The organism is Microvirgula sp. AG722, assembly GCF_003269145.1.
Taxonomy (GTDB): Bacteria; Pseudomonadota; Gammaproteobacteria; order Burkholderiales; family Aquaspirillaceae; genus Microvirgula; species Microvirgula aerodenitrificans.
Genome location: NZ_QLTJ01000002.1, coordinates 463,259 through 516,531 on the forward strand (window position 1 = coordinate 463,259; position 53,273 = coordinate 516,531).

The 53,273-nt window shown below is 65.5% G+C and carries 51 protein-coding genes and 1 riboswitch; of the genes, 26 read left to right on the forward strand and 25 right to left on the reverse strand.

What is annotated here, in order from left to right; all coding sequences use genetic code 11:
- The 3 genes from DFO50_RS19870 to DFO50_RS05800 form a co-directional block, all read right to left on the reverse strand.
- Positions 1-287: imelysin family protein (locus DFO50_RS19870; protein WP_304598475.1), on the reverse strand; the 287-nt coding region annotated here is incomplete at its 3' end.
- Between the two features lie 35 nt (positions 288-322).
- A complete protein-coding gene (gene efeU / locus DFO50_RS05795; RefSeq protein ID WP_107889320.1) occupies positions 323-1,156 on the reverse strand; it encodes an iron uptake transporter permease EfeU in 834 nt (277 codons plus the stop codon).
- Positions 1,157-1,270: 114 nt separating this feature from the next.
- The gene (locus DFO50_RS05800) at positions 1,271-1,741 is read right to left on the reverse strand and encodes a HigA family addiction module antitoxin (RefSeq protein ID WP_255420187.1); all 471 of its coding nucleotides are present in this window, start codon (positions 1,739-1,741) and stop codon (positions 1,271-1,273) included.
- 223 nt (positions 1,742-1,964) lie between these two features.
- Between DFO50_RS05800 and cycA the strand changes: the two genes are divergently transcribed.
- The gene (gene cycA / locus DFO50_RS05805) at positions 1,965-3,392 is read left to right on the forward strand and encodes a D-serine/D-alanine/glycine transporter (RefSeq protein ID WP_028500082.1); all 1,428 of its coding nucleotides are present in this window, start codon (positions 1,965-1,967) and stop codon (positions 3,390-3,392) included.
- A 64-nt stretch (positions 3,393-3,456) separates the two neighbouring features.
- Here the strand turns inward: cycA and DFO50_RS05810 are convergent, their stop codons facing one another.
- The gene (locus DFO50_RS05810; protein WP_028500083.1) at positions 3,457-4,161 is read right to left on the reverse strand and encodes an SDR family oxidoreductase; all 705 of its coding nucleotides are present in this window, start codon (positions 4,159-4,161) and stop codon (positions 3,457-3,459) included.
- 98 nt (positions 4,162-4,259) lie between these two features.
- Here DFO50_RS05810 and DFO50_RS05815 point away from each other — a divergent pair, with 98 nt between their 5' ends.
- From DFO50_RS05815 to DFO50_RS05835, 5 genes are all read left to right on the forward strand, one after another.
- Entirely contained in the window at positions 4,260-5,177 is a 918-nt protein-coding gene (locus tag DFO50_RS05815) for a LysR substrate-binding domain-containing protein (RefSeq protein ID WP_112692182.1), read from the forward strand.
- Between the two features lie 110 nt (positions 5,178-5,287).
- Complete coding sequence (locus tag DFO50_RS05820; RefSeq protein ID WP_036386603.1) at positions 5,288-5,977, forward strand: SIMPL domain-containing protein; 690 nt, start codon at positions 5,288-5,290, stop codon at positions 5,975-5,977.
- A 123-nt stretch (positions 5,978-6,100) separates the two neighbouring features.
- The gene (locus DFO50_RS05825; RefSeq protein ID WP_112692183.1) at positions 6,101-6,712 is read left to right on the forward strand and encodes a glutathione S-transferase family protein; all 612 of its coding nucleotides are present in this window, start codon (positions 6,101-6,103) and stop codon (positions 6,710-6,712) included.
- Positions 6,713-6,830: 118 nt separating this feature from the next.
- Positions 6,831-7,520: an AzlC family ABC transporter permease gene (locus DFO50_RS05830; RefSeq protein WP_036386605.1), complete on the forward strand. Its 690-nt coding sequence runs from the start codon at positions 6,831-6,833 to the stop codon at positions 7,518-7,520.
- On the forward strand, positions 7,517-7,843 hold the full coding sequence (locus DFO50_RS05835; protein WP_036386608.1) for an AzlD domain-containing protein: 327 nt from the start codon (positions 7,517-7,519) through the stop codon (positions 7,841-7,843). The genes DFO50_RS05830 and DFO50_RS05835 overlap by 4 nt, the downstream gene beginning before the upstream one ends.
- 52 nt (positions 7,844-7,895) lie before the next feature.
- Here DFO50_RS05835 and ahcY read toward each other — a convergent pair whose 3' ends face one another.
- The 10 genes from ahcY to DFO50_RS05880 all read right to left on the reverse strand — a co-directional run bounded on the left by ahcY (position 7,896) and on the right by DFO50_RS05880 (position 16,199).
- Entirely contained in the window at positions 7,896-9,308 is a 1,413-nt protein-coding gene (gene ahcY, locus DFO50_RS05840) for an adenosylhomocysteinase (protein ID WP_028500086.1), read from the reverse strand.
- 63 nt (positions 9,309-9,371) lie between these two features.
- Positions 9,372-9,443, reverse strand: a riboswitch (S-adenosyl-L-homocysteine riboswitch).
- A 75-nt stretch (positions 9,444-9,518) separates the two neighbouring features.
- Positions 9,519-10,760 carry a beta-ketoacyl-ACP synthase II gene (gene fabF, locus DFO50_RS05845; protein ID WP_028500087.1) on the reverse strand — a complete coding sequence of 414 codons (1,242 nt, stop codon included), beginning with the start codon at positions 10,758-10,760 and terminating at the stop codon, positions 9,519-9,521.
- A 201-nt stretch (positions 10,761-10,961) separates the two neighbouring features.
- Positions 10,962-11,201, reverse strand: coding sequence for an acyl carrier protein (gene acpP / locus DFO50_RS05850; RefSeq protein ID WP_028500088.1), 240 nt, complete (start codon positions 11,199-11,201; stop codon positions 10,962-10,964).
- A gap of 175 nt (positions 11,202-11,376) precedes the next feature.
- Positions 11,377-12,135, reverse strand: coding sequence for a 3-oxoacyl-ACP reductase FabG (gene fabG / locus DFO50_RS05855; protein WP_028500089.1), 759 nt, complete (start codon positions 12,133-12,135; stop codon positions 11,377-11,379).
- Between the two features lie 15 nt (positions 12,136-12,150).
- Entirely contained in the window at positions 12,151-13,080 is a 930-nt protein-coding gene (gene fabD, locus DFO50_RS05860; RefSeq protein WP_028500090.1) for an ACP S-malonyltransferase, read from the reverse strand.
- A gap of 11 nt (positions 13,081-13,091) precedes the next feature.
- Positions 13,092-13,235 carry a hypothetical protein gene (locus DFO50_RS19110; RefSeq protein WP_156952568.1) on the reverse strand — a complete coding sequence of 48 codons (144 nt, stop codon included), beginning with the start codon at positions 13,233-13,235 and terminating at the stop codon, positions 13,092-13,094.
- 21 nt (positions 13,236-13,256) lie between these two features.
- Positions 13,257-14,216: a beta-ketoacyl-ACP synthase III gene (locus tag DFO50_RS05865; RefSeq protein ID WP_028500091.1), complete on the reverse strand. Its 960-nt coding sequence runs from the start codon at positions 14,214-14,216 to the stop codon at positions 13,257-13,259.
- Positions 14,217-14,239: 23 nt separating this feature from the next.
- Positions 14,240-15,283, reverse strand: a complete 1,044-nt coding sequence (gene plsX / locus DFO50_RS05870; RefSeq protein ID WP_028500092.1) for a phosphate acyltransferase PlsX — start codon at positions 15,281-15,283, stop codon at positions 14,240-14,242.
- A gap of 214 nt (positions 15,284-15,497) precedes the next feature.
- Positions 15,498-15,677 (reverse strand): 50S ribosomal protein L32, encoded by a 180-nt coding sequence (gene rpmF / locus DFO50_RS05875; RefSeq protein ID WP_028500093.1) that lies wholly within the window; start codon positions 15,675-15,677, stop codon positions 15,498-15,500.
- Positions 15,678-15,698: 21 nt separating this feature from the next.
- The gene (locus DFO50_RS05880) at positions 15,699-16,199 is read right to left on the reverse strand and encodes a DUF177 domain-containing protein (RefSeq protein ID WP_112692184.1); all 501 of its coding nucleotides are present in this window, start codon (positions 16,197-16,199) and stop codon (positions 15,699-15,701) included.
- Between the two features lie 57 nt (positions 16,200-16,256).
- Between DFO50_RS05880 and DFO50_RS05885 the strand changes: the two genes are divergently transcribed.
- The 10 genes from DFO50_RS05885 (at position 16,257) to DFO50_RS05930 (ending at position 30,043) form a co-directional block, all read left to right on the forward strand.
- A complete protein-coding gene (locus DFO50_RS05885) occupies positions 16,257-16,835 on the forward strand; it encodes a nucleoside triphosphate pyrophosphatase (protein ID WP_028500095.1) in 579 nt (192 codons plus the stop codon).
- A gap of 2 nt (positions 16,836-16,837) precedes the next feature.
- The gene (locus DFO50_RS05890) at positions 16,838-17,554 is read left to right on the forward strand and encodes an SAM-dependent methyltransferase (protein ID WP_028500096.1); all 717 of its coding nucleotides are present in this window, start codon (positions 16,838-16,840) and stop codon (positions 17,552-17,554) included.
- A gap of 84 nt (positions 17,555-17,638) precedes the next feature.
- Complete coding sequence (locus tag DFO50_RS05895) at positions 17,639-18,787, forward strand: class I SAM-dependent RNA methyltransferase (protein ID WP_028500097.1); 1,149 nt, start codon at positions 17,639-17,641, stop codon at positions 18,785-18,787.
- A 116-nt stretch (positions 18,788-18,903) separates the two neighbouring features.
- Complete coding sequence (locus DFO50_RS05900) at positions 18,904-20,418, forward strand: C69 family dipeptidase (protein ID WP_028500098.1); 1,515 nt, start codon at positions 18,904-18,906, stop codon at positions 20,416-20,418.
- Between the two features lie 68 nt (positions 20,419-20,486).
- A complete protein-coding gene (locus DFO50_RS05905; protein ID WP_028500099.1) occupies positions 20,487-21,092 on the forward strand; it encodes a MarC family protein in 606 nt (201 codons plus the stop codon).
- 10 nt (positions 21,093-21,102) lie between these two features.
- The gene (locus DFO50_RS05910; protein ID WP_051529011.1) at positions 21,103-22,197 is read left to right on the forward strand and encodes an efflux RND transporter periplasmic adaptor subunit; all 1,095 of its coding nucleotides are present in this window, start codon (positions 21,103-21,105) and stop codon (positions 22,195-22,197) included.
- A gap of 34 nt (positions 22,198-22,231) precedes the next feature.
- Positions 22,232-25,348, forward strand: coding sequence for an efflux RND transporter permease subunit (locus DFO50_RS05915; RefSeq protein WP_112692185.1), 3,117 nt, complete (start codon positions 22,232-22,234; stop codon positions 25,346-25,348).
- A gap of 82 nt (positions 25,349-25,430) precedes the next feature.
- A complete protein-coding gene (locus DFO50_RS05920) occupies positions 25,431-26,399 on the forward strand; it encodes an SdiA-regulated domain-containing protein (RefSeq protein WP_112692186.1) in 969 nt (322 codons plus the stop codon).
- Positions 26,400-26,469: 70 nt separating this feature from the next.
- Positions 26,470-27,534 (forward strand): uroporphyrinogen decarboxylase, encoded by a 1,065-nt coding sequence (hemE, locus tag DFO50_RS05925; protein WP_028500101.1) that lies wholly within the window; start codon positions 26,470-26,472, stop codon positions 27,532-27,534.
- A 343-nt stretch (positions 27,535-27,877) separates the two neighbouring features.
- On the forward strand, positions 27,878-30,043 hold the full coding sequence (locus DFO50_RS05930) for a primosomal protein N' (RefSeq protein ID WP_112692187.1): 2,166 nt from the start codon (positions 27,878-27,880) through the stop codon (positions 30,041-30,043).
- Between the two features lie 6 nt (positions 30,044-30,049).
- Here DFO50_RS05930 and DFO50_RS05935 read toward each other — a convergent pair whose 3' ends face one another.
- From DFO50_RS05935 to DFO50_RS05975, 9 genes are all read right to left on the reverse strand, one after another.
- Complete coding sequence (locus tag DFO50_RS05935; protein WP_028500103.1) at positions 30,050-30,712, reverse strand: response regulator transcription factor; 663 nt, start codon at positions 30,710-30,712, stop codon at positions 30,050-30,052.
- Between the two features lie 31 nt (positions 30,713-30,743).
- Positions 30,744-32,681, reverse strand: coding sequence for a type IV pili methyl-accepting chemotaxis transducer N-terminal domain-containing protein (locus DFO50_RS05940; protein ID WP_036386612.1), 1,938 nt, complete (start codon positions 32,679-32,681; stop codon positions 30,744-30,746).
- Between the two features lie 29 nt (positions 32,682-32,710).
- The gene (locus DFO50_RS05945; protein WP_028500105.1) at positions 32,711-33,373 is read right to left on the reverse strand and encodes a carbonic anhydrase; all 663 of its coding nucleotides are present in this window, start codon (positions 33,371-33,373) and stop codon (positions 32,711-32,713) included.
- An 11-nt stretch (positions 33,374-33,384) separates the two neighbouring features.
- On the reverse strand, positions 33,385-34,359 hold the full coding sequence (gene moaA, locus DFO50_RS05950) for a GTP 3',8-cyclase MoaA (RefSeq protein WP_028500106.1): 975 nt from the start codon (positions 34,357-34,359) through the stop codon (positions 33,385-33,387).
- A 174-nt stretch (positions 34,360-34,533) separates the two neighbouring features.
- The gene (ubiB, locus tag DFO50_RS05955; protein WP_028500107.1) at positions 34,534-36,051 is read right to left on the reverse strand and encodes a ubiquinone biosynthesis regulatory protein kinase UbiB; all 1,518 of its coding nucleotides are present in this window, start codon (positions 36,049-36,051) and stop codon (positions 34,534-34,536) included.
- 90 nt (positions 36,052-36,141) lie between these two features.
- Positions 36,142-36,714, reverse strand: coding sequence for an SCP2 domain-containing protein (locus DFO50_RS05960; RefSeq protein ID WP_112692188.1), 573 nt, complete (start codon positions 36,712-36,714; stop codon positions 36,142-36,144).
- Between the two features lie 18 nt (positions 36,715-36,732).
- Positions 36,733-37,401 carry an HAD family phosphatase gene (locus tag DFO50_RS05965; protein ID WP_028500109.1) on the reverse strand — a complete coding sequence of 223 codons (669 nt, stop codon included), beginning with the start codon at positions 37,399-37,401 and terminating at the stop codon, positions 36,733-36,735.
- Positions 37,398-38,069, reverse strand: coding sequence for a DnaA regulatory inactivator Hda (gene hda, locus DFO50_RS05970; RefSeq protein WP_028500110.1), 672 nt, complete (start codon positions 38,067-38,069; stop codon positions 37,398-37,400). The genes DFO50_RS05965 and hda overlap by 4 nt, the downstream gene beginning before the upstream one ends.
- 67 nt (positions 38,070-38,136) lie before the next feature.
- Positions 38,137-39,240 carry an AI-2E family transporter gene (locus tag DFO50_RS05975; RefSeq protein ID WP_107889302.1) on the reverse strand — a complete coding sequence of 368 codons (1,104 nt, stop codon included), beginning with the start codon at positions 39,238-39,240 and terminating at the stop codon, positions 38,137-38,139.
- Between the two features lie 220 nt (positions 39,241-39,460).
- Here DFO50_RS05975 and purM point away from each other — a divergent pair, with 220 nt between their 5' ends.
- The 8 genes from purM (at position 39,461) to DFO50_RS06015 (ending at position 47,905) form a co-directional block, all read left to right on the forward strand.
- Entirely contained in the window at positions 39,461-40,495 is a 1,035-nt protein-coding gene (gene purM / locus DFO50_RS05980) for a phosphoribosylformylglycinamidine cyclo-ligase (RefSeq protein WP_107889300.1), read from the forward strand.
- A gap of 193 nt (positions 40,496-40,688) precedes the next feature.
- Positions 40,689-41,321: a phosphoribosylglycinamide formyltransferase gene (purN, locus tag DFO50_RS05985; protein WP_028500113.1), complete on the forward strand. Its 633-nt coding sequence runs from the start codon at positions 40,689-40,691 to the stop codon at positions 41,319-41,321.
- A gap of 13 nt (positions 41,322-41,334) precedes the next feature.
- On the forward strand, positions 41,335-42,474 hold the full coding sequence (locus DFO50_RS05990; protein WP_028500114.1) for a DUF3108 domain-containing protein: 1,140 nt from the start codon (positions 41,335-41,337) through the stop codon (positions 42,472-42,474).
- On the forward strand, positions 42,470-43,798 hold the full coding sequence (locus tag DFO50_RS05995) for an RsmB/NOP family class I SAM-dependent RNA methyltransferase (protein WP_373280123.1): 1,329 nt from the start codon (positions 42,470-42,472) through the stop codon (positions 43,796-43,798). Before DFO50_RS05990 ends, DFO50_RS05995 begins: the two co-directional genes overlap by 5 nt.
- Positions 43,799-44,026: 228 nt before the next feature.
- A complete protein-coding gene (locus DFO50_RS06000) occupies positions 44,027-45,355 on the forward strand; it encodes a chloride channel protein (RefSeq protein WP_036386614.1) in 1,329 nt (442 codons plus the stop codon).
- A gap of 96 nt (positions 45,356-45,451) precedes the next feature.
- Positions 45,452-45,769 (forward strand): Grx4 family monothiol glutaredoxin, encoded by a 318-nt coding sequence (gene grxD / locus DFO50_RS06005; RefSeq protein WP_028500115.1) that lies wholly within the window; start codon positions 45,452-45,454, stop codon positions 45,767-45,769.
- A gap of 170 nt (positions 45,770-45,939) precedes the next feature.
- Positions 45,940-46,569 (forward strand): uracil phosphoribosyltransferase, encoded by a 630-nt coding sequence (gene upp, locus DFO50_RS06010; protein WP_028500116.1) that lies wholly within the window; start codon positions 45,940-45,942, stop codon positions 46,567-46,569.
- Positions 46,570-46,663: 94 nt separating this feature from the next.
- A complete protein-coding gene (locus DFO50_RS06015) occupies positions 46,664-47,905 on the forward strand; it encodes a uracil-xanthine permease family protein (RefSeq protein ID WP_112692189.1) in 1,242 nt (413 codons plus the stop codon).
- Between the two features lie 66 nt (positions 47,906-47,971).
- Here DFO50_RS06015 and DFO50_RS06020 read toward each other — a convergent pair whose 3' ends face one another.
- The gene (locus DFO50_RS06020; protein ID WP_028500118.1) at positions 47,972-49,345 is read right to left on the reverse strand and encodes a NarK family nitrate/nitrite MFS transporter; all 1,374 of its coding nucleotides are present in this window, start codon (positions 49,343-49,345) and stop codon (positions 47,972-47,974) included.
- Between the two features lie 25 nt (positions 49,346-49,370).
- On the reverse strand, positions 49,371-50,618 hold the full coding sequence (locus tag DFO50_RS06025; RefSeq protein WP_028500119.1) for a nitrate/nitrite transporter: 1,248 nt from the start codon (positions 50,616-50,618) through the stop codon (positions 49,371-49,373).
- A gap of 228 nt (positions 50,619-50,846) precedes the next feature.
- On the opposite strand from DFO50_RS06025, the gene dcd reads away from it, so the two are divergent.
- Positions 50,847-51,413, forward strand: coding sequence for a dCTP deaminase (gene dcd, locus DFO50_RS06030; protein ID WP_028500120.1), 567 nt, complete (start codon positions 50,847-50,849; stop codon positions 51,411-51,413).
- A 253-nt stretch (positions 51,414-51,666) separates the two neighbouring features.
- Positions 51,667-53,019 (forward strand): deoxyguanosinetriphosphate triphosphohydrolase, encoded by a 1,353-nt coding sequence (locus DFO50_RS06035; protein WP_028500121.1) that lies wholly within the window; start codon positions 51,667-51,669, stop codon positions 53,017-53,019.
- Positions 53,020-53,273: the final 254 nt, after the last annotated feature.

Consider the following 53,273-nt stretch of genomic DNA (forward strand, 5'->3'; position numbering starts at 1 on the left):
TCGTAGTGGCGACGGGTCGGCGCGTACAGCGCCCGGGCTTCCTCCAGCTTGCCGGCCTTGATCGCGTCGGCAAAGCGCTGTGTCTGCTTGACCAGTTCATCCACTTCCGCACTCACGTACAGCTTGTAGTCGGCGACCGGGCCGACCAGTTGCTCGGCAAAGTCCGGTGCCGCCGGGGCAGCCGTGCTGGCGGCAGGGCTTGCCGCTGGCGGTTCGGTTTTCTGGCAGGCGGTCAGCGCGGCCAGCATGCACAGGGCCGACAGTTTCATCAGGTGGCGATGCGCCATGGTTTCAGATCCTTTGTGGATAAACGGGAGAATGATCAATGGGTACGGTGGGCCAGCGCGGGCTGTCCCCGGCCAGCCAGGAACAGGTACAGCGACGGCAGCAGGAACAGCAGCCAGGCCAGGGCTTCGCCAACGGTCGGCGTGTCGTTGTAGCCGAACAGGCCGGCGAGAATGACGCCGAACGGGCTGTCGGCCGGCAACGCCAGGCTCAGGTCGAACACGACGGTCTGCAGCTGATTCCAGACCCCGGCCTCATGCAGCGCCTTGACGGCGCCGGCGAGCAGGCCGGCCGCCACGAACAGGATGAATACACCGGTCCAGCGGAAGAAACGGCGCAGATCCAGGCGAATACCGCCCTGATAGATGCCGATTCCCAGCGCCACGGCGACGGCCAGCCCCAGCATCGCCCCCAGCGGTGCTGCCAGACCAACCTCCTGTTGCTGGAATGCCGCCAGCAGGAAGAACACCGACTCCAGCCCTTCGCGGGCGACGGCAAAGAACACCATGCCGACCAGCGCATAGGCCTGGCCATTGCCCTTGTTCAGCGCGGCATCGATCGAATCGTGCAGATGGGCCTTGATCGAGCGGGCCGCCTGCTTCATCCAGAACACCATCGAGGTCAGGATGCCGACGGCAACCAGGGCGACCACCGCCTCGAACAGCTCCTGCTGCTTCTGCGGAAACTCGCTCTGGGTGGCTTCGATCAGAAAGCCGAGCGCCAGACTCAGCACGCAGGCGAGAACCACGCCGGCCCAGACCGCAGGCATCTGCTTGCGCTGGCCGGACTGCCTCAGGTAACTGGCGATGATGCCGACGATCAGCGCCGCCTCCATTCCCTCGCGCAGCATGATGAGAAACGGCACCAGCATGTTCTGTCCCCTCGCCCGGCGGCCCGACCGCCCGAAAATGTGAAAATGCACAATTTGCGTAATGCAAATCATTATCTATTGCAGACAAGGATATCCAATTACTGGATAAAAGTGTCAGCGTCGTGGACACTTTTTTCTGCCATGCCGGTGAGGCATGACGAAAGAGGCGGGATTATGCGTCGAGGAAGGCGCGCCGGGCCTGCGACACGATGCCGCAGACCCGGCGGAGGGGCGGGTCGACGGCAGGGGAATCGACGGGCGCAGACTGGTGCGCTGCGCGGCCTCCCACAGATCACGCTGCACTTGCAGCCGCAGCCAGAAACCGGAAGAAGTGCCCTGTGCTTCGGCCAGGCGCAGGTCCATGTCGGCAGCCAGCGCCGCATGCCCGTGCAGGATGCGGGACAGCATCACCCGGCTGATGCCGATGTGTGCGGCAAAAGCGCTCTGGCTCATCCCGAGGCCTTCAAGCCAGCCGGACAGGATCCCGCCCGGGTTGCAAAAGGGGAAACCACGCCCCGCCCGCAATTGAGAATGAATCCCGAAAACCGCCCGGCATGACGAAGAACTAGCACACGAATGCTGCACTTATATAAAAATGCAGTTCAGAATCACTGAAATTTGCTCTTTTTTGCTTCCGGCATGCCAGCGCGCAGGTATGCTGCAGTCGGTGACGGTCTTGTAAGCATTAGAGACTGTGTTTGCACGCGCCGACACTCGTATCGGCATGCGGCTCACCCGGTCGTCGTCCCGACAGAGACGACCGCGACACATCCAGAAAATGATTCGCTTTCTATCCAGGGGTAATCAGATGCAGAAGTACGATGCGGTCTATCCGATCGACCGCCCTGACGTTGCGATTGAAGAGAAACTGAAAAGAAACCTGAGTAACCGGCACATTCAGTTGATTGCAATCGGCGGCGCGATCGGAACCGGGCTGTTCATGGGATCGGGCAAGACCATCAGCCTGGCCGGACCTTCCATCCTGTTCGTGTACATGATCATTGGCGTGATGCTGTTCTTCGTGATGAGGGCCATGGGCGAATTGCTCCTGTCCAATCTGAACTACCGCTCATTCATTGATTTCTCGGCGGACCTGCTCGGTCCGTGGGCCGGCTTCTTCACCGGCTGGACTTACTGGTTCTGCTGGGTCGTCACCGGCGTGGCCGACGTGATCGCCATCTCCGCCTACATGCAGTTCTGGTTCCCGGAACTCGCGCCCTGGATTCCCTCCGTCCTGTGCGTACTCTTGCTGCTCGGACTCAACCTGCTGACGGTCAAGCTGTTCGGTGAAATCGAGTTCTGGTTCGCACTGATCAAGATCATCGCCATTGTCGCCCTGGTCGGCACCGGCCTGTTCATGATCGTCACCGGCTTCACCTCCCCGTCCGGTTCGGTCGCCTCGCTGCACCACCTGTGGGACGACGGCGGCATGTTCCCGATGGGCATCAGCGGTTTCTTCGCCGGCTTCCAGATCGCCGTGTTCGCCTTTGTCGGCATCGAGCTGGTCGGTACCACCGCCGCCGAGACCAAGGACCCGGAAAAGAACCTGCCGCGAGCCATCAACTCGATCCCGGTCCGCATCATCATCTTCTATGTGTTCTCGCTGATCGCCATCATGTCGGTCACGCCGTGGCGCTCGGTGGTGGCCAACAAGAGCCCGTTCGTCGAGCTGTTCATGCTGGCCGGCATTCCGGCCGCCGCCGCCCTGATCAACTTCGTCGTACTGTCCTCTGCCTCGTCGTCGGCCAACAGCGGCGTGTTCTCCACCAGCCGCATGCTGTTCGGTCTGGCGCGCGGCAAGCTGGCACCGAAAGCCTTCGGCCAGCTGTCGTCCAGCGCGGTGCCGGCCAACGGCCTGCTGTTCTCGTGCCTGTGTCTGCTGGTCGGCGCCCTGCTGGTCTATGTGGTGCCTGACCTGATCGAAGCGTTCACGCTGATCACTACCGTCTCGGCGGTACTGTTCATGTTCGTCTGGTCGATGATTCTGGCCTCGTACATCGTCTACCGGAAAAAGCGCCCGGCGCTGCACGAGAAGTCGCTGTACAAGATGCCCGGCGGCGTCATCATGTGCTACGTGTGCCTGGCGTTCTTCGCCTTCGTGCTGGTGCTGCTGAGCCTGGAAGCCGACACCCGGATGGCGCTGATGGCCACCCCGCTGTGGTTCGTCTGGCTGGCGCTCGGCTACTTCGGCGTGTTCCGCAAGGAAATCGCCGAACGCCGTCCCGGCATGCACTAAGCCCGCACCCGGATGACAATCCCCGGCGCCATTGCTGGCGCCGGGGATTTTTGCTGCCCGTCGTCTAGACCGAGCGGGTCAGTCCGCCGTCGATGCGCAGGTTCTGCCCGGTCAGATAGGCAGCCTCGTCGGACACCAGCAGCGAGATCAGCGCCGCCACCTCCTCGACCCGCCCGCCGCGTCCCATCGGAATGCGCCCGAGCACGGCCTCGGGGACCGGCAGGCTGTCGATATAGCCGGGCAGCACATTGTTGATGCGGATATTGTCGGCCGCGTAGCGGTCGGCAACCAGCTTGGTCCACGACGCCAGGCCCGCGCGGAACACGCTCGATACCGGAAACGCCGGATCCGGCTCAAAGGCGGCAAAGCTGGAGATATTGACGATGGCCCCGCTGCGCTGGCGCTGCATGACCGGCACCACCAGCCGCGCGGCGCGCACCACATTGAGCAGATAGACGTCCAGTCCGCGATGCCAGTCGTCGTCGCCGAGCGCCAGCACCGCGCCGCGCGGACCATGGCCGGCACTGTTGACCAGCGCATCGATCCGCCCCCAGCGCGCCAGCGTCAGATCCACCAGCCGCTGCAGGTCTTCATTCGACTGGTTCGATCCGGTCACGCCAATCCCGCCCAGTTCGGCAGCCAGCGCCTCGCCCTTGCCCGACGACGACAGGATGGCCAGCCGGAAGCCCTCGCCCGCCAGCCGCCGTGCCGCCGCCGCTCCCATGCCGCTGCCACCTGCCGTGATGATTGCTACTTTCTGTTCCGCCATGATGTTTTCCTTTCGCTGCACAAACCCTAATATGGCGGGCGCCATGCCATGGCGACAAACCAGAATTCAAACACCCTGACAGTAGAAAAACTGCAGCCATGAAAAAATGGGGTCCCCGCGCCGGCCGCCTGCCGATACTGAATCACCTGCTCGCCTTCGAGACCGCCGCGCGGCTGGGCAGCTTCCGTGCCGCCGCCGATGCGCTGCACGTCACCCAGGGCGCGGTCGCCCAGCAGGTGCGGGCACTGGAAGCCGAGCTCGGCCGCCCGCTGTTCCACCGCCTGCCGCGCGGTCTCGCGCTGACCGACTGCGGCGACGAGTACGCGAGCCGGACCCGCTTCGCGCTGGAAATCCTCGAAGCCGCCACACGCGAATTCACCGCCGGCCCCGACCGGCACCCGCCCGGACAGGTTCTGGTCAGCACCACGCCGTCGATCGCCAGCCGCTGGCTGATCCCGCGCCTGGAGCGCATTTCGGCCGCCGTGCCGGCCGGCAGCGTGGTCATCGACGCCTCGGACCAGCTGCGGCCGCTGCACGGCGACGGCCGGGTCGATATCGCCATCCGCTGGGGCACACCGCCCTTTGCCGAGGGCACGGCCCGCTTCCTGCTGCCCGGCCGGGCCATTCTGGTTTGCGCACCGGCACTGGCCGGCCATGCCGACTGGCAAAACGCAGACGATCTGGCCGGCATCCCGCTGATCTCCGACACGCACCGGCACTGGTCGCGCTGGTTCGCCCGCCACGGCCGGGCCGACATGCCCGTCACCGGCCCGAGCTTTTCCCAGACCCTGCACGCCATCGAGGCGGCCGAACGCGGCCTCGGCGTCGCCATCGTGCCGGCACCACTGGTCGACAGCGCGCTGCGCGATGGCCGGCTGGTGCGGGTACTGGGCGAGCAGTACGCACTGGACAGCGACGCCGGCTTCTATCTGCTGACCGCCGATCCGCCCGGCAGCGGCGTCATGGCGGTTGCAGACCGGCTGCTGGCCGAAGCCGCAGCGCCCTCGCAGGCATGATGCGCACGTTCACATCCGGAAACATCTTTTACCGGTCATGAGCTACGCTGTAGTGAATACAGCGGTATATCATCAAAATCTGATCAAACAACAACGCCAGAGGACAATTCATGCGACGCTTGCTGCCCGTCTTGCTGCTTTCCGCCTTCACCGTACCGGCCCTGGCCGCAGAACCGGCCAGGGGGCCGCTCGTCAGCCTGACCACCAGTGCCCAGCGCCTGGTGGCCAACGATGTCGCCCAGGCCACCCTGTATGTCGAAACCTCGGGCAGCGATGCCGGCAAGGTCGCCGCCCACCTCGACCAGGTGACCGACGCCGCACTGAAAACCGCCAAGCGTCACGACAAGGTCAAGGTCGAGAGCGGCAACCGCAACAGCTGGCCGCTCTATGACAAGAACAACAAGCAGACCGGCTGGCGCGGCCGTGCCGAGTTGCGGCTGGAAAGCCGCGACGTCGCGGCGCTGTCGAAGCTGATTTCGGCCCTGTCGCCGGAACTGCAGTTCGCCGGTCTGAGCTTCTCGGTCTCGCCGCAAGCCCGCGACAGCGCCGAAAATGCCCTGATTCCGGAAGCGCTGACCGCCTTCAAGGCCAGGGCCGAGATTGCCGCCCGGGCACTGGGCTATCGCAACTACCGCGTGGTCGAAGTCAGCCTGAACAGTGGCGGCGGCTTCCGCCCGGTCGCCTATCGCGCCAAGGCGATGTCGGCCGCCGTCATGGCGGATGCGGCCGGCCCGGAGATGGCCAGCGGCGAAAGCGAGCTGACCGTCAGCGCCCAGGGCCAGATCGAATTGCTGCCGTAAAACGCGGCCCGGACAGGCGCGCCGACGCGCGGCAGACCACGCGAAGTCGCGCCTGAGCGGTTCTGGCTCTACAATGGCCTCAACGTTTTATTGCCAGTGCCTTTATATCCTTCGACGAGAACCATGAAACTCTTTGCTTCGCTGACCAGCCCCTATGCCCGCAAGGTGCGTATTGCCCTGCTGGAAAAACGCATTGACTGCCAACTGGAAGTCATCAATCCGTGGGACGACAGTGTGGCGCTGAAGGGAATCAATCCGTTGGGGAAGGTGCCCACGCTGCTGCTGGACGACGGCACCGTGCTGTACGACTCGCGCGTCATCGTCGAGTATCTGGACGCCCTGTCGCCGGTCAGCAAGCTGCTGCCGGGCGACACGCGCGGGCTGATGCAGGTCAAGCGCTGGCAGGCGCTGGCCGACGGCATCCTCGATGCCGGCACGGCGGTGTTTCACGAACGCAAGCGCCCCGCCACCGAGCAGAGCGATAGTGCGGCACGCCGCCAGTACGGCAAGATCGAAGCCGGCCTCGAGGCCCTGTCGCTCGAACTGGCTGACCGGCCCTGGTGTTACGGCAACGGGATGACGCTGGCGGACATCTCCGTCGGCGCCTGTCTCGGCTGGCTCAGCCTGCGCCTGCCGGAACTGGAATGGCGCACGCGCTACCCGAATCTGGAATTGCTGTTCGACAAGCTGGAGACCCGGCAGAGCTTTATCGATACCGTGCCGCCGGTCGTCTGACCCCTTTCCGACCGCACGGCCGGACCCAGGCCCACCGCGTTACCGCCGGTGGGCTTTTTTGCGCGCCGTCGCTGCAAGTCCATTGTCGTACTTTGTTGTCGCATGACAAGATACGCGGATGACATCGAAACGAAGCGAGTTCCTTGCCGGCGCCAGGACGCTCATGCCCTTGCTGCTGGGCGTCTGGCCATTCGGCATGATCTATGGCGTGCTGGCGCTGGAGTCCGGTCTGACCGCCTGGCAGGCACAGGCAATGAGCGCCCTGGTCTTTGCCGGCAGCTCGCAGATCGTCCTCAGCCAGATGCTGGCCAGCCAGGCGCCGCTGGCGGTGATCTTCGTCACCATCGCCATCGTCAACCTGCGCCATGTGCTGTACAGCGCCTCGCTGGCGCCCGGCCTGCGCACGCTCGGCCCCGGCTGGAAGGCGCTGCTCGCCTATCTGCTGACGGATGAAGCCTACGCGGTCACCGTCAACCGCATGAATGCCGCCCGGTCGTCACCACACCGGCACTGGTTCCTGTTCGGTGCCGGGCTGACGCTGTGGACCGCCTGGCAGTTGTCGACGCTGGCCGGACTGGCGCTGGGCAGCGAAATCCCGCCCGAATGGGGGCTGGACTTTGCCATCCCGCTGACCTTTATCGCGCTGGTGGTCCCGGCCGCGCACGACCGTGCCGACTGGACCGCCGTCATCATCGCCGGTATTGCCGCCGTCACGCTGTATGCCCTGCCGTTCAAGCTGGCGCTGATCGTCGCCACGCTGCTCGGCATTGTCGGCGGGGTCTGGATGACACGGAGGGCGGCGCGATGAACATGTTGCTGCTGTTCGCCGCCCTGGGGGCCATCACCTTCCTGCTGCGCCTGTCGTTTATCGGTCTGCTCGGCCAGCGCAGGATTCCGCCGGCACTGCAAATTGCGCTGCGCTTCGTCCCGCTGGCCATCCTGACTGCCATCACCGTGCCGGAAATCGTCATGCAGGACGGCCGGCTGATCACCTCGCTGGCCGAACCGAAACTGGTCGCCGGCGTGGTGGCCGTACTGGTCGCCGCCAGAACGCGCAAGATCCTGCCGACGCTGGCCGCCGGCATGGCCACGCTGTGGCTGGCGCGCTGGGTGTTGCAATCCGTTTCCTGACGCAAAAACGCCTCCGCAATGCGGAGGCGTTCTGGTCAGGGATGCAGCGCAATCAGTAGCGGTAGTGAGCCGGCTTGTACGGGCCGCTCTTGTCCACACCGATATAGGCAGCCTGCTCGTCCGACAGCACGGTCAGGTTGGCGCCGATGCGCTCCAGGTGCAGGCGGGCGACCTTTTCGTCCAGGTGCTTCGGCAGCACATAGACCTGCTTGCCGTACTGTTCGCCGTGCTGGAAGATTTCCATCTGCGCGAGCACCTGGTTGGTGAAGCTGTTGCTCATCACGAAGCTCGGGTGACCGGTCGCACAACCGAGGTTCACCAGGCGGCCTTCGGCCAGCAGGATGATGCGCTTGCCGTCCGGGAACACGATATGGTCGACCTGCGGCTTGATGTTGTCCCAGGTGTACTGGCGCAGGCTGGCGACTTCGATTTCGCTGTCGAAGTGGCCGATGTTGCAGACGATGGCATTGTTGCGCATCCGCTTCATGTGATCGTGGGTGATCACGCCGACGTTGCCGGTGGTGGTGACGAAAATGTCGCCCTGGGCGCAGGCATCGTCCATGGTGACGACGCGGTAGCCTTCCATCGCCGCCTGCAGCGCGCAGATCGGATCGATTTCCGTGACCCACACCGTGGCGCCGAGACCGCGCAGGCTCTGGGCGCAACCCTTGCCCACGTCACCGTAGCCGAGCACCACGGCGACCTTGCCGGCGATCATCACGTCGGTGGCGCGCTTGATGCCGTCGACCAGGCTTTCGCGGCAGCCGTACAGGTTGTCGAACTTGGACTTGGTCACCGAGTCGTTGACGTTGAAGGCCGGGAACGGCAGGCGGCCGTCCTTTTCCATCTGGTACAGGCGATGCACGCCGGTGGTGGTTTCTTCGGTCACGCCGCGGATGGCGGCCAGGCGCTTCGAGTACCAGCCCGGGTCGATTTCCAGGTGAGCGGCGATCGAGGCGAACAGCGAGGTTTCCTCTTCGTTGCCCGGCCTGGCGATCACGCTGCGGTCCTGTTCGGCCTTGGCGCCGAGCACCAGCAGCAGCGTGGCGTCGCCGCCGTCGTCGAGAATCATGTTCGCCGGCTGACCTTCCGGCCATTCGAAGATGCGGTGCGCGTAGTCCCAGTACTCGTCCAGCGATTCACCCTTGAAGGCGAACACCGGGATGCCGGCGGCAGCGATGGCGGCTGCGGCCTGGTCCTGGGTCGAGAAGATGTTGCACGAGGCCCAGCGCACTTCGGCGCCCAGCGCGATCAGCGTTTCGATCAGCACGCCGGTCTGGATGGTCATGTGCAGCGAGCCGGCAATGCGTGCGCCCTTCAGCGGCTTGCTGTCGCCGTATTCGGCGCGCAGAGCCATCAGGCCGGGCATTTCGGTTTCGGCGATCGACAGTTCCTTGCGGCCCCAGGCCGCGAGGGAGAGGTCAGCAACCAGGTAATCAGTGAATTTGTCAGCCACAGCGTTCATGTCAGTTTCCTGTACGGTGCGACCGGGAGGATGCGGCTCACCCGCACTCCCGCAGCCACGGGGGTTAGGCAAGCGCCGTTGAATCATGACCGAGCCTGGGACGGGGCACCCCGCCTTGCAGCGCTTCTCGGCAAGCGACGGATTATACAGGCAGGAAAAAGGAAACGGCGACCATGAGGTCGCCGTTTCTGCAGATCTGCTGCCCGTCGGTCAGACTTTGCCGAAGACCAGCGTACCGTTGGTGCCGCCAAAACCGAACGAGTTCGAAATTGCCACGTCGATCTTCATGTCGCGCGCGACATTGGGCACGTAGTCGAGGTCGCAGCCGTGTTCGTAATCCTGCTCGAACAGGTTGATGGTCGGCGGGGCGATCTGGTTATGCAGCGCCAGGATCGAATACACCGCCTCGACGCCACCGGCGCCACCCAGCAGGTGGCCGGTCATCGACTTGGTCGAGTTGACGGCCAGTTTGCTTGCGTGATCGCCAAACGCCAGCTTCAGCGCCTCGGTTTCATTGGCATCCCCCAGCGGGGTCGACGTGCCGTGCGCGTTCACGTAATCGACTTCGTCCGGGTTCAGGCCGGCATCTTTCAGCGCGTTCTTCACGCCACGGGCCGGGCCCTCGGCGCTCGGCGCGGTGATGTGATGCGCGTCCGAGCTCATGCCGAAGCCCTTCAGCTCGGCATAGATCTTTGCGCCGCGGCGCACTGCGTGCTCGTACTCTTCCAGCACGATGACACCGGCGCCCTCGCCCATGACGAAACCGTCACGGCCGGTATCCCACGGCCGCGAGGCGGTCGCCGGGTCGTCGTTGCGGGTCGACAGCGCCTTCATGGCGGCAAAGCCGCCGATGCCCAGGCGGGTGATCGCCCCTTCGGCACCACCGGCCACCATGATGTCGGCGTCGCCGTACTGGATCAGCCGCGAGGCATCACCGATGCAGTGAGCGCCGGTCGTGCAGGCGGAGACGATGCCGTATGACGGTCCCTGGAAACCCTTGATGATCGACACGTGGCCGGCAATCAGGTTGACCAGCGAGCCGGGAATGAAGAACGGGCCGATCTTGCGCGGACCGCCTTCCATCAGTGCGACACCGGTTTCCTCGATCAGCGGCAGGCCGCCGATGCCGGAACCGATATTGACCCCGACGCGCGTGCGGTCGAGGTCCGGGATGTCTTCAATTCCGGCATCAGCGACAGCCTGGAAAGCGGCGGCGATGCCGTAATGGATGAACACATCCATGCGGCGCGCGTCTTTCGGCGTGATGTAGTCGCTGATGTTGAAATCCTTCACCTCGCCGGCGATCTGGCATGCCATGTCGCTGGCGTCGAAGCGCGTGATGCGGGTGATGCCCGAACGGCCGGCCACGAGGTTGGCCCAGCCGGTCGCGACGTCGTTACCGAGCGGACTGACATGTCCCAGACCGGTGATGACTACTCTGCGTCGAGCCAAGATGAACTCCTTGAATAGAGGAATGCCGGGCGCAGGCACAGGCCCGCGCACCCGCAGCAGCCCGGAAACGTTTTCCGGCCTGCCGGTCGCCGACGCCGCCGTGTCGCCACGCCGTCAAACGACCGTTTGCAGATCCCCAACTGCAAAAGACCCCTGCACAGACGGACAATCCGCGGCAGAGGTCTCCAGGATCAAGCCAAATTACTTGGGCAGGTGTGCCGACACGTAATCGATGGCTTGCTGAACCGTCGTGATCTTTTCGGCGTCTTCGTCCGGGATCTCGCATTCGAATTCTTCTTCGAGTGCCATCACCAGTTCCACCGTGTCGAGCGAGTCAGCGCCCAGATCGTCAACGAACGAGGAATCGTTCTTCACTTCGGCTTCGTTAACGCCGAGTTGTTCAGCGACGATTTTCTTGACACGCTGTTCGATGTTTTCCATTTGGTCTTACCTATGCCTTTCGGAGCGGGTGGTAAACAAAAACCGCGCCATTCTACCAAAAAAAATTTAGAGCAAAATACCTAAATCAACAGAGGTCAAATGTTGTCATCTTCCGACAACTTCAGTACAACATCCGGGATCTGGTACCCATTTCGACAAAATCCTGCCAATTGCCTTACGGCATCAGCATTCCGCCGTTCACATGAAGCGTCTGACCGGTGATGTATCCGGCCCGGTCCGACGCCAGAAATTCGACTGCATCGGCAATGTCCTGCACGCCGCCAAGGCGCCCCAGCGCGATCTGCTGCTCGAGCGCTTCACGCTGTGCCTGCGGCAGGTCGCGGGTCATGTCGGTCTCGATAAAGCCCGGTGCCACGCAGTTGACCGTGATGCCGCGGCTGCCGACTTCGCGCGCCAGCGACTTCGAGAAGCCCATGATCGCCGCCTTGGCCGCCGCATAGTTGCACTGGCCGGCATTGCCCATCGAGCCCACCACCGAGGCGATGCTGATGATGCGGCCCCAGCGGGCCTTCATCATACCCCTGAGCACCGCTTTCGAGAGCCGGTAAACCGACTTCAGGTTGGTGTCCATGATCGCGTCCCAGTCGTCGTCCTTCATCCGCATCAGCAACTGGTCACGCGTAATCCCGGCATTATTGACGAGAATCGTCAGAGGTCCATACGTTTCTTCAACAAATTTGATCAGACGGTCGACGGCTTCGCCGCCCTGATTGCTGTTGAACTCGTAGCCCTGGCCCTGGCCGATCGCCTGCAGCCGCTCGCTGATCGCCGCCGCGCCGGACTCGGAAGTGGCGGTCCCCACCACGATGGCGCCCTGACGGGCCAGGGTGTCGGCGATGGCGGCGCCAATGCCGCGCGATGCACCGGTCACCAGCGCAATTTTGCCTTGCAGCGTCATGTCATTCGTCTCCATGAGGAATATCGGGGATCAGGCCAGTTCGGCCAGGGCGGCGTCCAGCGCAGCGCCGTCGGTCAGCGCCAGCGTCTTCACCCGTGCATCGATGCGCTTGCCCAGACCGGTCAGCACCTTGCCCGGACCGCACTCGGCCTGCAGCACCAGACCGGCTTCGGCCAGCGCACGCACGGTATCGGTCCAGCGCACCGGCTTGTACAGCTGAAGAGTCAGTGCGGTGCGGATGCCGTCGGCGTCGTCATGGCTGGCGACGTCGACATTGTGCAGCACGCGGATTGCCGGCGCCGCGATGGCGATGTCGGCCAGCGCCGCGGCCAGCCGCTCTGCGGCCGGCGCCATCAGCGCACAGTGCGACGGCACCGATACCGGCAGCAGCAGCGCGCGCTTCGCGCCCTTGTCCTTGCACGCGGCGCAGGCGCGCTCGACTGCCGCCTTGTCGCCGGCAATCACCAGCTGGCCCGGCGAGTTGAAGTTGACCGCCTCGACCACCTGCCCCTGCGCGGCCTCCGCGCAGGCCGCCACCACGTCAGCGTCATCCAGGCCGAGAATGGCCGCCATGGCGCCGCTGCCTTCCGGCACGGCGCCCTGCATGGCTTCGGCGCGCAGACGCACCAGGCGCACCGCGTCGGCAAAGGCCAGACTGCCGGCGGCGACCAGCGCCGAGTATTCGCCAAGGCTGTGCCCGGCCACGGCAGCCGGACGCTGACCACCGGCGGCCAGCCAGGCGCGCCAGATGGCGACACCGGCCGCCAGCATCAGCGGCTGGGTATTGACGGTCTGGTTGATCGCTTCGGCCGATTCGGCCTGCAGCATCGCCCACAGATCGAGTCCGAGCGCATCGCCCGCCTCGTCGAAAGTGGTACGCACAACGGGATGGCCGGCAAAGCCGTCCATCATTTTCAGGCTCTGCGAGCCCTGTCCGGGAAAGACAAACGCGAAGGCCATGACGGGTCTCCTCATTGCAAAATCAGCAGATTGACGGGGATCATCCGCCGCACGCCGGCAACAGGGTGCAAACGTACGCTTGAACGGACTTCCCCCAAACGCCCGACGGCGCCGAAGCGCATGGCTTCCGGCGCCGTCGGGCGGGGAATGGTCATCGGGATGACGTCACCCGATGCTCAGTACTGCACCAGGGCCGAGCCCCAGGCAAAGCCGCCGCCGATGCCTTCCAGCAGCAGCAGCTGGCCGCGCTGGATGCGGCCGTCACGGATCGCCGTGTCCAGTGCCAGCGGTACCGAAGCGGCCGACGTGTTCGCCTGCCCCGGCAGCGTGACCACGACCTTGTCCATGCTCATGTGCAAGTGCTTGGCGGTGGACTCGATGATGCGCAGGTTGGCCTGGTGCGGCACCAGCCAGTCGAGGTCTTCCTTGGCCTTTCCGGCCTCGGCCAGCGTCTGCACCGCCAGTTCGGACAGCGCCTTGACGGCGAACTTGAACACTGCCTGGCCATCCATGTGCACGTAGGCATTGCCGATCAGGGCCCCCTGCTCCGGATGCGCCGGCACTTTCAGGATGTCCTTGTAGCGGCCATCGGAATGCAGACGGGTCGCCAGCACACCGGCCTCGTCGGAGGCACCAAGCACCACGGCACCGGCACCGTCACCGAACAGCACACAGGTGCGGCGATCGCTCCAGTCGAGCAGCCGGGTCATCGCCTCGGCGCCAACCACCAGCACCTTGCGCGCCATGCCGGCACGGATGTACGCATTCGCAGTGGCGAACGCGAACATGAAGCCGGCGCACACGGCCTGCACGTCGAATGCCGGGATACCCGGCAGACCAAGCTTTTCCTGCAGGATCACCGCCGTGCCGGGGAAAATCATGTCCGGCGTGGTGGTAGCGACAATGATCATGTCCAGTTCGGACGCCTCGATGCCGGCCGACGCAATCGCGCGACGCGACGCTTCCAGCGCCAGGTCACTGGTGGCCTGTTCCGGGGCGATCAGATGCCGTTCACGAATGCCGGTACGGGAGACGATCCACTCGTCAGTGGTGTCGACGCGGGCGGCGAGATCGGCATTGGTCAATACCGTATCGGGCAGGTAGCCGCCAGTGCCGAGAATCCGGGCGTAGCGCATGAGAATGGGTTTCTCCGTCTTGTTCAGATTTTGGGGCTGGCCGCCGCCGCAGCGTCGATTCGGGCCAGTTGCTGCCCCACGTGCTCGCTGGTGTGGCGCACGACGTCGGCACGCACCTCGTCGATCGCCTGTTCCAGCGCGCAGCGAAAACCGAGGCTGTCGGTCCCGCCGTGGCTCTTGACCACAATGCCGCGCAAACCGACCAGGCTCGCCCCGTTGTATCGGCGGGAGTCTACCCGTTTCTTGAAGCGGTTGAGCACCGGCAATGCGGCCAGTGCACACAAGCGGGTCAGCAGATTGCGGGTGAATTCCTCCTTCAGGAAGGTCGCCACCATGTGGGCGAGTCCTTCGGAAGTTTTCAGGGCGACATTGCCGGTAAAGCCGTCGGTCACCACCACATCGACACTGCCGTGATAGATATCGTTGCCTTCGACGTTGCCGACGAAGTTGAGGCCGGAATGTCGCAGCAGCTCCGCCGCCTGTTTGACGTTGTCGCTGCCCTTGATCTCTTCCGAGCCGATATTCAGCAGCCCGACGGTCGGATTCGGCTTCTTCATCACGCCTTCGACCAGCATCGCACCCATGATGCCGAACTGCAGCAGCTGTTCCGGCGTGCAGTCGACGTTGGCGCCAAGGTCCAGCACGCAGGTGGTGCCGTTCATCGACGGCAGCATCTTGGCGATGGCCGGACGATCAATGCCGGGGATGGTTTTCAGGACGAAACGCGCGGTGGCCATCAGGGCACCGGTATTGCCGGCCGACACGATCGCCTGGGCAACCCCGTCCTTGACCAGGTTGATGGCGACCCGCATCGACGAGTCTTTCTTGTTCTTCAGCGCGGATTGCGGCGAATCGTCCATGCCGACCACTTCCGTGGCGGGATGGATGGTCAACTGCTCACCCGGCGCTCGGCCAAGGCGTTTCAGTTCGGATTCGATAAGGTCGGGGAGTCCGACCAGGATGAGCTTGACGTCGGGATGGCGGTCAAGAAAGGCGAGCGAAGCGGGTACGGTCACGCCGACCCCGACGTCCCCCCCCATCGCGTCGACAGCTACGGTGAGAGTCATGCTGTTCCGGGAAAAGTTGAAGCCGTGCGGCATCACGACCCGGCTTGCCGGCATAACGCTGGCATAAAGGCGGTGCCGGAGTTCGCCTCCGCGGCACGGAAACGGGAATGCGGCGAAAGCGCCGCATTCCTGTCTGCAATCCTGACTGCGCAACGCACGGTCAGGAAGCTCGGGCGCCACGAACCGGCGGAGCCGGCGTGACGCACGGGGCGAATCACTCGCCCTTGGTCTTCACCACTTTGCGACCACGGTAGAAGCCGTTCGGGCTGATGTGGTGACGCAGGTGCACTTCGCCGGTCGACGGTTCGATCGCGGTGTTCGGCGCGGTCAGGAAATCGTGGGCGCGATGCATGCCGCGCTTGGACGGGGATTTTTTGTTCTGTTGGACAGCCATGGTGACTCCTTCGATTCGGGTTCAGTCGGGCTTGCGCTTCAGCGCAGCAAGCACCGCAAACGGGTTGGGTTTGTCGGCCTTGGCCTTCTCGATCGCGTCGGGACGGCAGTCGTCGTGGCGCGGTGCGAGCGGCAAGCCCAGCAAAACTTCATCTTCGATCAATGCCAGCACGTCGAGTTCTTCCTCGGCCAGAATGCCGTCGAGGTCTTCATCCTCGTCGCAAGCAGCTTCGAGCCGTTCTTCGTCGGTAAACTGGGTAATCAGCGTATCGGTGTCGATCCGGTGTGGCAGCGGTTCCAGGCAACGCTGGCAGGCCAGCATCACGTCTCCGCTGACTTTCAGACGCAAGGTCGGGCGATGCAGCCGGTCGACATGACCGGACACCGACCACGACAGCACGCCGTCACGGCTCGCCAGCGCATCGGCCAGACGCGGCAGATCCGCCACCGCGATATCGCGGGTGCTGATTTCGCGCCGTTCACGGGCGAAGTCGAGGCTATTGATCAAAATGGGTTGAGACATAAACGGCGAATGATATTATCCACCTCTTCCCCTGTCAAAAGAAAACGACGTCGATTCATGCGTTTGGTTCTTGCCTCCACCTCGCGTTTTCGCCGCGAGATCCTGTCCCGTCTCGGTCTGCCGTTCGAGGCCATCGCGCCTGATTGCGACGAGACGCCGCTGCCCGGCGAAACTGCCGTGGCGACCGCCTGCCGGCTGGCCCGGCAGAAGGCCGAATCGCTGCGCGCCGCCTGTCCGGACGCACTGATCATCGGTTCGGACCAGGTCGCGCTGCTCGACGGTCGCCAGCTCGGCAAGCCGGGCACCGTCGCCCATGCGGTCGACATGCTGAAGCAGACCCGGGGCCGGGCGCTGACCTTTCATACCGCGCTGTCGCTGATCAACACTGCCAGCGGCCGGGTGCAGGAACAGGTCGACATCACGACCGTACGCATGCGCGACGCCAGCGACGCCCAGATTGCCGCCTATCTGGCGCGCGAGCCGGAAGCGGTCCATTGCGCCGGCGGCTGCATGAGCGAGGCGCTCGGCGGCGCCCTGATCGAGCGCATCGAGTCGACCGACCCGAACGCCCTGGTCGGCCTGCCGCTGTTCGCGCTGGTCACCCTGCTGAAGAACGAAGGTGTCGAGGTTCTGTAACGATGGCGACGCTATTCCTGATTCCGACCCCGCTTGGCGACCTGCCGGTGGAAAACTGGGTGATTCCGGCCCAGCGCGAGCGCATCCGCCACCTGACCCGTTTCGTGGTCGAAGCGGCCAAGACCGCGCGCAAGCACCTGAAGCAGCTTGAACTCGACACGCCACTGCAGGCGCTGGCACTGGACGAGCTGAACGAACACACCCCGGCTGACGCGCTGGAGCGGCTGATTGCACCGCTGGAAGCCGGCCATGACGTCGGCCTGCTGTCCGAGGCCGGCTGCCCGGCCGTCGCCGACCCGGGCGCGAACCTGGTCCGGCTCGCCCATGCCCGCGGCCACACCGTCGAACCGCTGGTCGGCCCGTCGTCGATCCTGCTGTCGCTGATGGCGTCCGGCAGCCAGGGTCAGCGTTTCGCCTTTCACGGCTATCTGCCGGTCGGCGAGGCCGAACGGCTGGCAGCGATCCGCGCGCTGGAGAAACACTCGCGCGAAGCCGACAGCGCCGAAATCTTCATCGAGACGCCGTACCGCAATCCGCAGCTGATCGACGCGTTGCTGGCGACACTGGCGCCGGCAACACAGCTGACGGTCGCCTGCGACCTGACGCTGCCGACGCAGACCATCGTCAGCCGCCGCGCGGCCGAGTGGCCGGCGATCGCCGCCGAGTTCAAGAAGCGCCCGGCGATCTTCGTGCTGTACGCCGGCGCAGACCGACGCTAAGTCCCTGCCTGTGAGGCTTTAGTCTACAATCCGTCAACGGTGCGATCTCGCGCCGTTTTTTCATGTCCGAAAGGTTTTCCCGTCATGCATCTCGACCGCTTTTTCGCCCCTTGCCCGCGCGGGCTCGAGGCCGTGCTCTCCGACGAACTGGTCGCGCTGGGCGCGCAGGATGTCGCGCCGACCGACGGCGGAGTCGGTTTCAGCGGCAGTTTCGACACCATGATGACGGTCAACCTGCACTCGCGCATCGCCAGCCGCGTGCTGTGGCGCGTCGGTGGCGGCCGCTACCGTGACGAACGCGACCTGTACCAGCTGGCGCGCCAGGTCGACTGGCCGCAGTACTTCGACGTGTCGCGCACCATCAAGGTCAAGACCGATGCGGTGAAAAGCCCGGTCAAGAGCATCGACTTCGTGTCGCTGACCATCAAGGACGCCGTCTGTGACGTGTTCCGCGAACGCGGCGGCGAGCGGCCGAGTGTGGACACCCACACGCCGGACATGCGCATCCACGTCTTCCTGTCCGGCTCTGACGCTGCGCTGTACCTGGACACCTCCGGCGAGCCGCTGTTCAAGCGCGGCTGGCGCATCGCCACCGGTGACGCCCCGCTGCGCGAGAACCTGGCCGCCGGCATTCTGCGCCTGACCGGCTGGACCCCGGACGTCCCGCTGCTCGATCCGATGTGCGGCAGCGGCACCTTCCTGGTCGAAGCGGCGATGATTGCACTGGACTGGGCGCCGGGCGCCTGCCGCCACTTCGCCTTCGAAAAACTGTCCGGCTTCCGCCCGGCCGCCTGGCAGCAGATCACCGATGCCGCCATCGCCCGCGAAAAGCAGGCCCGGCCGCTGCCGCTGTTCGGCATCGACCGCGACCCGGCCGCACTGGCCGCCGCCCGGCAGAACCTGGCCCATATCCAGCTCGACGACTGCATCACGCTCAGCGACGGCGATTTCCTCGACAGCCATGCACCGGCCGCCGGCGGCGTCATCGTCAGCAATCCGCCGTATGGCGTGCGGCTGGATGAAATGGACCGGCTGGCCCTGCTCTATCCGCAACTCGGCCACTGGCTGAAGCGCGAAATGGCCGGCTGGACCGCCTATCTGCTGACCGCCGACCTGCGACTGGCGAAGATGATCCGGCTGTCGCCGTCCCGGCGCACGCCGCTGCGCAATGGCGCGCTCGACTGCCGGCTGTTCGAATTCCGCATGATCTCGGGCAGCAACCGGCCGGCCTGAGCGCCCCCCCATGCAGCATGTCCTGCATCAATATCAGCAAAGCCTGACATTGCTTCTGCCCCCGGGGTGGTCGACGATGAGGATCGTTTCCATCGATCCGCATCAGGAGCCGCCCCATGTCCGTTCGCCGTTTCAGCTGCACCGTTGTCGTCACCGCACTGGCGCTTGCCGGTCTCGCGCAGGCCACGCTGGCCTGCACTACCATCATCGCCGGCAAGAACGCGACGGCCGACGGCTCCATCCTCGTCGCCCGCCTCGAGGACTACACCTTCAACAACCACGCCAAGCACTTCGTGGTGGTGCCCCGGGTCGAGCACAAGGCCGGCGACATGCTGTCGTTCGACAATGGCGTGCGCGTGCCGGCGCCGGCCGTATCGCAGCGCTATACCGCGATGCGCGACTGGAACGGTGCCCAGTTCGGCGCCGGCGGCCAGTGGAGCGAATTCGGCAGCAACGAAGCCGGCGTGGTGCTGTCCGCCACCAACAGCACCGAACAGAATGAGCGCGCGGCCAAAGCCGCACCGCTGGTCGCCGATGGCGGCGGCGTGGTCGAGGCCATCCTGCCCGACCTGATCCTGCCGCAGGCGCGCAGCGCCCGCGAGGCGGTCGCCCTGCTCGGCCGCTATGTCGAAACGCTCGGCGCCGGCGAAACCAACGGTATCGAAATCGCCGACGCCAGCGAGGCCTGGCTGTTCGAGATCGGCGGTGGCCACCAGTGGATTGCCGTCCGCGTGCCGGACGACGGCTATCTGACCATCGCCAATGGCATGCGCGTCCACGATGTCGACCTCGGCGACAGCCGCAACGTGCTGGCCAGCCCGGGGCTGGCGGCCTTCGTCAGCGAACACAAGCTGCTGGACCGGGTCGACCCGCAGCGCTTCAACTTCGCGAAAGCGTTCGGCAAGATCGGCGACAGCTATAACGTCGACCGCGAATGGCTGGTGCAATCGCGGCTGACGCCGTCGAGCAAACAGCCGGTGCGTCAGGCCCAGTATCCGTTCTATACCCGCGCCGACCGCAAGATCGACGTCGCGACCGTGGCCTCCATCCTGCGCACTGCCGACTATGCCGGCACGCCGCTGGACAAGCGCAAGCCGGCGGCCGGCAGCACCCAGCGCCCGATCGCCGTCGACCGCAACGTCGAGGCGCACATCATCCAGGTCCGGCCGGACATGCCGAAGGAACTGCAGGTGCTGTCATGGCAGTCGATGGGCAATGTCCGCGATGCCGTGTTCCTGCCGTTCTACCTCGGCGCCATGCAGAGCACGCCGCAGGTGTTCCGTCAGGGCAATGACGACTTCGACTCGCATTCGGCCTGGTGGACCTTCCGCAGTGTGTCGTCGCTGGCCAATGCCAATCCGGGCAAGTACCGCCCGCTGATCACCGGCTGGCGCGACCGGCTGGAGGCCAACCTGCGCGCCGCCCAGCCCGCGACCGACGCGATGCTGAAATCGCTGTACGGCCAGAACCGCGAGCTGGCGATCAACTATGCGCAACGACTCGGCAACGGCACCGCCCTGTACGCGCTGGACCAGGCGCGCGAACTGCGCGACACGCTGATGACCGACCTGACCAAGTCCACCGAGCTGAAGTACACCCCGGCCGAGCTGGACAAGATCAAGGGCCTGTAACAAGCAACACGGCGCGGACAACGGCGGTCGATGTCATAATCAGCCCTTCGTCACCGTCCTGCCGCGCCGTGGAACCCACTTTCGTCTCCGCCACCATCCTGCTGATCCTGATCACCGATCCGCTCGGCAACATCCCGCTGTTTCTGGCCGCGCTGGAGCGGGTGTCGCCGGCGCGACGCCACCGCATCATCGCCCGCGAGTGCGGCATCGCCTTTGTCGTGCTGTTGCTGTTCCTGTTTTTCGGCAAACCGTTCCTGCGCGTGCTGCACCTGACCGACGAGTCGCTGAAGATCGCCGGCGGTGTGGTGCTGTTCCTGATCGCGCTGCGCATGATTTTCCCGTCGCCGTCCGGCAGCCTGTTCGGCCGCACCGACGGCGACAGCGAGCCGTTCATCGTCCCGATCGCCATTCCGCTGATCGCCGGGCCGTCGGCCATGGCCACGGTCATGCTGATGGCGACCAACGATCCGTCGCGCATGCTGGAGTGGTCGCTTGCCGTCGCCATCAGCATTGCCGTCACCTATGTCGTGTTCCTGTTCGCCGGCCAGTTGCAGCGCCGGCTCGGCAAGCCGGTCATCACCGCACTGGAGCGGCTGATGGGCCTGGTGCTGATCGCGGTATCGATCGAGATGCTGCTGTCCGGTCTTGCCGCCTACTGGAAAAACCTGAACTGATCCCCCCGACATGATTTCGCGTCCGCACACCACACGACTGTCCGCCGTTCTGGCGCTGGCCCTCGCGCTGACCGCCTGCGGGCAAAAGGCCCCCGATGCCAGACCCGCGGCCCGACCGGCACTGACCCTGTCGGCCGTCGATGTCCGCCGCGCCCAGTCCGGCCGGGTCGACGATGCCGTGCCGGTTACCGGCCCGATCAGCGCCCGCATGCAGACCACCCTGGCCGCCGAGCTGGAGGGCACGGTCACCGCGATCCATGTCCGCGAAGGCGAGGCGGTGAAGAAGGGCCAGTTGCTGGCCGAGATCGACCCGCGTACCGCCAGCCTGGAACTGGACGAAAAGACCGCACAACTGGCCGCCAACCGCGCCCGGCTCGACCTGGCGCGCAAGAAACTCCAGCGCCAGCGCGAACTGGCGGCACAGGGTTTCATTTCTCCGAACGCACTCGATGAGTTCGAGAGCGATTACCGCGTCAACGCCACCCAGCTCGCCGCACAGGAAAGCATTCTGGCCCGTGCGCGCAAGTCGCTGGCCGACAGCCGCATCGTTGCGCCGTTCGACGGCGTGATCTACAAGCGCAGCGCCGAGGTCGGCCAGACCCTGCCGAAAAACGGCGAGCTGTTCGGCCTGGCCGCGCTGCGCGATCTCGAAGTCGCCGCCAGCGTGCCGGCGCGCGATATCGAGCGCATCCGCCTCGGCCAGCGCGCGTCGCTGACGCTGGACAGCGGGCTGCGCTTCGATGGCCGCGTCACCCGCATCAACCCGGTCGCCGACAGCGGCACCCGCAGCTATACGGTATTCATCGCCGTCGACAACCGCGACGGCCGCATCTATCCGGGCCAGTATGCGCGCGGACGGCTGGTGATCGCCTCGGCCGACGCCACCGCCATCCTGCCGCTGACCGCCATTCGTGACCGCGACGGCAAGGCGCCATGGGTGATGACGCTGGAGGGCAAGCGCGCGGTCAAGCGGCCGGTAACAATCGGCCTGATCGACACCATCGACGGGCTGGCTGCCGTCAGCGGCCTGCCGGCCAATGCGGTCGCCATCTACGACCACGTGCTCGGCGTCAGACCGGGCGACACCGTCGCCCTGATCCGCTAGTGGTCCCTTCCCCCTTTCTTGCCGAGCGCCCGCCATGTGGTTGACCCGCGTCAGCATCCGCAATCCCTATCTGGCCGCCATGGTGATGCTGGCCATCACCGTGCTCGGTCTGTTCGCCTACAACCGGCTGTCGGTCGAGGAGTTTCCCGACATCCGCTTCCCGATCGCGGTCATCAGCACGGTCTACACCGGCGCGTCGCCGACAGTGGTCGAAAGTGAAGTCACCCGGCCGATCGAGGAGGTGGTCAACACCGTCAGCGGGGTCAAGCACATCCGCTCGTACTCGTTCGAGGGCAGCTCGACGGTGGTGGTGGAGTTCGAACTGTCGGTCGACCCGGTCACCGCGCTGCAGGACGTGCGCGACAAGGTGTCGAGCATCGCCGGGCGCTTTCGCCGCGAGATCGACCCGCCGACGGTCAGCCAGGTCGATCCGAACGACAATCCGGTCATGACGCTGGCCGTCTCGTCGACCAGTGCCGACGCCACCACGCTGTCAACGCTGGCCGACCAGCTGATCAAGAAGCGGCTGCAGCAGGTCATCGGCGTCGGTTCGGTCAACGTGATCGGCCAGATCAAGCGCGAGATCCGCATCGACATCGATCCGGACCGGCTGCGTACCTTCGGCCTGGCCGCCAGTGACGTAGTCGACGCGCTGGCCGGCGACAACAAGGATGTCCCGGCCGGCCGGGTCACCGAACGAGGCCAGGACGTCAGCGTGCGTCTCGACGGCAAGCTGCGCCAGGTCGACGATTTCAACCGCGTGATCATCACCAGCCGCAATGGCCGCGCCATCACCCTCGGCGATGTCGCCACCGTGCGCGACGGCTCGGCCGACTACCAGAATCTGGCGCTGATCAACGGCAAGCGCGCGCTGTCGATCGAACTGACCGCCGCGCGCGGCGCCAACGTGGTCGCCACGGCGGACGGCGTCAACAAGGCCCTGACCGCGCTCCGTCCGCAACTGCCGCCCGGCACCGAGATCAAGGTGCTGTCGAACACCGCCGAGCAGGTGCGCCGCTCGCTGGCCAATGTGCGCTCGACGCTGATCGAGGGCGCGATCCTGACCGTGATCATCGTCTGGCTGTTCCTCGGCTCCTGGCGCAGCACGGTGATTACCGGCCTGACGCTGCCGATCTCGCTGATCGGCACGCTGTTCGCCGTCGCCGTCTCCGGCTTCACCCTCAACGTCATGACGCTGATGGCACTGTCGCTGTCGATCGGCCTGCTGATCGACGACGCCATCGTCGTGCGCGAGAACATCGTCCGCCACGCCAATATGGGCAAGGATCACTACCGCGCCGCGCTGGAAGGCACCGAGGAAATCGGCCTGGCGGTGCTGGCCACCACGCTGACCGTGGTCGCCGTGTTCCTGCCGGTCGGTTTCATGAGCGGCATCATCGGCAAGTTCTTCCAGCAGTTCGGCCTGACCGTCGCCGTGGCGGTGATGATCTCGCTGTTCGTCAGCTTCACCCTCGACCCGATGCTGTCGTCGGTCTGGCCCGATCCGCATCATCATGGCGACAAGCATCGCGGCGGCATCATCGGCCGCATGCTGGACTGGTTCGAGAACTCGCTCGACCGGCTGTCCGCCCGCTATGGCGCCGCCATCGGCTGGTCGCTGGAGCACCGCAAGACCACACTGGCCGCCGCACTGGCACTGCTGGTCGGCAGCTTCCTGCTGGTGCCGGTGATCGGTGCCGAATTCGTGCCGAAGAGCGACAACGACCGCTTCAGCATCAGCATCAAGACCGCACCGGGCGCCACGCTCGAATACACCGAGGCCAAGGCGCGCGACATCGAGACCCGGCTGCGCAAGTACCCGGAAGTGCGCGACGTCTATATCAATGTCGGCGGTGGCTTCGGCGAGGGACGCAACCAGGCCACGCTGCGCGTGTACACCTCGCCGAAACACGAGCGCAAGCGCTCGATCTTCGACCTGTTCCCGCTGGTCCGCGCCGATGTGCAGCAGATCGGTGGCGTCCAGCTGGAGAACGTGGCCGAGGAAGGCGGGCCGGGCGGCGGGCAGAAACCGGTACGCATCGGCGTGCGCGGCGGCGACTTCAGCGTGCTCGAACGCGTGGCCGGCCACCTGGCCGAACGGATTGCCGCCGTGCCGAACGTGACCGACGTCGAAAGCAGCGTCCAGGACCGCAACCCGTCGTACAACTATCAGGTCGACCGCCAGGCGGCTTCGACGCTCGGCATCGATCCGGCCCGCATCGGCAATACACTGGCCGTGCTGTTCTCCGGCCAGGTTGCCACCACCTGGGAGGCGCCGGACGGGGAAAACTACGATGTCCGGGTGCAGATTCCCGAAGCCCGCCGCGACACGGCGCTGCTCGACACCCTGACCGTTGCCGCCACCCGGCGCAGCGACGACGGCAACGCCCACATGGTGCCGCTGTCGGCGGTGGCGACGCGGGTCCCGGGCACCACGCCGCAGCGGGTGGAACGCTACGACCAGGCGCGCGAGGTCACGGTGACCGCCAACATCATCGGCGGCGACGCGCAGGCCGCCTACTCGGCCATCCAGACCATCCTGGCCGATACCCGGCTGCCGGCCGGTTATTACACCGACTTCGGCGGCACCCAGCAGGACATGGCCGACTCGTTCGGTTATGCACTGCAGGCGCTGGCCATCGGCGTGATCTTCATCTACATGATCCTGTGCGCGCAGTTCCGCAGCTTCCTGCAGCCGGTCGCGATCATGATGTCGCTGCCGCTGGCCTTTGTCGGCGTGTTCATCGCCCTGCTGCTGTGGCGCAGCACGCTGAACATGTTCTCGGTCATCGGCGTCATCATGCTGATGGGGCTGGCAGCCAAGAACGGCATCCTGCTGGTCGACTTCATCAATCATGCGCGCAGCGAGGGCATGGACAAGGTCGCGGCGATCCGCGAGGCCGGCCGGGTACGGCTGCGCCCGATCCTGATGACCAGTTTCGCCATGATCTTCGGCATGCTGCCGCTGGCACTGGCGGTCGACGCCGGCAGCGAAGTGCGCGCGCCGATGGCGCATGCTGTGATCGGCGGCATGGTGACCTCGACCCTGCTGACACTGATCGTGGTACCGGTGGTCTACTTCTACCTGGACAGCCTCGGTGCCTGGGTCGCCGGCAAGCTGGGCGGCCGGCGAAAGCAGAAAGCGGCGTAAGCGCGCGGCGGCACGATAAAATTTAACTGGTCAAAGCCGCCGTTTGCACCAATGATCGTCGTCCCTTTCCACGGCCCCGTTCATGCGCCCCTTCGCCCTTCGCCTGGCCGGCTACAGCCTGCTCGCCACCGCCCTGCTGACCGCTGCGGTGTTCTTCGCCTACATCGGCGTGCGCTACTACAAGCTGGACAGCCAGATGTATCGCTGGATGTCGGGCGAGGACGCGCGCGATACGCAGTGGAACCGGTCCGACCGCCAGGGCGGCGCGCTCGGTCTGGCCGGCTACCGGATGGATATCGACGCCCGCGTCGTCCCCGGCATCGACAAGAACCTGTCCGGGCTGGCCTTCGACACCGACCACGACCGGCTGATCGCCGTCGTCAACCGGCCGGCGACGCTGTACACGCTGGACCGCAACGGCGAACCGACCGGCAGCTACCCGCTGCGGCACGGGCCTGATATCGAAGGCGTCGCCTACCTCGGCAACAACCGGGTCGCCCTGCTGCAGGAACGGAAGAACACCCTGCATATCGTGACCCTGCCGGCGCAGCCGGGGCCGATCGACATGGACAAGTCGAAGTCGCTGCGGCTCGACCTGTTCCCCGGCAGCAATGCCGGCTTCGAGGGCGTCGGCTACGACGCCGGACGCGACCAGCTGTATCTGGTCAAGGAACACTCGCCAAGCAAGCTGTACCGCATCGACGGCCTGCACGACGCCGATCCGGCGGCCATGACCCTGCGTCTGACCGATCTCAGCGCCTGGATCGACGGCTCGCTGCCGGCAACCGACCTGTCCAGCGTCGAATTCGTGCCCGGGCTCGACCACCTGCTGCTGCTCAGCGACGAGTCGTACCGGCTGATGGAGCTGGACCGCGACGGCCGGCCGGTCAGTTACCTCGACCTGCGCAGCACGCCGTTCCCGCACGCACGGGTGCCGCAGGCCGAGGGCATGGCCATCGGCCCGGACCGGACCATCTACGTGGTCAGCGAGCCGAATCTGTTCTACCGGCTGACCCCGCCGGCAGTGGCCGGCAACGGCAATGCCGGATGAATTGACCGTGCCGGGGGCAGGGACCGGCGCGGCACCGTATAATCGCGTCATTTCCCACCCGGTCTACGCCATGTCCCCGCTGAAAAACGATACTTTCCTGCGAGCGCTCGCGCGCCAGCCTGTCGAATACACCCCGGTCTGGATGATGCGCCAGGCCGGCCGCTACCTGCCGGAATACCGTGCCACCCGCGCCCGGGCCGGCGATTTCCTGTCGCTGTGCAAGGCGCCCGACCTGGCGACCGAGGTCACGCTGCAACCGCTGGAACGTTTCCCGCTCGACGCGGCGATCCTGTTCTCCGACATCCTCACCGTACCGGATGCCATGGGCCTGGGCCTGTACTTCGCCGAGGGCGAAGGCCCGCGCTTCGAGCGCCCGCTGCGCGACGAGGCCGCCATCCTCGCCCTGCCGCGCCCGGACATCGGCGCCGAGCTGCAGTATGTGCTGGATGCGGTATCGAGCATCCGCCGTGCCCTGGACGGCCGCGTGCCGCTGATCGGCTTCTCCGGCAGCCCGTGGACGCTGGCCTGCTATATGGTCGAAGGCGGCGGCTCCAGTGACTTCCGTCACGTCAAGACGCTGGCCTACGACCGCCCCGAGCTGATGCATCACCTGCTCGCCGTCACCGCCGACACCGTGACCGACTACCTGAACGCGCAGATTGCCGCCGGCGCGCAGGCCGTGCAGATCTTCGATACCTGGGGTGGCGCACTCGGCCATGCCGCCTACCGCGAATTCTCGCTCGCCTACATGCGCCGCGTGATCGCCGGCCTGACCCGCGAGTCGGAAGGCCGCAAGGTGCCGGTCATCGTCTTCACCAAGGGCGGCGGCCAGTGGCTGGACGCGATTGCCGATATCGGCTGCGATGCCGTCGGCCTCGACTGGACCACCGATCTGGCCGATGCCCGTCGCCTCGCCGGTGACCGTGTCGCGCTGCAGGGCAACTTCGACCCGGTCGCGCTGCATGCGCGCCCGGCCGCCATCGAGGCCGAAGTCGCCCGCATCCTGGCCAGCTACGGCCAGGGCAACGGTCATGTGATGAACCTCGGCCACGGTATCGGCCAGACCGTGCCGCCGGAGCACGCCGCGGCCTTCGTCGACGCCGTGCACCGGCTTTCACGCCCGTACCACAGCTGATTCCCGCCGCCTGCGGGCGGCACTGCGACGGAACCGTGCCCTGCCGGTTCCGTCGCGTTTTTCCGCAATCCCGGCGCAGAAAAAGATTGACAATTGCAATCGGCGCTTCTTTTTTGTGTATAACTTGCGCTCGCGCCGTTCAGCCCTCCGGCCGTGCCCGCCAGGAAGTGACGAACGTCAACCTGCTGATTTAAAAAGACTTTAAATGTTGCACAAATTTTACGCAAAATAATGAGAGGCGCATTGGACGGGACTTGCCCCACGTCATTCCCTGCTTACGCACAGACTTATCCACAGCAGCTGTGCATAGCAGCCGCAAACCCAGCCAGCACGCGGTTTTGCCATGACTGATGCCAGCAGCAACACGGTAATCCGGGTCGCGCTCGACGTGCCGCTGGACCGGACGTTCGACTATGCCGCGCCGGGTCCGCTCGCCATCGGCAGCCGGGTCAGCGTCGGTTTTGGCCCGAGGCAGATGGTCGGCATCGTGCTTGGCCACGCCACGCACAGCGAGTTCGACCTGAAACCGGCACGGCCGATCGAAGACATGCTGCCGCCGCTGCCCGACGACTGGCTGGCGCTGGTGCGCTTCGCCGCCGACTACTATGCATGCGCGCCGGGACCGGCCCTGTTCACCGCGCTGCCGCCGGCCCTGCGCGCGCCGCGTCCGTTCATCCCCGCCCGCGACCCGCAGTACCGGCTGACGCCGGCCGGCCGCGACTGGCAGCCGCCCAGGCGTGCCGCCCGTCAGTGCGAACTGCACGCGGCACTGGCCGCCTCGCCACTGGCCCGCTCCAGCGCCCGCGCCATTGCCGCCGATGCCGGCCGCCGTCTCGACGACTGGCTGGCTGCCGGCTGGATCGAGGAAGTCGACGATCAGCCGGCCGCGCTGACCCTCGGGCCGCTGCCGGCGCTGACCCCCGCCCAGCAGCAGGCGCTGGACCAGTTGCCGCGCGACGGCTTCTCGCCGACGCTGCTGTTCGGCATTACCGGCAGCGGCAAGACCGAAATCTACCTGCGCCGGATCGCCGAAACCCTGGCGGCCGGCCGCCAGGCACTGGTACTGGTGCCGGAAATCAATCTGACGCCGCAACTGGAATCGCGCTTCCGCGCCCGTTTCCCGAACACGGTCATTGCCTGCCTGAATTCCAGCCAGCCGGAACGGGCGCGCAGCGAAGCCTGGGTCGCCGCCTGGCAGGGCCGCGCCCGGCTGGTGATCGGCACCCGGCTCGGCGTGTTCGCTCCGCTGCCGGAACTGGGCCTGATCGTGGTCGACGAGGAGCACGACGCGAGCTTCAAGCAGCAGGACGGCCTGCGCTACTCGGCGCGTGATCTGGCAATCTGGCGCGCCCACCGCGCCGGGGTGCCGATCCTGCTCGGCTCGGCCACGCCGAGTCTGGAAAGCTGGCGCCATGCCGATGCCGGCCGTTATGGCCGGGTCGAACTGGCCGAACGGGCAACCGGCGCCGCGCTGCCGGCCATCCACCTGATCGACATCCGCCGCCTGCCGCTCGACGACGGCCTGTCCGTGCCGGCGATCGAGGCCCTGGCCCGCTGTCGCGACAAGGGCGAGGTCAGCCTGGTCTACCTGAACCGGCGCGGCTACTCGCCGGCGCTGTCCTGCACCGATTGCGGCTGGATCGCCGGCTGCCCGTCATGCAGTGCCAAACTGGTGCTGCACCTGCGCGAGCGCCAGTTGCGCTGCCATCACTGCGGCCATCACCAGCCGGTTCCGCACGCCTGTCCCGACTGCGGCAATCCCGATCTGAAGCCACTGGGCCAGGGCACGCAGCGGGTCGAGGCCGCGCTGACGCGCGTGCTGCCCGGCGCGCGCATCCGCCGCATCGACCGCGACACCGTCAGCCACCGCGATGCCTGGGCCGAGGTCTATCAGGCCATCCACGACGGCGAGGTCGATGTGCTGGTTGGCACGCAGATGCTGGCCAAGGGCCACGACTTCCCGACCCTGAGCCTGGTGGTGGCGCTGAATACCGACGGCGGCCTGTACAGCGCTGATTTCCGCGCCAGCGAAACCCTGTTCTCGCAGCTGATGCAGGTGGCCGGCCGCGCCGGTCGCGCCGAACGGCCGGGCACGGTGCTGGTGCAGACGCAATTGCCGGAACACCCGCTGTACCAGGCGCTGTGCCGGCATGACTATCCGGGCTTTGCCGCCACGCTGCTGGACGAGCGGAAACAGACCGACATGCCGCCGTACTGCCACCAGTTCGTGGTGCGGGCGGACAGCGAAAAACTGGCCGACGCGCGCGCCTTCCTCGGCGCGCTGGTCGCGGCGCTGCCGGCCATCGACGGTGTGTGCGTCTACGACCCGATCACGGCTTCGATGGTGCGGCTGGAAGGGCGCGAACGCGCCCAGGTACTGGTGCAGTCGGCACAGCGCGGGCCGCTGCGCCGCATGCTGGCCGAACTGACGGCGCAGGCGCCGGTGCTGGCAAAACCGTATGGCCGCCATCTGCGCTGGAGCGTGGACGTCGACCCGCTGGAGCTGTAACCGCGTTCAGGAATGGCGCGGGGCCAGCCCGTGCTCGACCGCGTACACCGCTGCCTGCACCCGGCTGCTCAGGTTCAGTTTCTTCAGAATGTTCTGCACATGGATCTTGACCGTGCTCTCGGCCAGATCGAGGTCACGCGCAATTTCCTTGTTGCTCTCGCCACAGGCGAGATGGCCGAGGATTTCGCGTTCGCGCGGCGTCAGCCGGCCGCTTTCACCGGCTTCCGCCGGTCGCTTGTCGCCGGCACGGAACTGCTGCATCAGCTTGGTGGTCATCGCCTCGCTCATGACCGACTCGCCGGCCGCCGCGCGCAGAATGGCCCGCTTCAGGAACTCGGCGTCGATATTCTTCAGCAGATAACCGCGAGCGCCCTTCTGCAACGCGGCGGTCAGATCCTCGGCGTCCTCGGACACGGTCAGCATGACCACCGCCAGCGCCGGCTGGTCCTGCAGTATCAGCCCCAGCGCCTCGATGCCGGACAGTCCCGGCATGTTCAGGTCAAGCAACACCACATCCGGCTGCAGCGCCAGCGCCCGCTTGACACCCTCGGCACCGTCCGCCGCCTCGCCGACCACTTCGAATTCGGACTGCCGCGACAGCAGCGCCTTGACGCCGCTGCGGAACAGGGTGTGGTCGTCGATCAGCAGAACCCGGATGGGTGCGGTCATTTTCTGTGTCCTTGCAAGCAGAGTTGAACGTTCATGCCACCTGGCGATTTTCTTCGGCCAGCTTGAGCTCCAGCCGGGTTCCCCGCCCGGGCTCCGGCCGGATGGCCAGCTCCATGCCGGCCCGGTGCGCGCGTTCACGCATGATATTCAACCCATAGTGGTTTTCCGGCGACGAATCGAGAATGGCCGGGTCGAAGCCGACGCCATCGTCATGGATCGACAGCATAAGCCGGGCTTCGTCTTCCAGTCTCACTTCCACGTGCGTCGCCTGTGAATGCTTGCGAATATTGGACAGCGCTTCCTGGACGATAAACAGCAGCTGCAGCTGCTGGTCCGGCGACAGCGGCGCACCGAATCCCTCGCGATGGAACACGACCGCCACCCCGGTCTGGCGACGGAACTTGTCGAGCAGATTGCCGATGGCGTCGCCCAGATCCTCGGCGCCAAGCCGGGCACGGAAGTTGTTCAGCAGTTCGCGCACGTCCTCGTAGCTTTCCTGCACGCCGGCCCGAATCGCCGTCAGCGCCTCGCGCGTCGACTCGTCGTCACGGTCGTTGATGGCGACTTCCAGCATCTGCGCCTGCAGGTTCAGGTAGGACAGGCCCTGGGCGATCGAGTCGTGCAGGCCCTGGGCGAACAGGTTGCGCTCTTCCAGCACCGCCAGCTCGCGGGCCTTGGTCGACAGGCGCAGGTTCTCGATCGCGACCGCCAGCCGCTGCCCCAGCACTTCGAACAGCTGGATGTCCTGGCGGGTAAAGATGTGCGCGCGACGGAAGAACAGGTTGAACACCCCGAGCGACGGCTCGCCGCTGCCGATCGGGAACACCGACACCACGTTGTAGCCCTCGTCGTGACAGCCGCTGGCAATCGGCACGCTGCCGTCCAGCGCCTCGATGCGGGTCACGCCGCGCGCGCCATCACCGCACAGACAGTAGTTGACGTGAATGCAGCGCTCGCGCTGGGTCATGCCGCTGGAAACGCCGCGATGCGCCGCCATGTGCATGACGTCGTGCGCCGGGTCGACCAGACGCACGATGCCGCCGTCGGCGCCGGCCACTTCGATGACCCGGTGCAGGAAGCCCTCGGTCATTTCGTCCACGGTACTGGCCCGGTTCAGCAGCGCGGCCATTTCGTACATCGCCGACAGTTCGCGGTTGCGCCGCTCCAGCGACGCCGTCTTTTCCGCCACGCGCGCTTCCAGCGTCGCGTGCGCGCCGGCCAGACTGGACGCCATGCGGTTGAAGCCGCGCGCCACCTCGCCGAACTCATCGTCGCTCTCGATGGCGACCTTGGCCGCATAATCACCGACCGTCAGCCGGCGCATCGCCGACGACAGCTGCTCGAGCGGACGGATGACGATCAGGAACAGCAGATAGATCACGGCACAGGTCATGGCGATCGCCATCAGGCCCAGCGCCACCTGGCACAGCCGCAGCCACTCGGTCTTGCGCGCATTGTCGATTTCCAGCTGCATGACGAAGCGGTCGATCTGGCCGACCAGCGAGGCCAGCCGGGTGCCGTGCTCCTGCGAGAACGGGCTGCCGGCGCCACCGCTGATGTCGAGCGCCCGCAGCAGCTCCGGCCGGACCTGGTCGCGCCAGTACAGGCTGACGCCGACCAGCTGGTTGCGGATGCCGATTTCGTTCGGCACCGCCAGCGGGCGATTGCGGTCGCCGCGCTGCAGGGTCGCCAGGATATGGTCGAATTCGTCGATATGGCCGGTGATCACCGCACGCGGCAGATGGCCCTGGCGGTAGCTCTCCAGCTCGAATGCCAGCCGGTAGCTGCGCATGCGCAGGCTGCCGGCGTCATTGATGGCGGCACCGCTGCCTTCCAGTTGCCAGGACAGCAGCAGTGTCGCGCCGATGGCGGCCAGCGCCAGACACATGACCACGCTGAGGATGGCCACGATGCGGAAAGTCAGGCGCCGGGACAGCGGTACGCTGCCCAGCCCGGGGGTCGATGTCATGGGGCGCTCCGGCATGCCGCCCGGCAGGCTCAGCGCTTCTCGATCGGACAGACCAGCGGCATGAACTGGCGCGTGTCCAGGTCATAGCCGTGCAGGGCACCGTCGCGAATGTCGAAGTACCAGCCGTGCAGGCTCAGTGTGTGCGCCGCGACCCGGTCGCGGATCCACGGATAGGACATCAGGTTGTCGAGCGAGATCAGGATCGACTGCCGCTCGGCGATCGCCAGCTGGGCCGCCGGGTCGCACTCGGCGTAATGGCTGTGCACATAGTCGCGGACCGGCTCGGCGATCGACAGCCACTTGGCGAGGAAGCCGCCATTGCCCGGATTGTCGGTGATGCCGTCCATCAGTGCGCGGATGCCGCCGCAGCAGCCGTGGCCGAGCACGATGATGCGTGCGATGCCGAGCACGTTGACCGCGTATTCGAGGGCGGCAGACACGCTGTGGTGGGTCTCGTGGCTCGGGTCTTCACACGGCGGGACCAGGTTGGCGATATTGCGGACGACAAACAGTTCGCCCGGCTCGCAACCGGTCAGCATCATCGGGTCGACACGGCTGTCGGCACAGCTGATGATCATGGTGGCCGGGTTCTGTCCGTACTTGAGTTCGTCGAACAGCGCTTCGTTCGGCGCGAAATAGTTTTCCTGGAAACGGCGGAAGCCTTGCAGGAATCGATCGAGCCCTTGCTGCATCAATACTCCAATCAACCGCCGGTCATCGACATGAAGCGCACGAGTTTTTGCGGTTTCCCGTCAAACTCGTGCCGTTCGGGCTTCAGCTCGATCCCCTGGCGGATGGCGGCAATCAGATCGTCGTCGCTGGCGCCGCCGCGAAGCAGCGGGCGAAACTCGACTTTCTCATCCTGCCCCAGACAGAGGTAGAGCGTCCCGTCGACCGACAGGCGGACACGGTTACAGGTTGCACAGAAGTGCTGTGACATCGGCGTTATCACGCCGAGGGTAAAAGTACCGTCCGCCGTACACCAGTAGCGTGCCGGCCCGCCGCCGAGTTCCGCCACCTGCGGCACCAGGCCGAAGCGGGAAACCAGCCGGCCGAGCACCGGTTGCAGGTCCAGATAATGGGCGCTGCGGCCGGTGTCGCCCATCGGCATGGCTTCGATCAGGCGCAGGATGAAACCGTGCTCGATCGCAAACGCCACCATATCCTCGATTTCGGCATCGTTGACGCCATCCATCGCCACCATATTGAGCTTGATCGGCGCGAGGCCGGCCTGCTTGGCGGCCATCAGACCGGCCATCACCGCCGGCAGGCTGTCGCGTCCGGTGACCTGGGTCACGCAGTCGCGGCGCAGCGAGTCGAGGCTGACATTGATGCGGTCGAGGCCGGCCGCCTTCAGCGGCGCCGCATGGCGGGCCAGCTGGGTGGCATTGGTCGACAGCGACAGATCGGTCAGACCGTCGATGGACTTCAGCCTTGCGGCCAGCTCGCCGATGCCATGACGCAGCAAGGGCTCGCCGCCGGTCAGGCGGATACGGCGGGTGCCGAGCGAAACGAACAACCGCGCCAGCCGTTCGATCTCGTCGAAGGTCAGCCAGTGTTCGGGTTGCTCGAACCCTTTGAAACCTTTGGGGATACAGTAGCTGCACCGAAGGTCGCAGCGGTCGGTCACCGATAGCCGGACATATTCGATGCTGCGTCCAAAGCGGTCTTGCAGCATGACGGGCTCCGAAGCGGGCATATAGCCGGATTGTAGATGGCCGGTCCGGCCGCGAGAGCCGGTCGGAAGACGGAGACGGTACTACTTAGTAACTATCGACCGCGACGGGGGGCCGCACGGTCGGCGGCCGGGATTTTCCCGTGTTTTAGACCGCTTCCGCAACAGGGTTTTGTCCTACAGCCTGAGCAATATCACCGCCAGCAGTGCTGCCACCAGGACGGACAGGCAGATCAGCAGGGCATTCTGCTTCTTCTGTTCGCGCATCAGCAGCAGATAGCCGTCGGTCAGCAGACGCTGGGTATCGCCGGACAGCGCGGCGTCCAGCTTGCGCGGAATCGACGGCAGCAGCGTCGCCCACGCCGGCGCCTCTTTCTTCAGCTGCTTCCACAGCCCGCGCACACCGACCTGCTCGTTCATCCAGCGCACCAGGAACGGCTTGGCAGTCGCCCACAGATCGAGGTCGGGATCGAGCTGGCGCCCCAGTCCCTCGATATTGAGCAGCGTCTTCTGCAGCAGCACCAGTTGCGGCTGGATCTCGACATTGAAGCGGCGGCTGGTCTCGAACAGGCGCAGCAGCACCAGGCCGAACGAGATCTGCGACAGCGGCCGCTCGAAGATCGGCTCGCACACCGTGCGCACCGCCGCCTCCAGCGCCTCCACCCGGGTGTCCGCAGGCACCCAGCCGGATTCGATGTGCGCCGCCGCCACGCGATGGTAGTCGCGGTTGAAGAAGGCGAGAAAATTCACTGCCAGATAGTGCTTGTCGTACTCGGTCAGCGAACCGACGATGCCGAAGTCCAGCGCGATATAGCGCCCGTCATCGGCGACGAAGATATTGCCCGGGTGCATGTCGGCATGGAAGAAACCGTCGCGAAACACCTGGGTAAAGAAAATCTCGACGCCAAAGCGCGACAACTGCTTGAGATCGACGCCACGCTCGCACAGCAGGTCGATCCGGCTGATCGGCATGCCGTCCATCCACTCCATGGTCAGCACATCGCGCGCGGTCCAGTCCCAGAACACCTCGGGCACGACCAGCATGTCCGACCCGGTGAAATTGCGCCGCAACTGGCTGGCATTGGCCGCCTCGTGCATCAGATCGAGTTCGTCATGCAGATAGGTATCGAACTCGGCCACGACCTCGCGCGGCCGCAGCCGCTTGCCGTCGCGCGACAGCCGCTCGACCCAGCCGGCCAGCATCCGCATCAGCGACAGGTCCTGCTCGATCACCGGCAGGATGTCCGGCCGCAGCACCTTGACCGCCACTTCGCGCCCGTCGTGCAGCGTGGCGCGGTGGACCTGGGCGACCGAGGCGCTGGCGACCGGCACGTCGTCGAAGCGGGCGAACAGCACATCGACCGGCTGGCCGAGGCTGGCCTCGATCACCCGGCGCGAAATCGCGCCGTCAAACGGCGGTACGCGATCCTGCAGGCGGGCCAGCTCGTCGGCATAAGCGGCCGGCAGCAGATCGCGGCGGGTCGACAGCACCTGGCCAAACTTGATGAAAATCGGCCCCAGGCTTTCCAGCGCCAGCCGCACCCGCACCGGCAGCGGCGCGGACAGGTCGCGCGGCAGCGGCATCAGTCGTGACAGCCATTTCAGCAGGCGCAGGCGCGGATGGGCAAAGAACAGTTCATCCAGACCATGGCGGTAGAAGGTGCAGGCGATTTTCGTGGAGCGGAAGAGCGGCATGAGCAATCGATATCGGTGCGCCACTGGCGCGCAAGAGAAATGGCCGCGCGAGCGCAGGCCAGGCCCGGTCCGGCGGAAAAAGGAACAGCGTCAGCGCGGCTTCGCGCCCAGCAGGCGTTCGATGCGCTTGTCCAGCCGCTCGACGGCATCACGCGCATCGTCGACCTGGTGACAGAAGCCCGCGACATCATGCCGGCGGGCGACCAGCGGCACTTCGTCGCGCCAGTGCTCGACCAGGCTGCGACCGAGACGGACGGCAATCTCGCCCTTGAAGCCCAGCAGGCCACGCGCGGCCCCCGCCACCCGGGCGGCGGCCATGTCGCCCATGACCCGCGACAGGTCCTCGACCGCATCCCACTGCAGGCGCCCGGCCAGGCGCGCCAGTTGCGCCGCCAGTTCGGCATCGCCATGCAGTTCGACATCGGCCGGGCCGAGCGGGCTGCCGGACAGGCGGCGCAAGGCCGTGCCGGCGCCGAGCCGCACCACCGCCTCCGGCTCGCCGCTCGTCTTTGCCCAGTAGCCGTCCTCGCACACCACGCCGCTGACGGCGAACGGCGTCAGCTCGACCCGCACCCGCCGGCCGGCCAGCGCGGCAAAATCGGCGCGCAGCGCCGGTTGCTGGGCCAGCAGGTGGTTGAATACGGCGATTTGCGGTCTGTGCATGGCGGCTTTCGGGTCGGGTCAGTCGCGCAGGGAAATGACGGGCCAGTCATGCGCTTCGGCATGGGCACGCAGGAATTCGTCCGGATCGACGGCCACCGGGTGGCTGACCCGGCTCATCAGCGGGATGTCATTGCGCGAGTCGCTGTAGAACCAGCTGCTGTCGAACGCATCGAGCCGGCTGCCGCGCGCGGCCAGCCATTCGTCCAGGCGGGTGATCTTGCCGTCCTTGAAGCTCGGCGTGCCGCTCGGGCGGCCGGTGAAGCGGCCGTCGGCGCCCTGCTCCAGTTCGGTCGCGATCAGGTGTTCGACCCCGAGTTCGCGGGCGATCGGCTCGGTGATGAAACGGTTGGTGGCGGTCACGATCACCACCAGATCGCCCTGCGCCTGGTGGGCGGCGACACGTTCGCGGCCGAGGCGGGTGATGATCGGCTTGATGTGCACGTCCAGGTATTCGGCATGCAGCGCATCCAGTTCATCGCGGTCGCGGTCGGCGAGCGGCTTGAGCTGGAAGTCGAGGAAAGCATCGATATCGAGGGTGCCGTCGCGATACTGCTGGTAGAAGCGGTCGTTCTCGCGATGGTAGTACTCGGCATCGAGCAGGCCCTTTCCGATCAGGAAACGCGGCCATTCCACATCGGAATCGCCAGCCAGCAAGGTATTGTCGAGATCGAACAGGGCAAGATTCATCGTGTCAGCTTTGCATGCAGGATATTTTTCACGAACGGAACGGTGATCGGCTTGCGCAGCGCCAGCGAATAGTGGTCCAGCGCATCGATCATCGCCACCAGGGAAGACATGTCGCGCCGCCAGTGGGTCAGCAACCAGCGGATCACGTCGTCAGGCACATCGACCAGGCGCATCTGCGCATGGCGCTTCAGCGCGGCAAACTTGTCCGCGTCACTCATGGCCTGGACCTGGAACACCAGCCCCCAGCCAAGTCGCGTGCGCAGGTCGTCGCGCAGTTTCAGTTGCAGCGGGGCGGCGCGGCCAGCGGTCAGCAACTGGCCCTCGCCGCCATCCTTCAGCGAATTGAAGATCGAAAACAGGGTGATCTGGTCGTCGGGTTCGAGATCGTCGACATGGTCGACCGCCACGCAGCGCGCCTCGCGTGCAAAGTCGGGCAGCTTCTCCGCCCGGGCATCGAGATAGATCGCCGCGCGACCGACCGCGTTCGCGTGTTCGACCCACTGCTGCAGCAAGTGGGTCTTGCCGACGCCGGGCGCGCCCCACAGGTATATGAATCGCTCGCCGGCCGGGTCGGTCAGCGCAGCGATGATCTGCCTGTTGTGCTCGGCGATGAAGTGGTCAAAGGCCGGCGCGGGGGGCGGGGTGAGGTCGAGTACGAGCTGATCCAACGCAGTATCTGGGTAGGGAAGCGGTTAGCGGGCCGGTTTCGGGACGGGCGGCTCGCCCGTCCGCTGCTCAATCGTGCCCGGCAGGGATACGCGTGATTCTACGCTGATACCAGCGCGACGCGTAGTAGCGGACCATGCCCTCCTGCCACAGCACCCGCAGCACCGCCGATACCGGCAGTGCCAGCAGCACACCGACAAAGCCGAACAGCGTGCCGAACGCCATCAGGGCAAAGATCACCAGCGCCGGATGCAGGCCGATGCGGTCGCCGACCAGTTGCGGGGTGATGATGAAACTTTCCAGCGTCTGCGCCACCGCGTACACGCCCCACACCATCGCCAGCCCCTCGAACGAGCCGAACTGCAGGATGGCGGCCAGCGTGGCGAGCAGCACGCCGATAAAGGCCCCCACATACGGGATGCACACCAGCAGCCCGGCGACCACGCCGATGGCGAAGCCGGAATCCAGCCCTACCAGCCACCAGCCGAGTCCGTACAGTGCGGCCATGATCACCATGACCGTCAGTTGCCCGCGCAGGAACTCGCCGACCATGTGATCGACCTTGCCGAGGACTTCACCGACACCGGGACGCCAGCGCGGCGGCAGCAACTGGCCCAGGCGGGCGACGATGTCATGCCAGTCGCGCAGCAGATAGAACGCCAGGATCGGGGTCAGGAACAGATTGGACAGGAATACGATCAGCGCCAGTCCCTGGCTGGTCAGCGCCGGCAGCGTGCGTTCCAGCGCCTGGCGCAGCCCGCCGACATTGCGCACGATGGCATCGCGCAGCGAGGTGCCGTTGAAATGGACCGCAATGTCGAGCTTTGCCGCCAGCCACGGCGACACCGTGTGTTCCAGCCAGTCGACCAGCGTCGGCATGCGTTCGGACAGCCCCTGCACCTGCTGGATGAACATCGGCACAATCAGCAGCAACAGCAGTGACAGCAGCAGCGCCACCGCCACCAGCACCAGCGTGGTCGCCAGCGTGCGGTTGAGACCGCGCCGCGCCAGCGCGTCCACGGTCGGCACCGCCATATAGGCCAGCGCGGCGGCGGCCAGGAACGGGACCAGCACCTCGGTCAGCGACCACAGCAGCCACAGGACCAGGGCAGCGAGCAGATAGGGCCACACCCGGACGGGGGGCCTGGAAGATTTGCGGCGGATGCGCGACATGTTCGGTAAAATGCGGGGGAAATTGGCGGGAATCGGAATCACGCGCGTCGCCCGCTCGTGCGGGCGGCCTTGCCGCCGTGATCATGCGCCACGGCGCGTCGCGGGCGGCTCAGGGGGATATATACCTGAACTGCGCCCCGTTGCCGCGAAGAATCTGTCATCGGCCCGGCCGGCGACAGGCAGTCCCAACATTGTCATTGAGCAAGAAAGCGAGTCTCTCGTGAGTCAGTCCCTGAGCTACCGCGACGCGGGCGTCGACATCGACGCCGGCGACCAGCTGGTCGAAAACATCAAGCCGTACGCCAAGCGGACCCTGCGTCCGGAAGTGCTGGGCGGCATCGGCGGCTTCGGCGCGCTGATCGAGATCAGCAAGAAATATCAGGAACCCGTGCTGGTGTCCGGCACCGATGGCGTCGGCACCAAGCTGAAACTGGCTTTCGAGTGGAACCGCCACGACACGGTCGGCATCGACCTGGTCGCCATGAGCGTCAACGACATCCTGGTCCAGGGTGCGGAACCGCTGTTCTTCCTCGACTACTTCGCCTGCGGCAAGCTCGACGTGCCGCAAGCCACTGACGTGATCAAGGGCATTGCCGCCGGCTGCGAACAGGCCGGCTGCGCACTGATCGGCGGCGAAACCGCCGAAATGCCGGGCATGTACCCGTCCGGCGAATACGATCTGGCCGGCTTCGCCGTCGGCGTGGTCGAAAAGAGCAAGGTCATTACCGGCCGCAGCATCGGCCCCGGTGACGTGGTACTGGGCCTGGCGTCGAACGGCGCGCACTCGAACGGCTATTCGCTGGTGCGCAAGATCCTCGACCTGAAGCAACCCGATCTCGACGCCCCGTTCGATGGCGAGCGCTCGCTGCGCGACGCGGTGATCGCGCCGACCCGCATCTACGTGAAGCCGCTGCTGGCGCTGATGCAGTCGCTGCCGGTCAAGGGCATGGCCCACATCACCGGCGGCGGCATCACCGAGAACGTGCCGCGCGTGCTGCCCGACAATGTCGTCGCCCAGATCGACGCCGCCAGCTGGGCGCTGCCGAAGCTGTTCCAGTGGCTGCAGAGTGCCGGCAATGTCGAATCGCACGAAATGTACCGCACCTTCAACTGCGGTATCGGCATGGTGGTGATCGTTGCCGCCGAACACGCCGACGCCGCCGTGGCGCAGCTGTCCGCCGCCGGTGAAACCGTCCACCGCCTTGGCCTGATCCGCGCCCGTCAGGGCGACGAGCACCAGACCCAGGTGGCCTGAGCCCGTCCCGGGGCGCCAGGTCCGGCGCCCGTTCCGCCCCCGCCCCGGCGGGGAGAGGCTGTTTCGCTCGTCCGTTCTGCGTGGTGAGTGTTCATCTGGCCGCTGTTGCCCGCACGGCAACAGCGCTTTTCATTTATCACGCTAGTATGAGGAGGTCATTGCGGCCTCCGCTGCTGCCGGCGCCCTGTTCCACATGAAAAACATCGTCATCCTGATTTCCGGTCGCGGATCGAACATGCAGGCCATCGTCGAGGCCGGCATTCCCGGCGCGCGCATCGCCGCCGTGATCTCCAACCGTGCCGACGCCGCCGGCCTGGCCTGGGCGGCCGCGCGCGGCATCGCCACCGAGGCGCTGGACCACACCGCCTACCCCGACCGCCCGGCTTTCGACAGTGCCCTGGCCGCCGTCATCGACCGCCATCAGGCCGATCTGGTGGTGCTGGCCGGCTTCATGCGCATCCTGACCCCGGATTTCACCAGTCATTACGCCGGCCGCATGATCAACGTCCATCCGTCGCTGCTGCCGGCTTTCTCCGGCCTGCATACCCACCAGCGCGCCATCGATGCCGGCTGCGCCGTTGCCGGCGCCACCGTGCACTTCGTGACCGCCGAACTCGACCACGGCCCGATCGTGGCCCAGGGCGTGGTGCCGGTGCTGCCGGACGACAGCGCCGCCTCGCTGGCCGAGCGCGTGTTGCGTATCGAACACCGACTGTATCCGCAGGCCGTGCGCTGGTTCGTCGAGGACCGGCTGCACATCAACGGCCACCGGGTCGAAGTCCGCGACGTCGAACCGGCCGCCCGCGCCCTCGTGGCGCTGGACTGAGACGGAGACCGGCATGACACGACGCGGACAGTGGGCTCTGGCCGTGGTGCTGTCGCTGCTGGTCCATTCCGTTCTGCTGGCCGAAGGCTGGCGCTGGCAGTGGCCGTTTTCCGAGACCGATCCGGTCCTGGTCAAGCCGCTGACCATCGAGCTGTATTCGCAGCAGGTGCTCGACAGCGCCGCCGCCCCGCGTCTGGCTGCCGCCGCGCCGCCGCCACCGGCCATTGCCGTCGGTGACGCCACGCTGCCGCCGCCGAAAAAGAAACCACGCAAGAAACTGCTGCCGCCAACCTCCCCCCGCACGACGGAAGAAGCGCCGGCCACGCCGGCCGATGCGCCCCCCGCCGACGATGCCTCCCCGCCAGCGGACGAAGCCCCCCCGGCAGAAGACCCGGGCGACATCGGCCGTCGCGACAAGCCGTTTGCCGACTCCGGCGACGGCAAGGACGCCACCCCGCCGGCCGACGACACGCCGGCGGCAAAGACCGATGCGATGTCGCGCCGCTTCCCGGACCACGCCACGCTGACCTATGAGGTGTTCTACGGTGCCTTTCTGGCCGGCAGCGGCGATATCGAATGGAGCAAGACCCCGGGCGGCTACCGGCTGGACGTCCGCCTGCACCCGGTATTCGGTCCGCGACTCGGCTACAGCAGCCAGGGAAGCATCGGCCCGAACGGGCTGAGACCGTCGCATTTCGAGGCCACCCGGGGCGACCAGGTGCGCGAGACCGCCGACTTCGACTGGGAGGCGAAGGTGCTGACCTATGGCCGCGGCGACAAGAAAACGGCCCCGCTGGAAGACGGCGCGCAGGACGTATTCAGCGTCGCGTTCCAGATTGCGCTGAAAGGCGGCAAGTCGTTGAACAAGAACGTACAGGTGACGACCGGCAAGAAGGTTTATCATTACCCCCTTTCCGTCGTCGGAGACGCCGACGTCGATGTCGACCGGAAAATTCCCGCCGTGCTGGTTCGCAGCCTGTCCGACGGTGACACGGTCGAATTCTGGATCGCGCCCGATTATCACAACTTCCCGCTCCGCATCCGCATGCAGGACAGCGAGAAGACAATCGACATGAAACTCATCAGGCTGAAGGTCGGAAATGAAATCCGGCTGGAGCGCCCCAAACAAGACAAGTCACACAATGCCAATTAGTGCCGCTCAATTCGACGCTGTGGTCGACGCGCTTCGCCGTGTCCTGCCCTGCGACCGCCCCGCCGACACCGTGCTGTCGGCCTGGTTCCGTGACCAGCGCCGTCTCGGCGCCACCGATCGCCACCTGGTGGCCGAAACCGTCTTCGCCGTCCTGCGCCGCCGCGCGTTCCTGACCGCGCTGACCCAGCCGAACCCGACACCGAAGCGGCTGGCCATTGCCAGCCTGGTCAAGGTGCGCGGCCTCAATCTGCGCGAGCTGGAAGGCATCCTGACCGAGGCGGAGAAAAAATGGGCCGGCGAGCTGAAAGGCACGACGCCGGAACTGACGCTGGCCGAACGCGCCGAGCTGCCGGACTGGGTCGCGACCCAGCTCCAGGACGCCGGCCTGTCCGACGACGAACTGCTCGCACTGGGCCAGAGCATGCAGAACAGCGCGCCGCTCGACCTGCGCGTCAACACCATCAAGGCCCGCCGCGAAGACGTGGCCGTCCAGCTGGCCCGCGACGGCATCGACGCCCAGCCGACCCCGATGTCGCCGTTCGGTCTGCGCATCAAGGGCAAGCCGGCAGTCAACCGCCATCCGCTGTTCACCGAAGGGGCGTTCGAGGTCCAGGACGAAGGCAGCCAGCTGCTCGGCCTGCTGCTGGCGCCGCGCCGCGGTGAAATGGTGGTGGACTTCTGCGCCGGCGCCGGTGGCAAGACGCTGATGCTCGGCGCGATGATGGCATCGTCCGGCCGGCTGTACGCGTTCGACGTGTCGGAAAAGCGGCTGGCCAACCTGAAGCCGCGTCTGGCCCGTTCCGGCCTGTCCAATGTCCACCCGCAACTGATCCAGGGCGAGAACGACAGCAAGATCAAGCGTCTGGCCGGCAAGGTCGACCGGGTTCTGGTCGACGCGCCGTGTTCCGGCCTCGGCACGCTGCGCCGCAATCCGGATCTGAAATTCCGCCAGTCGCCGGAATCGGTCGCCCAGCTGAATGTCACCCAGGCCAGCATCCTTGCCCACGCCGCCCGCCTGCTGAAGAACGGCGGCCGCCTGGTCTATGCAACCTGCTCGATCCTGCCGTCCGAGAACGACGCCATCATCGACGCCTTCCTGGCCGCCCACCCCGATTTCGTCGAACTGCCGGCCAATGTGCTGCTGGCCGAACAGCGGGTCGAGCTCGATACCGGCACCCGCCTGCGGCTGAATCCGCGCGACCACGGCTGCGACGGCTTCTTTGCCGCCGTGCTGGAACGCCGCATTCCCAAACCGGTCTACCCGCAGGACGCCGAACTGGACGAACCGGCCGGGAACGCAGCGGAAGACAGCCCGGCAGAGTAAGCCGGCTCACCAAGCGCTCACGATGCCTCGCCAGCCGGCGAGGCATTTTTCATTCTGCCGTCACGACACCGGGCACCACCCACTGCAACGGCATCCGATTTGCATCCGACGCCCTGACGATATAAATTCAGTAATTACTAATATGAAGATAGTCCCGCCGCGGCCATGCAACGGAACCTGCTCCGCCCGCCTCCCCCGAGGAAGCCACCGTACAACGAAGCCACACGCATGAATCGCCGCCTCCGCTACTACTATCTGTCGTGGGCCCTGTTCCGGCGCCGGCTTGCCCTGTGGACCAGCGCCATCCTGATCGGTGTGGCCGGCATCCTGTTCATGCTCGGCTCGCGCGCGGTCGATGCGCTGTTCCTGCAGGTGTACGCCGTGTCACCGTGGCTGTCGCTGGCCTGGACTCCGGCCTTCTTCGTGCTGTCGATCTGGCTGATCCGCACCGTCTGTCCCGACGCCGGTGGCGGCGGCATCTCGCAGACCATCGCCGCGCTGGACCGCCGCGGTGCGGCATTGCGCGACCGGGTGCTGACGCTGAAGGCCGCCGGGGTCAAACTGGTCGCCACGCTGATCGGCATCGGTGCCGGCGGCACGTTCGGCTATGAAGGCCCGATCGTCCACGTCGGCGCCGCGCTGACTTACGCCATCGGCAAGTTCAACCACATCACCAGCGAGGGCGTCGCCCGCAGCCTGATCCTCGCCGGCGGCGCCGCCGGTGTGGCCGCCGCCTTCAACACCCCGCTGGCCGGCATCGTGTTCGCCATCGAGGAAATGCATCGCGGCTTCGAGCACCGAGCCAGCGGCGTCATGCTGATCGCCGTGATCCTGTCCGGTCTGGTCACCATGGCCGTCTTCGGCAACTACGACTACTACGGCGTCGCCTCGATCCATTTCCGCGCCATCGGCACCCAGCAGATCGTCGCCGTCATCCTGACCGGCCTGATCTGTGGCGGCTTTGGCGGTCTGACCGCGCGCATGCTGATCGCCATCTCGTCCGGCAGCACGCACTGGATCTTCCGCCAGCGCACCCACCGCCCCTATCTGTTTGCCGGCAGCTGCGGGCTGGCGATTGCCGTGATCGGCCTGTCGACCCACGGCCTGAGCTTCGGTACCGGCTATGAACAGGCCAAGCTGCTGCTGGAAGGCGGCGGCGGCCAGGAAATGGACTACTTCGGCATTACCAAGTTGTGTACGCTGGTGCTGTCGCAGCTGTCCGGCGTAACCGGCGGCATGCTGGCACCGTCGCTGACCATCGGCGCCGGCTTCGGCCACGATATCGGCCGCTACCTGCCCGAGGTGCTGCCGCAGGCGATGGTGCTGCTCGGCATGGTCGGCTACTTTGCCGGCCTCAGCCGTTCGCCGCTGACCGGTCTGGTAGTAGTGATGGAAATGACCGACTCGTCGTCGATGGTGATCCCGCTGATGGTCACCGCGCTGCTGGCGTCCGGGGTGTCGCGGCAGATCTGTCGCCAGGGGCTGTATGACGCGCAGGCCAGGCTGCTGCTGCTCGCACTGCGGCGCGAACAGCAGGCCGCCGCCGACAAGCCTTGATGCCGGCCAGGAAAAAACGGGGATGCGTTGACCGTGCCGAGCCGCTGCGGATAAAATCCGACTGAATCAGTCAACCATTCTTCAGGACACCGCACCATGCGCGACGTGCAAGCCGAAATCCGCCAGGTCATCACCGAACATCCGGTGGTCCTGTTCATGAAGGGCACCGCCCAGTTCCCGCAGTGCGGCTTCTCCGCCAAGGCGGTGCAGATCGTCAAGGCCTGTGGTGTCGACCGCCCGGCCACCGTCAACGTGCTGGAAGACCCGGAAGTCCGTCAGGGCATCAAGGACTTCTCGAACTGGCCGACCATCCCGCAGCTGTACGTGAACGGCGAGTTCGTCGGCGGCTCGGACATCATGACCGAGCTGTTCCAGTCCGGCGAACTGCAAAAAATGATCGGCGCCGCCGCCTGACCCGGGCGGAAGGGGCGAGAGTCAATACCTTTCGTCCCCATTCCACCAGAGTTTGACTACAAGCTCGCTAGGCAGCCGGGTTTGGCTGTAGAATCCTGCCCCAAGCCAAAATACACCTGTCGTCCGGCAGCGCACCGCGCTGCCGGTGTTGTATCCGGGGCAAGGAAATCATGAATCTGACCATCGTCAAACATCCGCTGGTGCAGCACAAGCTCGGCTTGCTGCGCGAAGGCAATATCAGTACCAACAAATTCCGCACGCTGACGCACGAACTCGCCCGTCTGCTGGCTTATGAGGCCACGCGCGATTTCGAGCTCGAAACGATCACCATCGACGGCTGGAACGGCCCGATCGAGGTCGAACAGATCAAGGGCAAGAAAGTCACGGTCGTACCGATCCTGCGCGCCGGTCTCGGCATGCTCGATGGCGTGCTCGACCTGGTGCCCAGCGCCAAGATCAGCGTCGTCGGCCTGTACCGCAACGAGGAAACCCTCGAACCGGTGCCGTACTTCGACAAGTTCGTCGACGGCCTCGACGAACGCATCGCCCTGATCATCGACCCGATGCTCGCTACCGGCGGCTCGATGGTCGCCACCATCGACCTGCTGAAGCGCAAGGGCTGCAAGTCGATCAAGGCCATCGTCATGGTCGCCGCGCCCGAAGGCATCAAGGCCGTCACGGCCGTGCATCCGGACGTGCAGATCTTCACCGCGTCGCTCGACAGCCATCTGAACGAACATGGCTACATCATCCCCGGCCTCGGCGACGCTGGCGACAAGATCTTCGGCACCAAGGGCTGAGTGACATGAATCCCGAAAAGGCGACCTCTACAGGTCGCCTTTTTTATGAGAGCCCTGTTTTCGGCCCCACGATTGCTCTTCCACGGAGAATTCCATGATTCAACACCTGAAACAAGCGGTGGCAGGCGCACAAATCCTGTTCGTCGCATTCGGGGCGCTGGTGCTGGTCCCGCTGCTGACCGGCCTGAACCCTGCCATGGCGCTGCTGGGCGGCGGCATTGGCACCCTGCTGTTCCAACTGTGTACCGGCCGCAAGGTGCCGATCTTCCTCGGTTCCTCGTTCGCCTTTATCGCGCCGATCATCTATGCGACCCAGACCTGGGGCCTGCCGTCGACCATGTTCGGCCTGTTCGCTGCCGGCTTCATGTACTTCGTGTTCGCCGCGCTGGTGCGCTGGCGCGGCGTCGGCGCCGTGAACAAGCTGCTGCCGCCGGTGGTCATCGGTCCGGTCATCATGATCATCGGCCTGTCGGTCGCCACCGTGGCCAGCAACATGGCCATGGGTCGCGCCGGTGGCGAGCAGGTGATCCCGTACGCTGACGCCCTGCTGCTGGCTGCCGTGTCGCTGGCCACCACCATTGTCGTGGCGATCTTCGCCCGCGGCATCTTCCGTCTGGTACCGATCCTGTCCGGCGTGATCGTCGGCTATGTCGTCGCCTCGTTCATGGGACTGGTCGACTTCGGCAAGATCGCCGATGCGCCGTGGTTCGCCATGCCGCACTTCATCACCCCGGAAGTGAACTGGGCCGCGGCGCTGTTCATGCTGCCGGTCGCCATCGCGCCGGCCATCGAGCATATCGGCGGCGTCATGGCCATTGGCGGCGTGACCGGAACCGACTACACCAAGACCCCGGGCCTGCACCGCACGCTGGCAGGCGACGGGCTGGGCGTCTGTCTCGCCGGTCTGATCGGCGGCCCGCCGGTCACCACCTATGCCGAAGTTACCGGCGCGGTGATGATCACCCGCAACTTCAATCCGGTCATCATGACGTGGGCGGCGCTGTTCGCCATCGTGCTGGCCTTCTTCGGCAAGTTCAATGCGCTGCTGCAGTCGATTCCGATGCCGGTCATGGGCGGCATCATGGTGCTGCTGTTCGGCACCATCGCCAGCATCGGCCTGAAGACGCTGATCGAATCCAGGGTCGACCTGATGGCGCCGAAGAACCTGGTCATCGTGTCGGTGGTGCTGACCTGCGGTATCGGCGCGCTCGAACTCAAGCTCGGCAGCTTCACCCTGGTCGGCGTCGGCCTGTGCTCGGTCCTGGCCATCCTGCTGAACTGGATCCTGCCGTCGGCGAAAAGCCACGAAGGCATCAGTGAAGGGCAGGACGTCTGACACCTGCAGACAAAAAAGGGGGAGGCCCGCAAGCCTCCCCCTTTTTGCATTTTCAGTTTCCGGCCATCAGCACGGCACATCCGCATTGCGACGCGCGTAGTACCACCAGTTGACCAGCAGGCAGCTCAGGTAGAAGCCGATGAACGCGTACAGCGCCGCATCGACCCCGCCGGTCATCGCGATCGAGGTACCAAAGCTCTTCGGGATGAAGAAGCCGCCATAGGCGCCAACCGCTGCCGAGAAGCCCAGCACCGCAGCCGATTCCTTGGTGGCTTCGGCACGGGCAGCGGTAACCGACGACGGCGTCCGCCGCTCATGGAAGGTCTGGAAGATCACCGGCACCTGCATGAAAGTCGAACCGTTGCCGACACCGGTCAACGCGAACAGCGCCAGGAAGCTGCCGAGGAACAGGCTGAAGCTGCCGCCGGCACCATGCTGCGGCAGCGCCGCCAGCACGCCGAACACGGCAACAATCATCAGCACAAAGGTCCACTGCGTGACCCGCGCACCGCCGAGCTTGTCCGAGATCCAGCCGCCAAGCGGACGGGCCAGTGCGCCGACCAGCGGGCCGAGGAAGGCGAAGCGGGTCGGGTCGACATCAGGGAACTGGCCCTTGATCAGCAGCGGGAAACCGGCCGAGAAACCGATGAACGAGCCGAAGGTACCGACATACAGCCAGCACATCAGCCAGTTGTGCTTGCGGCGGAAAATCACAGCCTGGTCGGAGAACGAAGCCTTGGCGTCGGCGATGTCATTCATGCCGAACCACGATGCCAGCGTCGACAGCACGATGAACGGCACCCAGATAAAGCCGGCATTCTGCAGCCAGACCATCTTGCTGACGTCGCCCTTGATCCAGGTCTGCCCTTCGCCGCCCAGGGCGCCGAACACGCCGACGGTCATCACCAGCGGCACGATGAACTGCATCACCGACACGCCAAGGTTGCCGAGACCGGCGTTCAGGCCCAGCGCCGTGCCCTTTTCCGCCTTGGGGAAAAAGAAGCTGATATTGGCCATCGACGAGCTGAAGTTGCCGCCGCCAAAACCGCACAGCAGCGCCAGTACCAGCATCGTGGTGTAGCTGGTGCTGGCATCCTGCACCGCATAACCGATGCCGATGGCCGGAATCAGCAGCGTCGCGGTGGACAGCGCGGTCCAGCGCCGGCCGCCGAACACCGGCACCATGAACGAGTAGAAAATCCGCAGTGTGGCACCGGACAGCGACGGCAGCGCCGCCAGCCAGAACAGCTGGTTCTGCGAGTAGTTGAAGCCGATATTCGGCAGGTTGACCACCAGGATGCTCCACAGCACCCAGATGGCGAACGCCAGCAGCAGGGCGGGAATGGAGATCCACAGATTGCGGCGGGCAACCGCCTTGCCGGTGGACTGCCAGAAGTCGGTGTTTTCCGGCTCCCAGCGCTTCAGTACGTATTCAGCCATGGCAAATCTCTCTTCAATGGGGCGATCAGGCAGCGGCGCGGGCGGCTTCCAGCTCGCGGGCGAGCGGTTTGAACGAGTAGTGCATCCAGACCAGTGACACGGCAGCGGTGCCGTACAGCAGCATGAAGCAGCTGGAGCGAATGCCGGTCAGGTCGACCAGTGCACCGAACAGGATCGGCAGGATGAAGCCGCCGAGACCGCCGGCCAGCCCGACCACGCCGGAAACGGCGCCGATGTTGTCGGTGAAATCATCGGAGATGAACTTGAACACCGACGCCTTGCCGACGGCCATGGCGATCCCGGCCACGAACATCACGCCGGTGAACAGCCACGAATTCAGGCCGATATGCAGCGACTGCGGGCCGTTGATGGTGGCGATCACCATCTCCGTCTGCGGATAGGACAGGATGAAGAAGCACGCCAGCAGCACCCACATCACCCACCAGGTGGTCTTGTAGGCCCCGATGCGGTCGCTCATCCAGCCGCCGATGGCACGCAGCACACCGCCCGGCAGCGAGAAGCAGGCGGCGAGGAAGGCCGCGTGCTTGATATCGAAGCCGTACTCGCCGACGTAGTACTTGGTCATCCACAGCGACAGACCGACATAGCCGCCGAACACCACCGAGTAGTACTGGCTGTAGCGCCAGACGCGCGGGTCCTTCAGCACTTTCAGCTGTTCGGCCACCGTTACGCCCTTGCCAACCACGTGCTTCGGATCATGGAAGCTGAAGCACCAGAACAGGAGCGCCGTTACCAGCATCACGCCGGCGTACACCTTCGGCACCAGGGTCCAGCCGGCAGCGGCGATCAGGGCCGGCGCCACGAATTTGTTGACGGCGGCGCCGGAGTTGCCGGCCCCGAACACGCCCATGGCCAGCCCCTGCTGGTCGCGGCGGAACCAGCGCGCAACATACGGAGTGCCAACCGAGAACGTGCCGCCAGCCAGGCCGATGAACAGGCCGATCACGATGAAATGCCAGTAGGCCGTCGCATACTCCATCACGTAGATGGGGATGACCGTGGACAGCATCAGGATGAACATGACGATGCGACCGCCAAAGCGGTCGGTCCACATGCCGAGCGGCACGCGGATCAGGGAACCGGACAGGACCGGCGTGGCCGCCAGAATGCCGAATTCGGTTTCGTTGAGCCCGAGCTGCTGCTTCAACGGAATGCCGACCACACCCAGCATCATCCACACCATGAAACAGACGGTAAACGACCAGGTGCTCGACGCCAGTACCGCATATTGCTTGTATCGTTGCGAAGCCATTTCTGGGCCTCTCCCTACCGGGAATGGGGTTTTTGACCTGAGCGAGTCTATGCCTGCACCAGATCGGCCCCCATTCCCCGGAAGGTGTGACAGACAGTGAATTCGGGCTAGTTATATATACTCCTTTGGAGCTATTCGACGCCGCCGGTACCCCTGGCCGGGTGCGGACAACGATCCCCCAGCCGCAATGGTGTAAAATCCGGCACAATTTTCAGCCAGAGGCCCGCCATGAGCATCAAATCGGACAAGTGGATTCGCCGGATGGCGGAAGAGCACGACATGATCTCCCCGTTCGAGCCGGACCTGGTCCGTCAGGTGAACGGGCAGAAGGTCATCTCTTTCGGGACGTCCAGCTACGGCTACGACATCCGCTGCGCCGACGAATTCAAGGTCTTCACCAATATCAATTCGACCGTGGTCGATCCGAAGAACTTCGACGAAAAATGCTTCGTCGACATCAAGGGCGACTACTGCATCATCCCGCCGAACTCGTTTGCGCTGGCGCGCACGGTCGAGTACTTCCGCATTCCGCGCAAGGTGCTGACGGTCTGCCTCGGCAAATCGACCTATGCACGCTGCGGCATCGTGGTCAACGTGACGCCGTTCGAGCCGGAATGGGAAGGCTATGTGACGCTGGAGTTCTCCAACACCACGCCGCTGCCGGCCAAGATCTACGCCAACGAAGGCATCGCCCAGGTACTGTTCTTCGAGAGCGACGAAGAGTGCGAAGTGTCGTACAAGGACCGCGACGGCAAGTACATGGGCCAGCACGGCGTGACCCTGCCGCGCCCCTGAGCGGCATCGGCGCGACGGACGGTGCGGCGTTTCGCTCGACTTCCGTCCGCCATGGTCTAATTTTGATGCTGGTGGATCCGGATCCGCCCCGGCCCTGCCCGTCACCGGCACGGCCGGCACCGGGATCCGCCATCTCCAGACGTCATTGCATTGGAGCGTTGCAGTCCCCCTTGCTGCGGCGCTCTTTTTTTGCCCGCTCGTCACGCACCGCCTATGATCGGAACCATCGTCATTCCCTGTCAGGCCCGATCAGATGGCAACCGTCATGCAATGGGAGCAACTGCTCTCCACCCGCCGTTTCAAGCATGTCGACGGTCGCATCGAGCCCAGCCGGTCCCTGCCGGGCGAGCCGGATGCCGGGCTGCGCAGCGACTTCCATGTCGACCACGACCGGGTGGTGTTCTCGAGCGCCTTCCGCCGGCTGGGACGCAAGACCCAGGTTCACCCGCTGGCCCAGAACGACCATACCCATAACCGGCTGACGCACAGCGTCGAAGTCGCCTGCGTCGGCCGCAGCCTCGGCAACCGGGTCGGCGCCATGCTGGCCATGGACAACCGGCTGCCGGCCGGCTACTCGGCCTTCGATATCGGCGCCATCGTCCAGGTCGCCTGCCTCGCCCACGACATCGGCAATCCGCCATTCGGCCATACCGGCGAGGATGCACTGCGGGTCTGGTTCCGCCATCCGGACCATGCGCGCTATCTGGTCGGGCTCAGCGATGCCGAGCGCCAGGACATCCAGACCTTCGAGGGCAATGCGCACAGCCTGCGCATGGTGTCGTCACTGGAGATGTACGGCCGTGAAGGCGGCATGCGCCTGACTTCGGCCTCACTCGGCGCACTGACCAAGTATCCGTGGACCTCGGACACCTTTCCGGCACGCGGCAAGTTCAACCTGTATCGCTCCGAACTCGATTACTTCGCGGCCGTGGCCACCGAACTCGGGCTGCCCCGGCACGGGCAGCATCACTGGGCACGCCATCCGCTGGTCTACCTGATGGAAGCGGCGGACGACATCTGCTACGCGATTCTCGACCTGGAAGACGCCGTCGAAATCGACATCATCGATGTGCGGGAATTCGAAGCGCTGCTGACGCCACTGGCCGAAATCGACCGTGTCTGGAGCACCGACGACCCGCGGCAGAAGTGCGCGATGCTGCGCGGCATGGCCGTCGGCAAGTGCGTCAGCAATGTCGCCGACCGCTTCATGGCCCACCACGATGCGCTGCTCGACGGTGAATTCGCGGCCAAGGACCTGCTGGCGGTCTGCACCGGGCGGGTCAGCGATGCGCTGAGTGCAGCCAAGGAACTGGCCAGCCGCAAGGTCTACCGCCACCCGAGCAAACTGGTCACCGAAATTGCCGCCTACCCGTGCCTGGCCACCCTGCTGGATATTCTTGTCCCGTCCGCCCATGCGTATATCAGCCATCCCCAGCGGACACTCAGCCCGCGCGACGCGACCCACCTGGCGCTGCTGACGCCAAGGCTGGAAGCGGATGATTCGCTGTATCAGGCCTACATGAAGATCCTCGATTTCATCGGCGGCATGACCGACAACCATGCGGCGCGGCTGGCGCGGCAATTGTCCGGCGTCGGGCTGGTCTGAGAATGCCCGGCAGCCGCTAACCGGTATTGGGCATTCATCTCATCCTGACAGGCAGCGAGCCATGAAAGAAGCCCCCGTGCATGGCACGGGGGCTTCTTTGCGTATCCGTCACGATCGCCACGCACCAATGAAAGAAGCCCTCGTACAGGGTACGAGGGCTTCAGTATAGGACCTGGCGGTGACCTACTTTCGCATGGGCAAGTGCCACACTATCATCGGCGCAAAGCAGTTTCACGGTCCTGTTCGGGATGGGA

Excerpts from the sequence above, each read along its gene's own strand:
- DFO50_RS05865 (WP_028500091.1), bottom strand. The coding sequence starts at position 14,216 with ATGCGCTACGCCCGGATTCTCGGCACTGGCGGCTACCTGCCCGATACG.
- DFO50_RS05945 (WP_028500105.1), bottom strand. The coding sequence starts at position 33,373 with ATGCAGCAAGGGCTCGATCGATTCCTGCAAGGCTTCCGCCGTTTCCAG.
- DFO50_RS05810 (WP_028500083.1), bottom strand. The coding sequence starts at position 4,161 with ATGGCGGAACAGAAAGTAGCAATCATCACGGCAGGTGGCAGCGGCATG.
- ubiB (WP_028500107.1), bottom strand. The coding sequence starts at position 36,051 with ATGCCGCTCTTCCGCTCCACGAAAATCGCCTGCACCTTCTACCGCCAT.
- upp (WP_028500116.1), top strand. The coding sequence starts at position 45,940 with ATGAATCTGACCATCGTCAAACATCCGCTGGTGCAGCACAAGCTCGGC.
- moaA (WP_028500106.1), bottom strand. The coding sequence starts at position 34,359 with ATGCTGCAAGACCGCTTTGGACGCAGCATCGAATATGTCCGGCTATCG.
- DFO50_RS05915 (WP_112692185.1), top strand. The coding sequence starts at position 22,232 with ATGTGGTTGACCCGCGTCAGCATCCGCAATCCCTATCTGGCCGCCATG.
- DFO50_RS05825 (WP_112692183.1), top strand. The coding sequence starts at position 6,101 with ATGAAACTCTTTGCTTCGCTGACCAGCCCCTATGCCCGCAAGGTGCGT.
- DFO50_RS05910 (WP_051529011.1), top strand. The coding sequence starts at position 21,103 with ATGATTTCGCGTCCGCACACCACACGACTGTCCGCCGTTCTGGCGCTG.
- dcd (WP_028500120.1), top strand. The coding sequence starts at position 50,847 with ATGAGCATCAAATCGGACAAGTGGATTCGCCGGATGGCGGAAGAGCAC.
- DFO50_RS05890 (WP_028500096.1), top strand. The coding sequence starts at position 16,838 with ATGGCGACGCTATTCCTGATTCCGACCCCGCTTGGCGACCTGCCGGTG.
- fabD (WP_028500090.1), bottom strand. The coding sequence starts at position 13,080 with ATGGCCTTCGCGTTTGTCTTTCCCGGACAGGGCTCGCAGAGCCTGAAA.
- cycA (WP_028500082.1), top strand. The coding sequence starts at position 1,965 with ATGCAGAAGTACGATGCGGTCTATCCGATCGACCGCCCTGACGTTGCG.
- grxD (WP_028500115.1), top strand. The coding sequence starts at position 45,452 with ATGCGCGACGTGCAAGCCGAAATCCGCCAGGTCATCACCGAACATCCG.
- efeU (WP_107889320.1), bottom strand. The coding sequence starts at position 1,156 with ATGCTGGTGCCGTTTCTCATCATGCTGCGCGAGGGAATGGAGGCGGCG.
- DFO50_RS05880 (WP_112692184.1), bottom strand. The coding sequence starts at position 16,199 with ATGTCTCAACCCATTTTGATCAATAGCCTCGACTTCGCCCGTGAACGG.
- ahcY (WP_028500086.1), bottom strand. The coding sequence starts at position 9,308 with ATGAACGCTGTGGCTGACAAATTCACTGATTACCTGGTTGCTGACCTC.
- DFO50_RS05930 (WP_112692187.1), top strand. The coding sequence starts at position 27,878 with ATGACTGATGCCAGCAGCAACACGGTAATCCGGGTCGCGCTCGACGTG.
- DFO50_RS05935 (WP_028500103.1), bottom strand. The coding sequence starts at position 30,712 with ATGACCGCACCCATCCGGGTTCTGCTGATCGACGACCACACCCTGTTC.
- DFO50_RS05885 (WP_028500095.1), top strand. The coding sequence starts at position 16,257 with ATGCGTTTGGTTCTTGCCTCCACCTCGCGTTTTCGCCGCGAGATCCTG.
- DFO50_RS19110 (WP_156952568.1), bottom strand. The coding sequence starts at position 13,235 with ATGACCATTCCCCGCCCGACGGCGCCGGAAGCCATGCGCTTCGGCGCC.
- purN (WP_028500113.1), top strand. The coding sequence starts at position 40,689 with ATGAAAAACATCGTCATCCTGATTTCCGGTCGCGGATCGAACATGCAG.
- DFO50_RS05960 (WP_112692188.1), bottom strand. The coding sequence starts at position 36,714 with ATGCACAGACCGCAAATCGCCGTATTCAACCACCTGCTGGCCCAGCAA.
- DFO50_RS06015 (WP_112692189.1), top strand. The coding sequence starts at position 46,664 with ATGATTCAACACCTGAAACAAGCGGTGGCAGGCGCACAAATCCTGTTC.
- DFO50_RS05900 (WP_028500098.1), top strand. The coding sequence starts at position 18,904 with ATGTCCGTTCGCCGTTTCAGCTGCACCGTTGTCGTCACCGCACTGGCG.
- DFO50_RS05990 (WP_028500114.1), top strand. The coding sequence starts at position 41,335 with ATGACACGACGCGGACAGTGGGCTCTGGCCGTGGTGCTGTCGCTGCTG.
- DFO50_RS05920 (WP_112692186.1), top strand. The coding sequence starts at position 25,431 with ATGCGCCCCTTCGCCCTTCGCCTGGCCGGCTACAGCCTGCTCGCCACC.
- DFO50_RS05940 (WP_036386612.1), bottom strand. The coding sequence starts at position 32,681 with ATGACATCGACCCCCGGGCTGGGCAGCGTACCGCTGTCCCGGCGCCTG.
- DFO50_RS05895 (WP_028500097.1), top strand. The coding sequence starts at position 17,639 with ATGCATCTCGACCGCTTTTTCGCCCCTTGCCCGCGCGGGCTCGAGGCC.
- hemE (WP_028500101.1), top strand. The coding sequence starts at position 26,470 with ATGTCCCCGCTGAAAAACGATACTTTCCTGCGAGCGCTCGCGCGCCAG.
- DFO50_RS06025 (WP_028500119.1), bottom strand. The coding sequence starts at position 50,618 with ATGGCTTCGCAACGATACAAGCAATATGCGGTACTGGCGTCGAGCACC.
- plsX (WP_028500092.1), bottom strand. The coding sequence starts at position 15,283 with ATGACTCTCACCGTAGCTGTCGACGCGATGGGGGGGGACGTCGGGGTC.
- DFO50_RS05975 (WP_107889302.1), bottom strand. The coding sequence starts at position 39,240 with ATGTCGCGCATCCGCCGCAAATCTTCCAGGCCCCCCGTCCGGGTGTGG.
- DFO50_RS05820 (WP_036386603.1), top strand. The coding sequence starts at position 5,288 with ATGCGACGCTTGCTGCCCGTCTTGCTGCTTTCCGCCTTCACCGTACCG.
- DFO50_RS05830 (WP_036386605.1), top strand. The coding sequence starts at position 6,831 with ATGACATCGAAACGAAGCGAGTTCCTTGCCGGCGCCAGGACGCTCATG.
- DFO50_RS06020 (WP_028500118.1), bottom strand. The coding sequence starts at position 49,345 with ATGGCTGAATACGTACTGAAGCGCTGGGAGCCGGAAAACACCGACTTC.
- DFO50_RS06035 (WP_028500121.1), top strand. The coding sequence starts at position 51,667 with ATGGCAACCGTCATGCAATGGGAGCAACTGCTCTCCACCCGCCGTTTC.
- fabG (WP_028500089.1), bottom strand. The coding sequence starts at position 12,135 with ATGGAGACGAATGACATGACGCTGCAAGGCAAAATTGCGCTGGTGACC.
- DFO50_RS05815 (WP_112692182.1), top strand. The coding sequence starts at position 4,260 with ATGAAAAAATGGGGTCCCCGCGCCGGCCGCCTGCCGATACTGAATCAC.
- DFO50_RS05965 (WP_028500109.1), bottom strand. The coding sequence starts at position 37,401 with ATGAATCTTGCCCTGTTCGATCTCGACAATACCTTGCTGGCTGGCGAT.
- DFO50_RS06000 (WP_036386614.1), top strand. The coding sequence starts at position 44,027 with ATGAATCGCCGCCTCCGCTACTACTATCTGTCGTGGGCCCTGTTCCGG.
- acpP (WP_028500088.1), bottom strand. The coding sequence starts at position 11,201 with ATGGAAAACATCGAACAGCGTGTCAAGAAAATCGTCGCTGAACAACTC.
- DFO50_RS05835 (WP_036386608.1), top strand. The coding sequence starts at position 7,517 with ATGAACATGTTGCTGCTGTTCGCCGCCCTGGGGGCCATCACCTTCCTG.
- rpmF (WP_028500093.1), bottom strand. The coding sequence starts at position 15,677 with ATGGCTGTCCAACAGAACAAAAAATCCCCGTCCAAGCGCGGCATGCAT.